The organism is Stenotrophomonas sp. NPDC077421, assembly GCF_049545505.1.
In the GTDB taxonomy this organism is placed as follows: Bacteria; Pseudomonadota; Gammaproteobacteria; order Xanthomonadales; family Xanthomonadaceae; genus Stenotrophomonas; species Stenotrophomonas nematodicola.
Map to the genome: position 1 here is coordinate 1 of NZ_JBMWDP010000001.1, position 57,671 is coordinate 57,671.

44 protein-coding genes and 1 tRNA gene (1 of these 45 running past the window's edge) are annotated in these 57,671 nt (G+C 67.0%); 27 read left to right on the forward strand and 18 right to left on the reverse strand.

All coding sequences use genetic code 11. The features are described 5' to 3' along the window. The 11 genes from ACPEH1_RS00005 to cydB all read left to right on the forward strand — a co-directional run. Nucleotides 1-858: DUF2345 domain-containing protein (locus ACPEH1_RS00005; RefSeq protein WP_423715011.1), on the forward strand; the 858-nt coding region annotated here is incomplete at its 5' end. Continuing rightward, a complete protein-coding gene (locus ACPEH1_RS00010) occupies nucleotides 851-1,762 on the forward strand; it encodes a hypothetical protein (protein WP_423715013.1) in 912 nt (303 codons plus the stop codon). The genes ACPEH1_RS00005 and ACPEH1_RS00010, both read left to right, overlap by 8 nt. 1 nt (nucleotide 1,763) lies before the next feature. Continuing rightward, entirely contained in the window at nucleotides 1,764-4,520 is a 2,757-nt protein-coding gene (locus ACPEH1_RS00015) for a T6SS effector BTH_I2691 family protein (protein WP_423715014.1), read from the forward strand. Nucleotides 4,521-4,534: 14 nt separating this feature from the next. Continuing rightward, entirely contained in the window at nucleotides 4,535-5,611 is a 1,077-nt protein-coding gene (locus tag ACPEH1_RS00020) for a hypothetical protein (RefSeq protein WP_287251284.1), read from the forward strand. Then, nucleotides 5,604-6,338 carry a putative type VI secretion system effector gene (locus ACPEH1_RS00025; RefSeq protein ID WP_166473581.1) on the forward strand — a complete coding sequence of 245 codons (735 nt, stop codon included), beginning with the start codon at nucleotides 5,604-5,606 and terminating at the stop codon, nucleotides 6,336-6,338. Before ACPEH1_RS00020 ends, ACPEH1_RS00025 begins: the two co-directional genes overlap by 8 nt. Continuing rightward, on the forward strand, nucleotides 6,298-7,626 hold the full coding sequence (locus tag ACPEH1_RS00030) for a hypothetical protein (RefSeq protein ID WP_423667613.1): 1,329 nt from the start codon (nucleotides 6,298-6,300) through the stop codon (nucleotides 7,624-7,626). The genes ACPEH1_RS00025 and ACPEH1_RS00030 overlap by 41 nt, the downstream gene beginning before the upstream one ends. Nucleotides 7,627-7,631: 5 nt before the next feature. After that, on the forward strand, nucleotides 7,632-8,714 hold the full coding sequence (locus tag ACPEH1_RS00035) for a DUF6708 domain-containing protein (RefSeq protein ID WP_423715015.1): 1,083 nt from the start codon (nucleotides 7,632-7,634) through the stop codon (nucleotides 8,712-8,714). Beyond that, the gene (locus ACPEH1_RS00040) at nucleotides 8,707-9,441 is read left to right on the forward strand and encodes a putative type VI secretion system effector (RefSeq protein ID WP_423715016.1); all 735 of its coding nucleotides are present in this window, start codon (nucleotides 8,707-8,709) and stop codon (nucleotides 9,439-9,441) included. Before ACPEH1_RS00035 ends, ACPEH1_RS00040 begins: the two co-directional genes overlap by 8 nt. Before the next feature lie 795 nt (nucleotides 9,442-10,236). After that, nucleotides 10,237-11,076, forward strand: a complete 840-nt coding sequence (locus ACPEH1_RS00045; protein WP_423715017.1) for a DUF6708 domain-containing protein — start codon at nucleotides 10,237-10,239, stop codon at nucleotides 11,074-11,076. Nucleotides 11,077-11,205: 129 nt separating this feature from the next. Then, nucleotides 11,206-12,603, forward strand: a complete 1,398-nt coding sequence (locus ACPEH1_RS00050; protein ID WP_017356966.1) for a cytochrome ubiquinol oxidase subunit I — start codon at nucleotides 11,206-11,208, stop codon at nucleotides 12,601-12,603. Between the two features lies 1 nt (nucleotide 12,604). Beyond that, nucleotides 12,605-13,618, forward strand: a complete 1,014-nt coding sequence (gene cydB, locus ACPEH1_RS00055) for a cytochrome d ubiquinol oxidase subunit II (protein ID WP_017356965.1) — start codon at nucleotides 12,605-12,607, stop codon at nucleotides 13,616-13,618. A 27-nt stretch (nucleotides 13,619-13,645) separates the two neighbouring features. Here the strand turns inward: cydB and ACPEH1_RS00060 are convergent, their stop codons facing one another. Next, complete coding sequence (locus ACPEH1_RS00060; RefSeq protein WP_423715019.1) at nucleotides 13,646-14,668, reverse strand: pteridine-dependent deoxygenase; 1,023 nt, start codon at nucleotides 14,666-14,668, stop codon at nucleotides 13,646-13,648. A gap of 242 nt (nucleotides 14,669-14,910) precedes the next feature. Here ACPEH1_RS00060 and ACPEH1_RS00065 point away from each other — a divergent pair, with 242 nt between their 5' ends. Together ACPEH1_RS00065 and ACPEH1_RS00070 are read left to right on the forward strand one after the other, a co-directional pair. Continuing rightward, a complete protein-coding gene (locus ACPEH1_RS00065; protein ID WP_136006085.1) occupies nucleotides 14,911-15,183 on the forward strand; it encodes a YcgL domain-containing protein in 273 nt (90 codons plus the stop codon). Continuing rightward, on the forward strand, nucleotides 15,180-18,518 hold the full coding sequence (locus ACPEH1_RS00070; protein WP_423715021.1) for an ankyrin repeat domain-containing protein: 3,339 nt from the start codon (nucleotides 15,180-15,182) through the stop codon (nucleotides 18,516-18,518). The genes ACPEH1_RS00065 and ACPEH1_RS00070 overlap by 4 nt, the downstream gene beginning before the upstream one ends. Before the next feature lie 15 nt (nucleotides 18,519-18,533). Here the strand turns inward: ACPEH1_RS00070 and ACPEH1_RS00075 are convergent, their stop codons facing one another. Next, a complete protein-coding gene (locus ACPEH1_RS00075) occupies nucleotides 18,534-20,336 on the reverse strand; it encodes a monovalent cation:proton antiporter-2 (CPA2) family protein (RefSeq protein ID WP_136006081.1) in 1,803 nt (600 codons plus the stop codon). Between the two features lie 370 nt (nucleotides 20,337-20,706). Between ACPEH1_RS00075 and mgtE the strand changes: the two genes are divergently transcribed. Both mgtE and ACPEH1_RS00085 read left to right on the forward strand, forming a co-directional pair. Then, a complete protein-coding gene (gene mgtE / locus ACPEH1_RS00080; protein ID WP_017354769.1) occupies nucleotides 20,707-22,077 on the forward strand; it encodes a magnesium transporter in 1,371 nt (456 codons plus the stop codon). 117 nt (nucleotides 22,078-22,194) lie between these two features. Beyond that, on the forward strand, nucleotides 22,195-24,912 hold the full coding sequence (locus tag ACPEH1_RS00085; protein ID WP_423715022.1) for a bifunctional acetate--CoA ligase family protein/GNAT family N-acetyltransferase: 2,718 nt from the start codon (nucleotides 22,195-22,197) through the stop codon (nucleotides 24,910-24,912). 31 nt (nucleotides 24,913-24,943) lie between these two features. Here the strand turns inward: ACPEH1_RS00085 and ACPEH1_RS00090 are convergent, their stop codons facing one another. Genes ACPEH1_RS00090 through ACPEH1_RS00100 form a run of 3 tightly spaced genes read right to left on the reverse strand, consistent with a single transcriptional unit; the run spans nucleotide 24,944 to nucleotide 31,098 of the window. After that, nucleotides 24,944-25,303, reverse strand: a complete 360-nt coding sequence (locus ACPEH1_RS00090; protein WP_136006075.1) for a hypothetical protein — start codon at nucleotides 25,301-25,303, stop codon at nucleotides 24,944-24,946. Then, nucleotides 25,303-28,773 carry an RHS repeat-associated core domain-containing protein gene (locus ACPEH1_RS00095; protein WP_313241647.1) on the reverse strand — a complete coding sequence of 1,157 codons (3,471 nt, stop codon included), beginning with the start codon at nucleotides 28,771-28,773 and terminating at the stop codon, nucleotides 25,303-25,305. Before ACPEH1_RS00095 ends, ACPEH1_RS00090 begins: the two co-directional genes overlap by 1 nt. A gap of 15 nt (nucleotides 28,774-28,788) precedes the next feature. Then, nucleotides 28,789-31,098 carry a hypothetical protein gene (locus ACPEH1_RS00100; protein ID WP_136006072.1) on the reverse strand — a complete coding sequence of 770 codons (2,310 nt, stop codon included), beginning with the start codon at nucleotides 31,096-31,098 and terminating at the stop codon, nucleotides 28,789-28,791. A gap of 226 nt (nucleotides 31,099-31,324) precedes the next feature. Here ACPEH1_RS00100 and ACPEH1_RS00105 point away from each other — a divergent pair, with 226 nt between their 5' ends. Further along, entirely contained in the window at nucleotides 31,325-32,023 is a 699-nt protein-coding gene (locus tag ACPEH1_RS00105; protein WP_313241645.1) for an alpha/beta fold hydrolase, read from the forward strand. Nucleotides 32,024-32,033: 10 nt separating this feature from the next. Here the strand turns inward: ACPEH1_RS00105 and dkgB are convergent, their stop codons facing one another. Together dkgB and ACPEH1_RS00115 are read right to left on the reverse strand one after the other, a co-directional pair. Continuing rightward, the gene (dkgB, locus tag ACPEH1_RS00110; protein WP_136006068.1) at nucleotides 32,034-32,837 is read right to left on the reverse strand and encodes a 2,5-didehydrogluconate reductase DkgB; all 804 of its coding nucleotides are present in this window, start codon (nucleotides 32,835-32,837) and stop codon (nucleotides 32,034-32,036) included. Nucleotides 32,838-32,924: 87 nt separating this feature from the next. After that, nucleotides 32,925-34,139 carry an MFS transporter gene (locus ACPEH1_RS00115; protein ID WP_017354764.1) on the reverse strand — a complete coding sequence of 405 codons (1,215 nt, stop codon included), beginning with the start codon at nucleotides 34,137-34,139 and terminating at the stop codon, nucleotides 32,925-32,927. 128 nt (nucleotides 34,140-34,267) lie between these two features. On the opposite strand from ACPEH1_RS00115, the gene ACPEH1_RS00120 reads away from it, so the two are divergent. After that, nucleotides 34,268-35,167: a LysR substrate-binding domain-containing protein gene (locus tag ACPEH1_RS00120; RefSeq protein ID WP_017354763.1), complete on the forward strand. Its 900-nt coding sequence runs from the start codon at nucleotides 34,268-34,270 to the stop codon at nucleotides 35,165-35,167. 30 nt (nucleotides 35,168-35,197) lie between these two features. Here the strand turns inward: ACPEH1_RS00120 and ACPEH1_RS00125 are convergent, their stop codons facing one another. Beyond that, nucleotides 35,198-37,330: a methyl-accepting chemotaxis protein gene (locus tag ACPEH1_RS00125; RefSeq protein ID WP_423715025.1), complete on the reverse strand. Its 2,133-nt coding sequence runs from the start codon at nucleotides 37,328-37,330 to the stop codon at nucleotides 35,198-35,200. 181 nt (nucleotides 37,331-37,511) lie between these two features. On the opposite strand from ACPEH1_RS00125, the gene ACPEH1_RS00130 reads away from it, so the two are divergent. Both ACPEH1_RS00130 and ACPEH1_RS00135 read left to right on the forward strand, forming a co-directional pair. Continuing rightward, a complete protein-coding gene (locus ACPEH1_RS00130) occupies nucleotides 37,512-37,964 on the forward strand; it encodes an Rrf2 family transcriptional regulator (RefSeq protein ID WP_017354761.1) in 453 nt (150 codons plus the stop codon). Next, the gene (locus tag ACPEH1_RS00135) at nucleotides 37,954-38,862 is read left to right on the forward strand and encodes an NAD(P)/FAD-dependent oxidoreductase (protein WP_313241643.1); all 909 of its coding nucleotides are present in this window, start codon (nucleotides 37,954-37,956) and stop codon (nucleotides 38,860-38,862) included. Before ACPEH1_RS00130 ends, ACPEH1_RS00135 begins: the two co-directional genes overlap by 11 nt. On the opposite strand, the gene ACPEH1_RS00140 is transcribed toward ACPEH1_RS00135, so the two are convergent. From ACPEH1_RS00140 to ACPEH1_RS00155, 4 genes are all read right to left on the reverse strand, one after another. Then, nucleotides 38,852-40,075 carry an RtcB family protein gene (locus ACPEH1_RS00140; RefSeq protein ID WP_423715027.1) on the reverse strand — a complete coding sequence of 408 codons (1,224 nt, stop codon included), beginning with the start codon at nucleotides 40,073-40,075 and terminating at the stop codon, nucleotides 38,852-38,854. The two genes, ACPEH1_RS00135 and ACPEH1_RS00140, sit on opposite strands and share 11 nt — an antisense overlap. A gap of 3 nt (nucleotides 40,076-40,078) precedes the next feature. Further along, the gene (locus ACPEH1_RS00145; RefSeq protein WP_262072172.1) at nucleotides 40,079-41,209 is read right to left on the reverse strand and encodes a slipin family protein; all 1,131 of its coding nucleotides are present in this window, start codon (nucleotides 41,207-41,209) and stop codon (nucleotides 40,079-40,081) included. A gap of 317 nt (nucleotides 41,210-41,526) precedes the next feature. Then, nucleotides 41,527-41,598, reverse strand: a tRNA-Arg gene (locus ACPEH1_RS00150). A 723-nt stretch (nucleotides 41,599-42,321) separates the two neighbouring features. Further along, nucleotides 42,322-43,278, reverse strand: coding sequence for an aldo/keto reductase (locus ACPEH1_RS00155; protein WP_287251306.1), 957 nt, complete (start codon nucleotides 43,276-43,278; stop codon nucleotides 42,322-42,324). 175 nt (nucleotides 43,279-43,453) lie between these two features. Here ACPEH1_RS00155 and ACPEH1_RS00160 point away from each other — a divergent pair, with 175 nt between their 5' ends. Both ACPEH1_RS00160 and ACPEH1_RS00165 read left to right on the forward strand, forming a co-directional pair. After that, the gene (locus tag ACPEH1_RS00160; protein ID WP_017354755.1) at nucleotides 43,454-44,314 is read left to right on the forward strand and encodes a class I SAM-dependent methyltransferase; all 861 of its coding nucleotides are present in this window, start codon (nucleotides 43,454-43,456) and stop codon (nucleotides 44,312-44,314) included. A gap of 74 nt (nucleotides 44,315-44,388) precedes the next feature. Next, entirely contained in the window at nucleotides 44,389-44,928 is a 540-nt protein-coding gene (locus ACPEH1_RS00165) for a pseudouridine synthase (protein ID WP_423715028.1), read from the forward strand. 78 nt (nucleotides 44,929-45,006) lie between these two features. Here the strand turns inward: ACPEH1_RS00165 and ACPEH1_RS00170 are convergent, their stop codons facing one another. Then, a complete protein-coding gene (locus ACPEH1_RS00170) occupies nucleotides 45,007-45,396 on the reverse strand; it encodes a hypothetical protein (protein WP_423715029.1) in 390 nt (129 codons plus the stop codon). Between the two features lie 174 nt (nucleotides 45,397-45,570). After that, nucleotides 45,571-48,075 (reverse strand): ATP-dependent helicase HrpB, encoded by a 2,505-nt coding sequence (gene hrpB, locus ACPEH1_RS00175; protein WP_423715030.1) that lies wholly within the window; start codon nucleotides 48,073-48,075, stop codon nucleotides 45,571-45,573. Nucleotides 48,076-48,166: 91 nt separating this feature from the next. Here hrpB and ACPEH1_RS00180 point away from each other — a divergent pair, with 91 nt between their 5' ends. Together ACPEH1_RS00180 and ACPEH1_RS00185 are read left to right on the forward strand one after the other, a co-directional pair. Then, nucleotides 48,167-49,201: a hypothetical protein gene (locus tag ACPEH1_RS00180; RefSeq protein ID WP_262072170.1), complete on the forward strand. Its 1,035-nt coding sequence runs from the start codon at nucleotides 48,167-48,169 to the stop codon at nucleotides 49,199-49,201. A gap of 160 nt (nucleotides 49,202-49,361) precedes the next feature. Continuing rightward, nucleotides 49,362-50,177, forward strand: coding sequence for a TatD family hydrolase (locus ACPEH1_RS00185; RefSeq protein WP_017355679.1), 816 nt, complete (start codon nucleotides 49,362-49,364; stop codon nucleotides 50,175-50,177). A gap of 17 nt (nucleotides 50,178-50,194) precedes the next feature. Here ACPEH1_RS00185 and ACPEH1_RS00190 read toward each other — a convergent pair whose 3' ends face one another. The 4 genes from ACPEH1_RS00190 to ACPEH1_RS00205 are packed head-to-tail and all read right to left on the reverse strand — an operon-like array spanning nucleotide 50,195 to nucleotide 53,829. Continuing rightward, nucleotides 50,195-51,082, reverse strand: a complete 888-nt coding sequence (locus ACPEH1_RS00190) for an NAD-dependent epimerase/dehydratase family protein (protein ID WP_423715031.1) — start codon at nucleotides 51,080-51,082, stop codon at nucleotides 50,195-50,197. Between the two features lie 2 nt (nucleotides 51,083-51,084). Then, nucleotides 51,085-52,029: a 2-dehydropantoate 2-reductase gene (panE, locus tag ACPEH1_RS00195; RefSeq protein WP_262072167.1), complete on the reverse strand. Its 945-nt coding sequence runs from the start codon at nucleotides 52,027-52,029 to the stop codon at nucleotides 51,085-51,087. A 43-nt stretch (nucleotides 52,030-52,072) separates the two neighbouring features. Continuing rightward, nucleotides 52,073-52,873, reverse strand: coding sequence for an ABC transporter permease (locus ACPEH1_RS00200; RefSeq protein WP_017355682.1), 801 nt, complete (start codon nucleotides 52,871-52,873; stop codon nucleotides 52,073-52,075). Beyond that, the gene (locus ACPEH1_RS00205) at nucleotides 52,870-53,829 is read right to left on the reverse strand and encodes an ABC transporter ATP-binding protein (RefSeq protein WP_017355683.1); all 960 of its coding nucleotides are present in this window, start codon (nucleotides 53,827-53,829) and stop codon (nucleotides 52,870-52,872) included. Before ACPEH1_RS00205 ends, ACPEH1_RS00200 begins: the two co-directional genes overlap by 4 nt. A gap of 101 nt (nucleotides 53,830-53,930) precedes the next feature. Here ACPEH1_RS00205 and ACPEH1_RS00210 point away from each other — a divergent pair, with 101 nt between their 5' ends. From ACPEH1_RS00210 to ACPEH1_RS00225, 4 genes are all read left to right on the forward strand, one after another. Further along, on the forward strand, nucleotides 53,931-54,680 hold the full coding sequence (locus ACPEH1_RS00210) for a ferredoxin--NADP reductase (RefSeq protein ID WP_017355684.1): 750 nt from the start codon (nucleotides 53,931-53,933) through the stop codon (nucleotides 54,678-54,680). A gap of 59 nt (nucleotides 54,681-54,739) precedes the next feature. Then, nucleotides 54,740-55,945: a GGDEF domain-containing protein gene (locus ACPEH1_RS00215; protein WP_423715032.1), complete on the forward strand. Its 1,206-nt coding sequence runs from the start codon at nucleotides 54,740-54,742 to the stop codon at nucleotides 55,943-55,945. Nucleotides 55,946-56,012: 67 nt separating this feature from the next. Continuing rightward, nucleotides 56,013-57,533 carry an alpha/beta hydrolase gene (locus ACPEH1_RS00220; protein WP_136006044.1) on the forward strand — a complete coding sequence of 507 codons (1,521 nt, stop codon included), beginning with the start codon at nucleotides 56,013-56,015 and terminating at the stop codon, nucleotides 57,531-57,533. Continuing rightward, a protein-coding gene (locus tag ACPEH1_RS00225) for an ATP-binding cassette domain-containing protein (protein ID WP_136006043.1) crosses the window boundary here: on the forward strand, nucleotides 57,530-57,671 show its beginning. Its footprint extends 605 nt past the window's final position; the window shows 142 of its 747 coding nt (coding positions 1-142); the start codon lies at nucleotides 57,530-57,532; its stop codon lies off the right edge, out of view. The genes ACPEH1_RS00220 and ACPEH1_RS00225 overlap by 4 nt, the downstream gene beginning before the upstream one ends.

Below are 57,671 nucleotides of genomic sequence, written 5' to 3' on the forward strand. Positions count from 1 at the left end.
GAGGCCGAGCGCGGCTTCGGCGCCGAGCTGTCCAGCCAGGCGTTCGGCGCGCTGCGCGCGGGCAAGGGCCTGCTGCTCAGCACCGAAGGCGGCGAGCCGCAGCTGGCGGCCAATCAGGCGATGGCGCAGCTGCAGGAAAGCACCGAGCTGGTGGCCACGCTCAACGAATCGGCCCACAACCAGCAGGCGATGCTGCCGCAGGAGCCGAGCGAGCTGCCGGCACACCAGGCGCTGCTGCAGTTGCAGGAAAAGCTGGGCGGCATCCAGAGCGGTGGCCCGGCCGGCAGCATCCAGGGCGGTGACGGCGAAGCGCCGGGATGGGATGCGCCGACGCTGATGGGCAGCGGCGTGGCCGGGGTGATGAGCCTGACGCCGGCCGACCAGGTGTGGGTCAGCGGCACGCAGACCACGCTGGCCTCAGGCGTGGCGCTGAACTGGCTGAGCCAGGGCTCGCTCACCCTGGCGGTGTCCGGCGGGCTGGTGCTCTACACCGCCGGCAACGAGGCCAAGGCGGACAGCCCCAACACCGAGCGCGGCATCGCGCTGCACGCCGCGCAGGGCAAGGTCAGCGCCCGCGCGCACAAGAACGTGGCGCAGCTGGCGGCCAAGACCGCGGTCAAGATCGCCAGCACCGAAGCGGACGTGCTGGTGTCGGCACCGGCCAGGCACGTGCTGGCCACTGCCGCCGGTGCGTACCTGCGCATCGAGGGCGACAACATCGAGCTGGGCGCGCCAGGCACGGTGGAGTTCAAGGCCAGCCAGCGCGAGTGGACGGATCCGGACCAGGAAACGATCGCCATCGATGTCGCCGACGCCCAGCTGGGTGGTTGTGATGCCAAGGACAACGCCGATGTCTGATGGTGCCGATACGAAGTACAGACACGAGCGGCAGGAGCAACGTGCTGTCGCCGATGTGTGTTACCTGCTTCGCCGCGCCTCCCGCAGCCAGAAGCATCTCCATGTACTTCTGGACACCAGGCGTGGGCTGGACGACTGTTTCGCTGGCGCGAAAGACCTGCCACAGGTTTCGATCAAGGTGACAGGGTACGGCGCCTCGCCCTTGCTGCTCATGACGTTCGATGCCACGGCCGAAGATCTCCTGCAGATATCCGTCGAGCGGTTCAGGGATGCCCGTCTGCATCAGCAGCGTTCCCAGGTAGTCGCCTGGATCGTGTCCCCTCTACCTGTCGACCCGAGCGCGTCCCTGATACGTCAGCTGCTCAGCCATGAGCAGGGTCTGGGCTCGCGCAACCCTGTGGAGATGTTCGACGCCCGTTCGATTCCGCACTGGCCGCACGCGATGTCCCGGCATCAGCAGAGCGTCGTCGCGCGCTCCACGCAGACCTTCGCGTCTCTCGACATGAACGGTGACCTGGCCTGGCTGGACGTCCTCCTTCTCGAAGACACAGCAGTGGCAGCTGCATTGCCTGCGCCATTCCACCATGAGCGCGTGGCGCTGGTGAATGAGACCCTTCGGGCACTGCGTGAGTTCGGCACCACTGGCATCGATCTGGAGCAGGCACACCGCCTCGCCGATTCCATCCTCCGCGATGCCGGCAGGAACAACCTGCTGGACCGGGTGATCCTTCTTGCGCATGCGCTGGTACTGGGGTGCGACTTCCATCGCTCGCCGGAGGTGCGCAGGTTGCTCGCACGCACGCCCGCATCGGAAGCAGCATTGGCACGTGCCCTCGCCGCACTCGGGCCCAACGAACTTCAACGCATCCAGTCCTCGCTGACGATTGCTGCGGGGTCGTGCTGACATGCATGCAATGGACAACAGGATCGTCGGCGCAGCGCTGAAGACGGTGTCGCCCTGCGTACAGGGCAACTGCCGCAACTGCGACAAGACTGGTCTGCTGGTGCACCCGTTCCGCTACTCCGCATTCTGCAGCGATGACGCATCGATTCTGGGCATGGTGCCGGCGCTGCGTCCATCGACCGGTGCTGCCCTGCCGGAGCTGCGAACGGCCCGATATGCCTTGCGGATGATGCGCGAGGGCTATCTGTACGTCGTGCTCAAACGCAACGGGCTTACCCAGCTGGACAGCTACTACGTGCGCCCCAGCGGGCGCCTGATGCGCTTCCGCGGCGAGCCACCGGATCGCAAAACCTCTGCCATCGCCTGCGCCCGGATGGCCGCTTCGGCGAACGCGCTGATGGTCGCCATTGATGCGCCGGAAGAGGTCGAGATGTCCTATTGGCTGTTCACACCGGATCCCCTGTCCAACACCAAGGAAGCCGAACTGGTGGAACAGGCCGAGCTTCTGGCGGGCCAGGGCATTCTCCAGGCGTTCAGCCCCCGGCAATGGGTTGCTCAGCAGGGCAGCCAGGAATTCGCACTCTCTCCACTGACGATCCGTGCGTTCGTACTCGAGTATTTGGCCATCGGCGAGATCGCGGCCTTGGCGGCGTTACAGACACCCATCGTGGCCGCGCTTGATGAGCAGGCGTTTCCGGCGCTGTGCGACCCGCTGGATCCGCCGCTGCCACCGCACTTCCACACTGCGGGGGGCGGGGCGATCTACTCGTCGGCGCTTCAGCGATCGCTGCCGGTCCTGCGTGAGGCGGCCACCACACTGCACGCCTCGGGTGGCGTCGGCATAGCGCTGCAGGACGCCATCGGCATCACGCAGGAGCTCAATGCATGGCGCAATCGTGCAATGGAAGGGGTTGAACCCTGGATGCGTCAGCGGGACACGCATGGCCGTGACAACGCATGGAAGTATCTGGCTGCCCATCAGTACGCCCAGATTCGCGAGGGCGTGCTCTCCAAGCGGATCCGTGTCGCGCGCGACGATGCCGCCGACCGCGCCAACGCACCCTACGACAAGGTTGAAGAAGACCTCAAGACAGCCGAAGTGGGCGGTGGCATGGTCGATCCCGGACCGATGCTGGAGATCGTCGCGATCGCGCGTGACGCTGATCCGTTCGGCGCCCGGCGCAGGGCGGTTGAACAGGCGGAACGACGGGCGAAGGAGCGGTTCGACCGCGCCGAAGCGCAGCTGGACGGCACCCAGACCACAATCCTGGAAGAGTTCAACGCGATCGCTGCACCCTGCGAACAGACGATGCGTGAGCGGGCACCGGATCACCTTGCGTGGCTGTGCAGCCCGATGCTCACGCTGGCGCTGCGCAGCTATGACCAGCACGACCTGATCCGCGGGTGGGCATTCGCTGTACAGGTTGGCATCGCGATGACAGGCATGGAAGCCGATGACGACTCGCGCCTGGTCCTCGACGAGTGGTGGAAGACGCTGGCGGTGGTCGATCCTGCGAGCCAAGGCATCGAAGAAGGGAACCTGGCGTGGCGCGTCTACGCGCTGAACTACCTGCCCTTGGCCCAGGAACTGGTTGGTGCGCTGGAGGAAGCCAACACCTACTCGCCAGCTACGGACGTATGGGGCATCGCGGCGACGGGGAATGAGGCGGTCATCCGGGTGCTGGACATGTTCGACAAGGCGAACGCTGCCCTGCGTGCCTGTGAGAACGCCGGACAGGTCGCGTGGTTCAAGCGCAGCCTGCTCGGCACGGTGATGAGCTGGTACGCCCAATGGGGACGCGTGCTCTACAAGACATCACTGCCTGCAGCAGCGGACAAGGTCCAGATGAATCTCATGATCCGGGCCCTGCAACTGCGGATGGGAGACTACGCCCGGAACTACCCGGTTGCGGAGTTCCACGCGCGCTCGGTGGACTCCGTCACCACGTCCTACTGGCGGGGGCAGTTCAGCCGCTATGTCCGTATGGGTCTTGATCGTGAGATGGCCAAGGGGCGCGAAGGTGGCGTGTATCAAGGGCGGGCGCTGATGCTCGCCACGCTCTTCGAGTCTCTCAATCTCATGATCAAAGGGCGCAACCTGCTCGGCGACGCCCCGACCGCACGCCAGGGCGCAGAGCTCATCGCCTCGGGATTGACCTTGAGTGGAGGTGTGCTGGTGATCCTGGAAGAAGGATCCACCTGGATCAAAGGCAACTTCAAACCGGGATCCCAAGTCGCTGCGTACAGCGAAGTGTGGGGTGGCCGGTTGGGACTTTATGGGGGGTTCTTGGTTGCGACTGCTGGCGTGGTTGGGGCAGTGCTGGATGGAGCTGCAGTTGTGCAGAGCGCGAAGTCTGCTCGCGTTCACCTCGCAATTGCATACGGCGCAAGAGGAGTCATATCTGGAACGGCAGCAGTAGTAGGGGCAACGATTAGCTTTGCTGGATCCGCACCCTTCCTCCGCGCATTGCTAGAAAGGTCGAGAACCAAGTTCTTCCGCACCTTGTTCGATATCTCCAGTCGCCTTGCTGCCACGCTAATCGCCAAGGAAATGGTCATGCTGATGCTTCGTGCATGGGGAGCTCGGCTGAGCTGGGCCGCTGCAGCCGCCAGCGTACTAATCATCGTGATGAGTCCGGATGAGTTTGAAAAATGGAGCGAAAAAAGCATTTTCAGGCTAGACAAGTCTTCAAAGGGTTACCAAGATCGAGCGGACGAACTTGTAGCTCTCGTGCGAATAGCGAAAGGAGGGAGCTGACGAAGATGTATCTCATGGAAATGATTTTCTGGTTGGCAAAGTTGGATGCGAAGGAAGAGGGTCAAATGGCCGCGCGGCCGACTGTGTCCCTCAGCAGCGGTGCAGGCGTCGGGCAACGAATTCAAAGAGAGCCGGGCGACGAGTTCGCAGTATTCACTGTGAATAGACGCTTCATTGACATTCAGGGTGCATGGCAGGAAGACAAGAGAGGCATCGTCACCTTTGTCTTTATCGGCATCATGTTCGTCCTTCAAGGTCAATTTCTAGTTGGAGTAATCGTCCCGGGAGTTCAGCAGATGATCTCTGGGATTGGGTACTTTGGAAGGCCGCTTCCTTCGGATCACTACGTTGGAATACCCATATTCATTCTGATGTGGGCGGTGGCGAACGGCGTCTTCTTCAGGTTCTGCTGGCGCTGGGTGCGATTGGAGCTGTTTGTACAGCGACGGATCATCGTTCGCTTCAACCGCGTCACGCGTCAGGTACACATCAACAGACCTGCCTGCGCGGGTGGAACGGTCACTCTCCCATGGGATGACGCCATCATGGAGATGACGGGCGGCGATCCAGGCTCCCGCACCGGCGATGGAACGCTGATCATGGGGTGGTCAGGGGATCGCACCGGCGCCGGGTTCGACGAGATCTGCATGCTCGGTGGCCTGCTTGACGATCAAGGCAGCGCCGAGGCGCTCGGTGAATACATCCGTCGCTACATGGAGGAAGGCCCCGACGCCGTGCCTCGACCCAAACGCCTGCGTGCCACGTTCCCCTGGCCCTGGGATTCCGTGCGTTCCACCTTGAGCTTCCTCCTCCCCTCTTGGCGTACCGGTGACAAGGGACTTGTGCTGTCCTTCGCCTTGCTCCTGTCCCCGCTGCTGCTGTTGCACAGCGTCTGTCATTGGATCTCGCTGTTGCTGTGCTGGCCCACCTGGTGGCCACGCATCATCCGTCGCGCGGGCCTGCCCGGAGCGCCGGTCCCAGCCCTTACGGTGGCCGAAGACTACGGACCGGAGATTGCGCAGAAGTTGCGGGCGTCGGTAATGAAGCTGGTCAAGCCATCCGCGGCAGCCGATTCTGTATCTGATGCATAAGACAAATCTGAGTTCATTGGAAGTTATCCATGGAAAGGCCAGCAATGCGACAGTTGAGGGCGTACTTGTAAACACGCTCGGCCGCACAGGTGACCGCGAAGGCATGGCCGCTACGGGCATCATTGCCGCCGCCATGGGATTGAGCGGCGCGGCTGCCCACATGGCGGCGTCCTCAATGGAAGAGATGGAAGAGCCGGTGGCCAAGGTGAGTTTCGAGCTTTCAGGTCAGCCAGTTGAGGGGTTGCTATGGAGATGGCCGTTCAAAGAGGGTGATCAGCTCACAGCCATTGGCAATCGTGTTCCCGGCGGGGGCTTCGTCGCACTTGCGGTAATGAACGAGGCGGATCGAATCATCACTCTTTATCCCCATGTGAGTGCAGGGCGTCATGCGCACTGGTGGCGAGTGTTCAGATACTCGTTTGCTGTCGGCGTGCTGGCTGTCTTCATTGGCCTTATCACCATCTGCATCGCACTATTCCCAATGGATGAAAGCGACGCAAGGCAACTCCTTGTTATGGGGCTTGGACTGATACCGAGCATCGCGATTTTTCTTTGGATTGGCCACAGTCTGGGCCGCCGCTTCACGCCCTACACGAGAATGGCCGAGGCAGTGTTCACGGCGATTGGCTGGAGCGATGTCAAATGGGTCAACCTCAGGGCAGACGTCAAGAAGCTAAGAAAGCCTGGTGACCCTCCTGCGCTTGGCGACAGCTATTTCAGGTACTGATCATCCCCGAGCAGTGTCACTGGAGATCGTAGTGGTCAACTCTGCAACCCAGGGAATCGAAGAAGGGAACCTGGCGTGGCGGGTCTACGCCCTGAACCACCTGCCCTTGGCCCAAGAGCTGGTCGGTGCGCTGGACGCCGCCCAAACCGATGCGTCGGCTACGGACGTATGGGGCATCGCGGCGGCGGGCAATGAGGCGGTCATCCGGGCGTTGGACATGTTCGACAAGGCCAACGCTGCCCTGCGTGCCTGCGAAAATGCCGGACAGGTTGCGTGGTTCAAACGCAGCCTGCTCGGCACGGTGATGAGCTGGTACGCCCAATGGGGGCGTGTGCTGTACAAGACATCACTGCCTGCGGCGGCCGACAAGTTCCAGATGAATCTCATGACCCGCGCCCTGCAGCTGCGGATGGGAGACTACGCCCGGAACTACCCGGTTGCGGAGTTCCATGCCCGCTCGGCGGACACCGTCAAAACGTCCTACTGGCGTGGGCAGTTCAGCCGCTTTGTCCGTGTGGGCCTTGATCGTGAGATGGCCAAGGGGCGCGAAGGTGGCGTGTATCAAGGACGGGCGCTGATGCTCGCCACGCTCTTCGAGTCTCTCAATCTCATGATCAAAGGTCGCAACCTGCTCGGCGACGCCCCAACAGCACGCCAGGGCGCGGAGCTCATCGCCTCTGGATTGACCCTGAGTGGGGGCGTGCTGGCAATCCTTGAAGAAGGGTCTACCTGGATCAAAGGGAACTTCAAGGCGGGATCCCAAGTCGCTTCGTATAGCGGGGTATGGGGCGGGCGGTTGGGCCTTTATGGGGGTTTTCTGGTTGGTATCGCCGGTGTGATCAGCGCAGTGCTGGACGTGAGCGCGATGGCTGAGAGCTCTCGACGCAGAAGGCGGTGGCTGGCCACTGCGTACGGAGCCAGAGCCTTCGTTGCAGGGGCAGTTGTAGGGATTGGCGCAACCATCAGTTTCGCTGGCTCAGCTCCATTCATACGCACCCTCTACAAGCGAACAGGCAGCAACTTCATTCGAGGACTGATCAGGGGCACGGGTGGATTGGCGGCATCTCTGTTGGCAAACAAAGATCTAATGGTGATGCTCCGAGTTTGGGGTGCTCGGTTAGGTTGGGCTGGTGTAGCTGCCACGGTCATGATCACTCTCCTGAGTCCGGATGAGTTTGAACAATGGTGTGAGAAAAGCATCTTTCGGAAGGACGCTTCATCAAAGGGGTACCGAGATCGGGAAGAAGAGCTGGTCGCAATCGTGCAACTTCTGAATCGAGGTGACTGAGTCATATGTATCTGTTGGAGATGCTGTTCTGGAAAGCAAAAACAAGCGCCCCTCGGGCTACGGAAGAACTCGATAGCTCTCCCATCCAGCAGGCGTGCATTGGTGTGGAGAGCAGAATTCAACGTGAACCAGCTGACGAGTACGCGATATTCTCAGTATCTGATCGGCTCATGGATGTGCAGGGCGCTTGGCAGGAAGATAGAAGGGGGGTAGTTACCTGTCTTTTTCTAGGGGTCATGTACGTTCTACAGGCGCAGCATCTTTTCGAAGTGGTCAAGCCTGGCATGGAAGTCATGGTGTTGGGCGTTGACGAGACTGGAGAACGGATTGCATGGCACGACCATGTGGCAATCCTGTTGCATGTCTTAATGTGGGCGGGCGCGAATTTTGCTCTATTCAAGTATTGTCTCCGTTGGATCAGACTTGAAGTTTTCACGCAACAGCGCATCATCGCTCGCTTCAACCGTGTCACCCGGCAAGTGCACATCAATAGGCCATCCTACGCAGGTGGGATTATCACTCTCCCGTGGGATGCTACGGTCATGGAGATGACAGGCGGCGATCCAGGCTCTCGTACAGGAGATGGAACGCTGGTCATGGGATGGCAAGGCGATCGCACCGGTGCCGGGTTCGATGAGGTGTGCATGCTCGGCGGCCTCCTTCAGGATAAAGGCAGCGCCGAAGCCCTCGGTGAATACATCCGCCGCTACATGGAGGAAGGCCCCGATGCCGTGCCGCAGCCCAAGCGCTTGCGTGCCACATTCCCCTGGCCCTGGGATTCCGTGCGCTCCACCTTGAGCTTCCTCCTCCCCTCTTGGCGTAACGGCGACAAGGGCCTTGTGCTGACCTTGGCCTTGCTCCTGTCCCCGTTGCTGCTGTTGCACAGCCTCTGCCATTGGATCTCGCTGCTGCTGTGCTGGCCCACCTGGTGGCCGCGCATCATTCGCCGCGCGGGCCTGCCTGGAGCGCCGGTCCCAGCCCTTACGGTGGCCGAAGACTACGGACCGGAGATTGCGCAGAAGTTGCGGGCGTCGGTAATGAAGCTGGTCAAGCCATCCGCGGCAGCCGATTGTGTATCTGATGCATAAGACAGATCTGGGTTCATTGGAAGTTATCCATGGAAAGGCCAGCAATGCGACGGTTGAGGGCGTACTTGTAAACACGCTCGGCCGCACAGGTGACCGCGAAGGCATGGCCGCTACGGGCATCATTGCCGCCGCGATGGGATTGAGCGGCGCGGCTGCCTACATGGCGGCGTCTTCGGTCGAGGACATGGAAGAGCCGGTGGCGAAGGTGAGCGTCGAGCTTTCAGGTCAGCCGGTTGAAGGGTTGCTATGGAGATGGCCGTTCAAGGAGGGTGATCAGCTCACAGCCATTGGCAATCGTGTTCCCGGCGGGGGCTTCGTCGCACTTGCGGTAATGAACGAAGCGGAGCGAATAATAGCCCTCTACCCACACGTGAGCGCAGGAAGCCACGCGCATTGGTGGAGAGTGTTGCGGTACTCGCTAGCCATCGGCATCCCGGGGATCGTCCTCACGCTGGCACTTGTTTGCATCGGACTCGCATCGACGGGCGAGAATGTCTTAAATGAACTTCCTATGTTGTTGCTGATATCGCTCCCGAGTATCGGAATATGCCTTGGGATTGGCTACAGTCTGGGACGGCGCTTCACGCCCTACACAAGGATGGCCGAGGCCGTGTTCACGGCGATTGGCTGGAGCGATGTCAAATGGGTCAATCTCAGGGCAGACGTCAAGAAGCCAAGAAAGCCTGGTGACCCTCCTGCGCTTGGCGACAGCTATTTCAGGTACTGATCATCTCGGAGGAGCGCTGCCGGAGATCGCAGCCTTGCTCTCAGCAGCAGGATCGTAAAAGTCACACGTGCGCAGGTGTCCACGCCGAGGAGCGGGCGGGTGACGCAGCGCTGGCCGTCAAAGTTCGTGCGCTCAGCGAGGTCCATATAGATCAATCTTCGAGTTTTCATAGAAAGATGGATCGCCTATTCAAACTTTTCCTATGGTGGCACCACCATCCCTTCGCCCAGAATTTACGCGATGACGCACGGTGCGGGCTACTCCGGCCATGCCAACGGACGGCTCGGAGCCCATGTGCCAACAAGGAATGGATCGGTGAGGGAAGGGATGCACGCGCTGTGTGCTGCACTGACGGCCGCCGAGCGCAGGCGGTGACGTCCACCTTCCACGTCAGCCATCTCGTGGTGATTCCTGCTGACGCGGTGTACCGCCAGAAGACCGAAGACCGCTATGGCGCGCGCCTGAACGGGAGGCGCGGCTATCCACTACCTAGCGCGACCACACTGGTACTGAAGCGACGCTGGGCAGCTTCGGCCGCGAAGAGCTCATGGCATTAGTAATGCGTTCCCCAAAGCGGCGACCAATAAAATGTATCTGATTGAGTGGATATGTTGGAGATCAAAACTTGAGCCGAATCCAGAGTCGTCCTCTGTAGTCGACCCGGCTGGCTCGCTTTGCGTTCGACATTGCACGGGTGTCGATCCATCTGATGAGTTCGCCATCTACAGAGTCAACGATAGATTTGTCGATCTGTCTGGAGCATGGCAGGAGGATAGAAGGGGGCTGATCACATTCATGTTCTTGATGATGATGTTTGTGGTCAATGGCTTCATCTTCGACGGGGCCGTCATGGCTGTCAGGGGGCTGATAAGCGGAACCGCGTACTCAGGGACCCCATTGACGCAAGAGGGATACATCTTCTACCCGATCATGATTCTTCTCTGGTCAGTCGCAAATTTCCTGGTGTTCAAGCACGGGCTGCGCTGGATGAGACTCGAGATATTCACCCAACAGCGGATCGTCATCAGGCTCAACCGAATCACTCGACAGGTTCACGTCAACAGACCGACATACGCTGGCGGCATCGCGACGTTTCCGTGGGACGCTACCGTTCCAGAGATGACCGGTAGCGACCCTGGCGCCCGCCGTGGGGACGGTTCGTTGATGATGATGTGGATGTCACAAGGCAGTGGCGCTGGCTTCGATGAGTTCTGCAAAGTCGGCGGAAACCTGGACGATCGCGGCAAGGCCGAGGCTCTCTGGGAATACATCCGTCGCTATATGGAAGAAGGCCCAGACGCCGTGCCGCAGCCCAAGCGCTTGCGTGCCACATTCCCCTGGCCCTGGGATTCCGTGCGCTCCACCTTGAGCTTCCTCCTCCCCTCCTGGCGTAACGGCGACAAGGGCCTTGTGCTGACCTTGGCCTTGCTCCTGTCTCCGTTGCTGCTGTTGCACAGCCTCTGTCATTGGATGTCGCTGCTGCTGTGCTGGCCCACCTGGTGGCCGCGCATCATCCGTCGCGCGGGCCTGCCCGGAGCGCCGGTCCCAGCCCTTACGGTGGCCGAAGACTACGGCGCGGAGATCGCCAGGAAGCTACGGGCATCGGTCATCAAGCTCGGCGACCCCTCACCCTGAACGGGTCACCCATCCTGAACCCGCCTCCACCTGCGACAAAGTGAAGCAGCGCGTCACCGGGTCGCATGTGCCTTTAACGAATACCGGCCCAGAATGGTGCGGATTCCAGAGTGCAGGCGGAGGCGTCAGGTGGACGCGTTGTTGTTGTCGCGGATCCAGTTCGGGTTCGTCATCAGTTTCCATGTGCTGTTCCCGGCCTTCACCATCGGTACGGCCAGTTGGCTGGCGTTCGTGGAATGGCGTTGGCTGCGCACCCGCAACCCGGTGTGGCGCGAGCTGTACTTTTTCTGGCAGAAGATCTTCGCCGTGTCCTTCGGCATGGGCGTGGTCAGCGGCATCGTGATGGCCTTCCAGTTCGGCACAAACTGGCCGCGGCTGAGCGAGGTGGCCGGCAGCGTGATCGGCCCGCTGCTTACCTATGAGGTGCTCACCGCCTTCTTCCTGGAAGCCAGCTTCCTGGGCGTGATGATGTTCGGCTGGGGCCGGGTGTCGCCGCGCCTGCACTTTTTCTCAACCTGCATGGTGGCGCTGGGCACGCTGTTCTCCACGTTCTGGATCCTGTCGTCCAACAGCTGGCTGCAGACGCCGGCCGGGTATGCGCTGATCGACGGCATCGTGCACCCGCAGGACTGGTGGCAGGTGGTGTTCAACCCCTCCTTCCCGTACCGCCTGGCACACATGGCGCTGGGGTCGTTCATCACCACCTGCTTCGTGATTGGCGGGGTGGGGGCGTGGTATCTGCGCAAGGGCACCCACGTGGAGGCCGGCCGCACCATGCTGCTGGCAGCGGTGGCGTTTGCCGCGCTGACCGTGCCGGTGCAGATATTCGTTGGCGACATGCATGGCCTGAATACGCTCAAACACCAGCCGATGAAGATCGCGGCGATGGAAGCGCACTGGCACGCCGAAGGCCAGGGCAAGGGCGTGCCGCTGGTGGTGTTCGCCCTGCCCAATGAAAAGGCGGAGCGCAACGATTACGAGATCGCCATTCCGCGCCTGGGCAGCCTGATTCTCACCCACTCGATGGACGGCACCTTTGACCCGCTCACCTCGGTGCCGGCCAGCGAGCGTCCGCCGGTGGTGCCGGTGTTCTTTGCGTTCCGGATCATGGTCGGGCTGGGCACGTTGATGCTGGTGCTGGCCTGGGTGTCGGCGTTCCAGTGGTGGCGAGGGCGGTTGCTGCAGTCGCGCTGGTTGATCCGTGGCTGGAACTGGATGCTGCCGAGCGGCTTCATCGCGCTGCTCTCGGGATGGTTTGTGACCGAGATGGGCCGCCAACCCTGGGTGGTGTATGGCGTGCTGCGTACCGCCGACGCGGTCGGGCCGCAGAGCCTGTGGATGACGGCGCTGTCGTTGGGGGTTTATGTGGTGGGCTACGCCTTCGTGTTCGGCTGGGGCATCTGGTATCTGGTCAAGATCATCCGCACCGGGCCCAAGCCGCATGATCCGGCACCTGCGCTGGACGCCGGCAGCCATACCCCGGCACGGCCGCTGTCGGCCGCCGACGAACCGCTGGAGGAGCGCTGACATGGAGATGACAACGTGGCTGCCGGTCGCGTGGTTCGCGGTGATTGGCTTTGGCGTGCTGATGTACGTGGTGCTGGACGGCTTTGTGTTGGGCATCGGCATCCTGGCGCCGATGGCCGAGGACGAGGAACAGCTCGATGTGATGATGAATACCGCCGCACCGATCTGGGACGGCAACGAGACCTGGCTGGTGCTGGGTGGGGCGGGGCTGATGGCCGCCTTCCCCAAGGCCTACGCGGCGATGCTGTCGGCGCTGTACCTGCCGGTGCTGCTGCTGGTGGTGGCGCTGGTGTTCCGCGGGGTGGCGTTCGAGTTCCGGTTCAAGGCGCATCGTTCGCGCCGCCTGTGGAGCGTGGCGTTCGGGCTGGGCTCGTTGTTGGCGGCCTTCGCCCAAGGGGTGATCCTTGGCGCCCTGGTGCAGGGCCTGCAGGTGGTGGACGGGCGCTATGTCGGCGGCGCGTTCGGCTGGTTCAGCCCGTTCTCGATGCTGACCGGGGCGGCGGTGGTGTTCGGGTACGCGCTGCTGGGCAGCACCTGGCTGATCCTCAAGACCGAGGGCCGCGAGCAGGCCTTCGCGCGCACGCTGACCCGGCCGCTGGTCGTGGCGGTGATCGTGTTCATGGGGCTGGTCAGTGCGTGGCTGCCGTTCCTGGATTCGCGACTGATGGCGCGCTGGTTCAGCGATGGCAACTTCTGGTGGCTGTCGCCCGTGCCGCTGCTCACGCTGGCCGTGGCGGTGGCGCTGTGGCGCAGCGCGATGCACCCGCGCCGCGACCTGCCGCCGTTCCTGCTGACGCTGGGGCTGTTCGTGCTGGGCTTCATCGGACTGGTGCTGGGCATGTGGCCGTACCTGCTGCCGCCTAGCATGACCTTGTGGCAGGCGGCCGCGCCGGCGTCCTCGCTGGGCTTCAGTCTGGTCGGGCTGGTGGTGCTGCTGCCGGTGATCCTGGGCTACACCGCGTGGTCGTACCGGGTGTTCCGCGGCAAGGTGACCGCAGACGCTGGCTATCACTGACCGGGTGGCCGCGCCGCGCGCGTGGCGCTACCGGTGCAGGCCTTCGATCTCGACCAGCAGTTCGGCCCGGCACACCTCGGCGTGGAGCACCACGAACGCAGGCGCTGCCGGTAGGGCGGCCAGTTGCGCAGCCACCGCGTCCAGGTCGCCGGCATTGCGCACGTAGACCTTCAGCAGCGAGGCGCTGCCCAGCGTCGGCGACAATGCCGGCCGCTGGCCACGTGCGGCATCCACCAGGCTTTGCAGGTTGGTCAGCGTCTCAGCCAGCTGTTCCGCCAGCGCGCCGGTGTGCTGCGAGGCATGCCCGATGATCGCCGCCGTGCCGGACTGCAGCAGCGGCAGGCCGGTCGCCAGCGGCGGCAGCAGGGCCCGCGCGAAGCTCGGCGCCTGTGGCCCGTACTGGCGCGGGTAGCGGAACGCACTGACCTGGCGGGGATTCTCGAGCGGCACACCGGGTTCGCCGGCGGACAGCCAGTACACCTGCAGCCGGCGCACGCCGTCGACGCGGCCGATGCAGGTGGCGGCGGGCAGAGCGGCTTCGTCCAGCGTCTGCAGACCCCGAACGCGGCCCACGCAGAAGCGGCGGTAGCGCTCCTGATCGCCGTCGCCTTCCGTTACGGCGTCGAGGTAGTTCCACGTGCGCAGCAGGTGCGGGTACTCCCCCTGCGCCAGAAAGCCGCTCATCCGCGCGTAGGCGTGCTCGGCAGCAGCAGCGATATCGCCGTCCACTTCGTCGATCTCCAGCACGCCAAACTGCACCGTCCCGTTGCGCGACCAGCGTATCGTCCCGGCGCAGCCGTACTGGACCGGGTCGGCGCTCCGCCAGATCTCGATGCGGGCAGGGCCATGCGCGGCCAGCGGTACCTGCAGCCAGCGGGGGTCGTCCGCCGGCATCGGCGAGGTACCGAAGCCGAACACGACCAGGGTGTGCGGATCGGACAGAGCATCGTCGCGGGCGGCAGCCGGCGCATAGCGTGCATCGAACAGCGCGGGGCCGGGCGGAATGAGCGCGTGCGCCGGCGGGGATGCGTTGTCGAGAGCGCTGCTCATTCCAGAGTGTCAAAGCTGCCAGTGCCAAGACGGGCATGATAGCGTGCGCTCCTTTCACGGCACCGCCGCCCGGCCCAGGCATGGTACGGGGTGCGATCCGGAACTGAACGGGTCCGCGACATTGATGAACCTGAATCTGCCGCGCGCCGGAAAACCGCCGTCGGCGCATCGCCGCAGCTTTCGCCCTTGCGCGGTTTCATCCACAATCATCCCACTCACTCCCAGGGCAAAGCCCCGCGGGCATGCAAGCCTACGTATATAAAAGCCAACGCAAGCAGGACACCTACGTCTACCTCGCCGTCCGCGATGACTTCAGCGCCGTTCCTGACGCACTGAAGGCCACGCTGGCGCCGTTCGCGTTCGTCCTGGAAGTTGCCCTTACTCCCGACCGTCGTCTTGCCCTGGCCGACGCCGCGCAGGTGCGCGCGAATCTGGCCGAGCGCGGCTTCCATCTGCAGATGCCGCCCCCGCCGGTCGCGCCGGTGCGGGTACCGCGCCGCGATGACCCGCGATGACTGACCTTCGGCCCTCCCGCGCCGCTGCCATCGCGATCGCCGTCGGCGGCCTGCTGGCGCTGGCGGCGGTGCTTGGGGGCGTGCCTGGCGCGCTGGCGGCCGCCCTGGCACAGCCGGCGTTCGCCCTCGGCGTGTCCTGGTGGCGCCGCACGCGCGCCGTGCCTGCATTGCCGATGCTGGTGCGCCGCGATCTTCCCGCGCTCCTCGCCCTGTGGCTGCCGGGTCCGCTGCTGCTCGCCGCGCTGGTCGCCTGGCCGCTCGCCGCACTGCATGACAGCGGCAGCCTCGGCGCGGTGCTGGGGCTGAGCGTAGCGGTCAGTGCCGCCCTGCTCGGTGTCTGGCGCACCTGGCCGGTGTGGAACGATATCGAACGCTGCGATGGCAGCCTGGCGCGCCACTGGCAGACTTTGGCCAACCGCGACCTCACGGCATGGCGCGGCTTGGGCGTGGCGGCCGTGGTCGTGGCGGTGTGCGCCCTGGTCGTCCTGCCCGCCTGGCCGGGCCTGGTGCCTGACGGCCTGCGCTGGCCGCTGGCCGTGGCCACGCTGCTGCTGTCGCCGCTGGCCCATCTCCTGCTGCAGACCGTGCAGCCCGCCGACGCCCTGTCCGACGCGGTATCGCGCTCGCCGGATGCCCGCACCGATGCCGACCTGCTGGCCGACAGCGCGCAGCCGCCACGTCCGCTGGAACCGCTCGGACAACATGAACGCCTGCCGGCACTGTACGAGGCCGCGCGCAGCGGTCGGGTGGATCGCGCCCTGCAACTGCTGCAGGCCGGCGCGGACCCCCACGGCCTGCCCGATCCGCAATGGCGCGACCAGCGCAGCCTGGCCGTGCTGGCGGCGGTGCTGCCCGACCTGCGCCTGCTGCGCGAACTGATCGCCCGCGGCGTGGACATCAACGCCTCGCCGCGCGGCATGACGCCGCTGCTGGCCGCCACCCGCGACAGCTGGCACGGGCGGCCGGAAGCTGTGATGACCCTGCTGGCCAACGGCGCCGATTCGCGCGCGGCCGACAGCGACGGCAATACCCCCCTTCACCACGCTGCACGCAGTTCCGATCCGGGCGTGGCCGCGCTGCTGCGCGACGCGGCCGCCGAGGTGGATGCGCTCAATCTGGATGGCTGGTCCCCGCTCGCGGTGGCCTGCCAGGTCGGCAACTGGCGGCTGGCGCGCTTCCTGCTGGAGCGTGGCGCCAAGACCGAACCGGCCGACGGCACCCCCGTTCTGCTGGCGGCAGCCGGCACCGAGGAAGACGATCCGGCCGGTGTGCAGCTGCTGCTCAAGCACAAGGCCCGGGCCGACGCGCGTGACCGCCAGCGGCGCAGCGCGCTGCACGAAGCGGCACTGGCCGGCCACGTGGACATCATCGATGTGCTGCTCGCCGCCGGCGCGAACCTGGAAGCGCGCGACGCCCTTGCGCGGACGCCGTGGCTGGAGGCCGCCCGTGGCGGCCGTGCCGCCGTGGTCGAACACCTGCTGCCGCACCATCCCGACCTCAACGCCGTGGACGGCGAAGGCCGCAATGCGGTGCTGCTGGCCTGCATGGCCGACACCGTGTCGCCGCTGCTGGTCCGCCGCCTGCTGGACCTCGGCATTCCGGCCGACGCGGCCGATCCGCAGGGCCGGCGCGCGGTCGACATCGCTGCGGGTGCCGGCCGCTGGGCGATCGTGTCGTTGCTGGATCCGTCCTATCCCCTCCCGGCCGCGGTCAGCGATGGCCTGACCAGCGGCGGCGATGCCGATCCCACCGCGAACGCACTGCCGGACCGCCCCCCGCTGGATCTGCTGCGCGAAGCGCTCGGTTTCGGCAACGTCGAGGGCATGCCGGCGCTGGCGCGCCTGTGCGGTGCCGACGAACTGGGCGCCCTGCTGCACGATGGCGAGCTGGCACTGGACCCGCATGCCGTGGATTGGCTGCTCCAGCACGGCGCCGCCCCGGAGGTGCTCGACGCCTGCGGCGACACCCCCATGTTCGCGCTGCTCGCACGCGGCATCGATGCCGTGCCGGCGTTGCAGGTGCTGCTGCGCCACGGCCTGTCGCCGGCCGGTCGTGGCGGCCTGGCGCGCCTGCTCAGCGCCTGCGCACAGCATGACCATGCGTCGCGCGGGCTGGAGCAGCTCGCGCTGGAACTGCTGGAACGCGGTGCCGATCCCTTCGCCGCGTCACCGGCCGGTGATCCGCCGCTGTCGCTCGCGGTGCGGCTGGGCTGGTTGCGGCTGCAGCAGGCGCTGCTGGCACTGGGCGTGGACCGCGAAGCCCGTGACAGCCACGGCATGACCGCCCTGCACCTGGCGACCGCGCTGGCCCGCGAAGGGTCGATCAAGCTGCTGGTGCAGCAGGGCGCCTCGCCGGAAGCGCGGGCCGCCGACGGCCAGACGCCGCTCGGTGTGGCCTTGTCCATCGGTCGCCGCGATCTGGCCGACTGGCTGGACTGGCGCGTGTGGCCGCTGCCGCGCCGCGCGCTGCGCGATGGTGATCTGCCCGCAGCGGCGATGGCCGGCGATGCCGATGCCGTTCGCCGCCTGATCGACCTGGGCTTCGCCGTGGACGCGGTTGACGCGCAGGGCTGCACCGCGCTGCTGCGCGCGTCCGGCGGTGGCCACCTGGCGGTGGTCGACCTGCTGCTGGCCCGTGGCGCCAATCCGCAGCACGCAGCCGCGAGCGGTGCGACGCCGTTGTCGGCGGCGGTCAGCATGCGTCAGATCGAAATCGTCTCGGCGCTGCTCGATGCCGGGGCCGAACTGGAATACCGCCTGCCGGGCGGAGTGACCGTGCTGATGCTGGCCTCGGCGCTGGGTCTGCCGGATATCGTTGCGCGGCTGCTCACGGCCGGTGCCAACGTGCATGCCGGTGATGCCCAGCAACTCGGGCCGCTGCATTGCGCGGCCCTGTACGGCTTCAGTGCGCGCGACCGTTCGCGCCTGCTGGCGCTGCTGGATACGCTGCTGCTGGCCGGTGCCGAACCGGACCAGGCCGCGGCCGGCTCGGTGACGCCGCTGCTGCTGCTGCTCGGCGCCCGCGCCGAACCGGGTACCGCCTGCGACGAGCAGGTGGTGCTGGCTGCCGTCGAACGTCTGCTCGATGAGGACGTCTCGCTGGACGTGCGCGATCCGCGTGGATTTGGCCCGCTGCACCTGGCCGCGCTGCATGGCCTGCCATTGCTCGTGCAGCGGTTGCTGCGTGCAGGTGCCGATCCGGACGTGCGCGACGCGCTCAACCGCAGCCCGCGCGAAATCGCGGTGATGCGTGGCTTCATCGATGTGGCCGGCGAGTTCGAACCGCTGGTGCCGGGCGTGTCGTCGATGGCCCGCTTCCTGCGCGACAACGGCTGACCCCGACGCGGGCGTTTACCCGCGTCGGTCGTTGTCGGGCGTGCGGTCGCGTCCGGCATCCGCTTCGAACAGGTGCATCAGGTCCGCGCGCGCATCGCGCGAGGTCTGGATGACCGCCGCTTCGTCGTCGTAGACCAGGTACTGGTCGCGCAGCAGTTTCTCGTCGTGCTCGCGGAACCGCTGCACGTGGCTGCGCGCGGTATCGGCCGGAATGCCCAGTGCAATCAGCATGCGCTCGCTCAGCTCCAGGCTGGTGCCGAACACCTCGCGGAACGGTTCGGCGGACATGTCCATCAACCGCCACGCATGCTGGCGGTTGCGTGCGCGCACCAGCACCACGGCATTGGGATACATGCGCCGGATCAGGCGCGTGGCGCGCATGTTCGCGTCCGGATCGTCCAGGGTCACCACGTAGACGCGGATGAACTCGCCGCCGGCCGCGCGCAGCATCTCCGGCCGGGTCGGATCGCCGTAGTAGAGCTTGTTGCCGAACCGGCGCAGGTCCGAGACCGTGTCGGGGTTGGATTCCAGTGCCACGAACGGGATCTTCTGCGCGGTCAGCAGGCGCGCCACCACCTGGCCGAAGCGGCCCATGCCGGCGATCATCACCTGCGGCTGGCTGCCTTCGGTATCCACCGTATCGGCCGGACGCGCGCTCGCCTTGGGGGCATCGTCGCGCCCGAGCAGGCGCAGCAGGGCGATCATCAGCAGCGGCGTGATTGCCATCGACAGGCCCACGATCGCGACCAGCCGATCATGGTTGGCGCTGCCCAGCAGGTGCGCGCGCTGCGCTTCGTTGAACACCACGAAGGCGAACTCGCCGCCCAGCCACAGCACACTGCCCAGCAGTACCGCGTGCCGCGTACGCAGCTTGGCAAGCTTGCCGATGATGAGCAGCAGGCCGAACTTCACCACCAGCAGAATGGCCACGCCGGCAGCGATCATCGCCGGTTCGGCGACGATGCGGTCCAGGTCGATACCCATGCCCACGGCGATGAAGAACAGGCCCAGCAGCAGTCCCTTGAACGGTTCGATCTGCGATTCCAGTTCGTGCCGGAACTCCGAGTCGGACAGCAGCACGCCGGCCAGGAAGGCACCCAGGCTGGGGCTCAGCCCGGCTTCCTGCATGAACCACGCCGTGCCCAGCACGACCAGCAGCGCCATCGCGGTGAACACTTCCGGGCTGCGCGTGCGCGCGATGATGTTGAACAGCCGGCGCAACACCGGACGCCCGCACAGGATCACCACCGCCAGCGCACCGAGCGCCACGGCCACGTCGTTCCACTGCAGGGTGTCGTTGCGCGCGCCGCCGAGCAGCGGAATGGCGGCCAGCAGCGGAATGGCGATGAGGTCCTGGAACAGCAGGATCGCAAAGCCCAGGCGGCCGTAGTCGCTGTTGATCGCTTTGTGCTCGGACAGCAGCTGCAGGCCCACCGCGGTGGACGACAGCGCCAGCGCAATCCCCACGATCAACGCGCTCTTCCAGTGGAAGTGGTCGAGCAGCAGCAGGCCGCCGAGCACCAGCGCGCTCAGCGCAACCTGCAGGGCACCGGCCCCGAACACCGAGCGCCGCATCACCTTCAGCCGCGCCGGGGACAGCTCCAGGCCGATCACGAACAGCAGCATCACCACGCCGATCTCGGCCGCGCCCAGGATGCGGTCGGCGTCCTGCACGAAGCCCAGCCCGTCCGGGCCGAGCACGACACCGGCGGCGAGGTAGCCGAGCACGGCACCCAGCCCCAGCTTTTTGAACACCGGCACGGCAATCACCGCAGCCAGCAGCAGGACCAGGGCCAGCTCGAGCGCGCCGCTATGCATGGGAGGACCTGCTCATGACATTGATGACCCGCGTGGTTCAGGGGAACTTGCCCCGGTGGATCGAGGCCCCGGTGGATCGAGCCCCGCGGCCGCCGGCCGTGCGGCCATTATGCGACGCGCGCGCGACGGCAACGACAATCCCGCCGCAACGGCCCGCCGGCGCCGGGTTGACCTCGCCGCCGGGGAGGTCCAGACTGCCCGCCGCTGCTGGCGCGTCCGCGCCGTCGGCAGTACACCCATCCGGAGTCCCCAACCCATGTCCAGCGACAGTAGAAGTCGACCTTGCTCGACGCCAGCGATGGCTACCGCCTGACACGGGTCGGTTCGCCAGCGTTGGCGTTGCGCAATGCGACCCCGACAGGCGAATACGATGAACCAGAAAGACCTGCTGCGCCCGGTGGCTGATGCCGCCTCCCTGAGCGCGCCCCTCGATGCCTTCAACACCGCCGATGCGGTGGAATTCCTCAACACTCTGGAGCTGTCGCGCGCCGCCGACACGCTGGCGGCGTTGCCGTTGCCGCGTGCGGTGAAGATGCTTGAACAGCCCGAGCTCAACCGCGGCGGCGATCTGGTCGCCGCGATGCCGGTGGCCCGTGCCGCCGCGCTGCTCGGGCTGATGGCCGACGACCGCGCGACTGACATCGTCCATGAGCTGGACGCCGATGACCGCGCCCGGCTGATCCCGCTGCTGGCACCGGAGGCGCGCCAGTCGATCCAGCAGCTGCTGAGCTACCCCGCGCACACCGCCGGCGCATTGATGACCACCGAGTTCGTCAGCGTGCCCTCGGACTGGACCGTGGGCCGCACCCTGCAGCACATCCGCCAAGTCGAGCGCACCCGCGAGACCGTCTACGCCATCTACGTGCTGGACCCGCAGACCCGCGTACTGGTGCAGGTGGTGACCATGCGCCGGCTGATCACCGGCCTCCCCGATGAACCCATTCTCGACGTGGCGCAGGTCAATCCCCCAGTGAGCGTGGACGCCATGCTCGACCAGGAGGAAGTGGCACAGCTGATCCGCCGTCACGACCTGCTCGCCATCCCCGTGGTGGATGCGCAGCGCCACGTGCTGGGCATCGTCACCGTGGATGACATTCTGGACGCGCTGATCGAGGAGTCCACCGAAGACGCGCACAAGTTCGGCGGCATGGAAGCGCTGGAAAAGCCGTACATGCAGATCGGCTTCTTCGAAATGCTGCGCAAGCGTGCCGGCTGGCTCAGCGTGCTGTTCCTCGGCGAAATGCTCACCGCCAGCGCGATGCAGCACTACGAAGACGAGCTGGCCCGCGCCGTGGTGCTGACCCTGTTCATTCCACTGATCATGAGCTCCGGCGGCAACTCCGGATCGCAGGCCACCTCGCTGCTGATCCGCAGCCTGGCCCTGCGCGAACTGCGTCTGCGCGACTGGTGGCGGGTTGCGCTGCGCGAGATCCCCACGGGTGTCACCCTGGGTGCCATCCTTGGCGTGCTGGCCATCATCCGCATTGTGAGCTGGCAGCTGCTGGGCCTGCACGACTACGGCGAGCACTGGGCGCTGCTGGCGCTGACCATCGGTGCGGCGCTGGTCGGCATCGTCACCTTCGGCTCGCTGTCCGGCTCGATGCTGCCCTTCATCCTCAAGCGGCTCGGTTTCGACCCGGCCAGCGCATCGGCGCCATTTGTGGCCACGCTGGTCGATGTGACCGGCCTGGTGATCTATTTCAGCATCGCCGCGATGATCCTGAGCGGAACGCTGCTGTAACCGCAGCGACAGGCAGGCGCCGGGCCACGCCCGGCGCCTGTCATTGCGCCAGATCATCCCCACATCGCCGGCACGCGTGTACCGTGTAGCCACGTGTCCCGGTGACAGTTCGACCCCATGAGCACCTACCACCTGCAATCCGTGTTCCGCCCGCAGTCGGTCGCCGTGATCGGCGGCAGCCCGCGCGAGCGGTCCGCCGGCCGTGCCGTCATGCGCAACCTGCGCGCCACCGGGTTTCCCGGCAAGGTCGCCTGGATCAATCCGCGCTACGGCGAGATCGACGGCATCCGCACCGTCAAGCGGCTCAAGGACCTCGACTGGGTACCGGAACTGGTCGTCATCACCGCGCCGGCCAGCATCGTGCCGCAGGTGGTGGCCACGGCCGCCGCACGCGGCGTGGCCGCCGCCATCATTCTTACCGCCAACCTCGGCCAGGGCCCCGGCTCGCTCGCCGCGCAGGTCGAAACGGCTGCGCGCGCCAAGGGCCTGCGTATCCTCGGGCCGCACTGCCTGGGCGTGATCGCGCCGCATGCGCGCCTCAATGCCAGCATCGCCGCCCACTTTCCGCAGGCCGGCGATCTGGCGCTGATCTCCGAGTCCAGTGCCATCGCCGCGGCATTGGTGGAGTGGGGCGTGGCACGCTCGGTCGGTTTCTCGGCCGTGGTCTCGCTCGGCGATACCCTGGATGTCGACTTCGGCGATCTGCTTGATTACTTCGCCACCGACTACCGCACCCGCGCCATCCTGCTCTACGTCGAACACATCCGCGACGCCCGCAAGTTCATGTCGGCCGCGCGCGCGGCCGCGCGTGCCAAACCGGTGGTGGTGGTGAAGTCCGGCCGCCACATCCGCATCGACCCCGATGCCGACACCCATGTGCAGGCACTGGCCAGCACCGATGCCGTGTACGGGGCCGCTTTCAGTCGCGCCGGGCTGCTTCGGGTGAGCGCGTTGGACGAACTGTTCACCGCCGCCGAAACCCTCGGCCGGCTCGGCACCTTCCCCGGCCGTCGGCTGGCCATCCTCAGCAACGGCGGCGGGGTAGGGCGGCTGGCGGTGGACCAGCTGCTGGCGCTGCGCGGCAGCCTGGCCGAGCTGTCCCCGGCCACCGTCGCCCAGCTCGATGCCGTGCTGCCCGAAGGCTGGTCGCGCGGCAATCCGGTGGACATCGTGGTCGACGCCGATGGCGAGCGTTACGCGGCCGCCATCGAGGCGCTGATGTCCGACACCGGCAACGACGCGCTGCTGGTGGTCAACGTGCCCACCGCCTTCACCTCCTCGGCCGATGCCGCGCAGGCGCTCACCCGTACCCTGGGGCTGCGCCCCCGCCACCACCGCGACAAGCCCGTGTTCGCGGTCTGGCTGGGCAACGACGACCGTGCGACCGCCACGCTCAATGCCGCGCGGGTGCCCACCTATCCCACTGAAGCAGACGCCGTGCGAGGCTTCCAGCACCTGGTGCGCTACCGCGACGCGCAGGCCGCGCTGATGGAAACCCCGCCCAGCCTGCCCGAGGATTTCGTGGTGGACACGGCGGCGGCGCGGGCGCTGGTCGACACCGCGCTCGCCGCCGGGCAGCAGTGGCTCGATCCGATCGCCACCCACCAGCTGCTCACCGCCTACGGCATCCCCTCCGCACCGGTGATGCAGGCGCGCGACGCGCACGAGGCGATGGACCTGGCCCAACCGCTGCTGGAGCAGGGCGCCACCGTGGCCGTGAAGGTGTTCTCGGCCGACATCCCGCACAAATCCGATGTGGACGGCGTGCGCCTGAACCTGGGCACCCTGCAGTCGGTGCACGCTGCCGCCACCTCGATCCTGGAGCGCGCCCATCGCCTGCGCCCCCAGGCACGCATCGACGGCGTGCTGGTACAGCCCACCATCGTGCGCCCGAAGGCGCGCGAGCTGATCGCCGGCATCGCCGACGACCCCACCTTCGGTCCGGTGGTGGTGTTCGGCCGCGGCGGTACCGCCGTCGAGGTGATCGACGACAAGGCGCTGGCGCTGCCGCCGCTGGATCTGCGCCTGTCGCACGAACTGATCGGCCGCACCCGGGTGTCGCGCATCCTCAAGGCGTACCGCGACGTTCCCGCCGCCGATGAACGCGCCGTGGCACTGGTGCTGGTCAAGCTGGCGCAGCTGGCCGCCGACATCCCCGAGATCCGCACGCTGGACATCAATCCGCTGCTGGCCGACCGCGATGGCGTGATCGCGCTGGACGCACGCGTGGCGATTGCCCCCTCGCGCAAACTGCACAAGGGCCGCGGCCACCCGCGCTTTGCCGTGTTCCCGTATCCCAAGGAGTGGGAACGCACGATCACCCTGTCCGATGGGGCACCCGCGTTCGTGCGTCCGGTGCGTCCCGAAGACGACGCGCTGTTCCGCGCGTTCTTCGCCCGCGTCACCGACGACGACCTGCGCCTGCGCTTCTTCCAGTCGGTCAAGCACTTCAGCCATGAGTTCATCGCGCGCCTGACCCAGCTCGACTACGCGCGCTCGATTGCCCTGGTCGCCATCGACCCGCGCAGCGGCGACATGCTCGGCGCAGTGCGCCTGCACGCCGATGCCGATTACGACCGCGGCGAGTACGGCATCCTGATCCGCTCCGATCTCAAGGGCCACGGCATCGGCTGGCGGCTGATGACGATCATGATCGAGTACGCCCAGTGGCTGGGCCTGAACGTCGTCGAGGGCCAGGTGCTGCGCGAGAACAGCACCATGTTGGCGATGTGCCAGAGCCTGGGCTTCAAGACCCGGCTGGACCCGGACGACTCGACGGTGATGGTGGTGACGCTGCCGGTGCAGGATGTACAGGTACCCCAGGTACCGGTGTGAGCACCGCCCGGCAGCGTTGAAACGGCCGCCTCTACTGGAACTGGAACTCCTCGATCACCTTGCTGCACGTGGTGTCCAGCTCCACACTGAACGACTTGCGTTCATTCCTGCCCAGTGGATCTGCAAGATCGTCCTGATGCAGGACGGCAAAGCCGCGGCCACCGGCCAACGGCGGTGAGACGGACACCAGATAATCCGCCGGTGTCCACGACCGCGTACGCCGGACGTACGCGTTCACGACGCGTACGCACTCCGGGTATTTCTGTGCCTCCAGCACATTGGCCTTCACCATATCAGGCAGTGTCTGCAGCGCATCCTTGTCCGAGGCGTTGCACGCAGGGGATATGACAGCAAGACAAAGGCACAGCGCGAACGTCGGTACTCTGGACATCACTCGCCCCTCCGAACAGGTATGAATTCATAGCCCTCGTGGCTTCGGATCAGACCCGGTACGCCCATCTGCTGCATGAACGTGGCGTCGCCCGGGTTGCCGAACGGATCATACCCCTCCGCGCGCGTATTGGGATGCGTGTGGAAGAAGCCAAGCACCGTACAGCCGCAGAGGAACGGGTCCGGCTTGATCGTGGATTCCTGACTCATCCTGTCACGGCTGCCGGCAGGCAGTCGATAGAGCCAGGGCTGACGCTCGCCAATAGTCAGGACCACCCAGCCGCCGTTCTCGCGTTTGGTGGAGCCCGGCCTTCCCGAGCGCACTTCGGGCGCATTCGGCCTGGAATCCTCCCAGGCGCGCTCGGTCTCTTCCCGCAGCTTCGGATCCCGCGTCCATTCCGGGTCATTGCGTCCCACCGGCCACCCGACCCGCGCCCTGCCGCCGGTCTGCGTTGCGCCCCGCGCCGCGTTGCCGCCGCCATTCACTGTGGTGGCCATCGTGGTGAACTCGCCGGTGCTCATGCAGGTCCCATCCTTGTTGGCCAGGTGAGACCCGGTGCAGCGCCCATCCGGATCATGGTAGCGGTAGGGGTTGCTGTCGGCGTAGCGGTACCTGTTGAGCATGGCGACCGGGTTCATGAAGGTCGGCACGGGGTCCGGCGACAGGAACAGTGCGATCTGTGGATCGTAATAGCGCTGTTGCATGTACACCGTGCCTGAATCGGCGTCCTCCACATGACCGGTGAAGCCGGGCTTGCCATCGCTTACCCCGGTCGACATGCCGAAGGTGGTGTACTGGAGACGCTGGATCACGGTTCCCTGGGCAGAGCTGTAGGCAATGGGACTTCCGAGGATGTCGTTGTGGACGTATTTGATCGAGGCAGTGCCGTCCTGGGCGGTCTCGATCGCGGCAACCGCAATGCCATCCAGGTAGACATGCGAGGTGTGGCGAAGCGCCTTCGACTCGAACTGGACGGCAAGCTTTCCGGAACGGGTATAGAAGTACCGGTTCGTGTCCTGGCCATCCGCTGCCCGGCGCTGGACTCGCCTGCCCGCGGCGTCGTAGGCATAGGTGGTCGAACCGGCCGACGCGATGAGCCGGTTGTTCGCATCGAACGTGAAGGTCCGCCCGTTCTTGTTGATCATGTTGCCCTGCGCATCGTACGCAAGGCCAATGATGGTCGCGCCCTCGTCGGTCCGGATGTTGGTCAGACGATTCGAGGCATCGTAGTAGTAGTTGAACGGCGTGGCTCCTGCGGTCGTCAGGCGCGTGAGGTTGTCGAAGTCATCGTAGGAGAATGACTGGTTGACCCCGGCCTCAGGCGACACGACGTTCAGTATCCGATCCACACCGTCATAGCTCATCTGGCGATTGAGGCCGCTCTGTCCGTCCAGATCCATCATGGAGCTGACATTGCCGCCCTTGTCGTACGCATAGGCGAGCCGCATGACGCCGGCGTCGCTCACCTGGCTGGGCAACAATCGCTCATTCAAGGTTCGCTGATGGCGAATGCCGTTTCCGTAGATGAACTCTGCGACGGTTCCGGTCGCACCACGCTTGACCCCCGAGACAAGTGTCCGTCCGGCGCTGTCGGTAATGGCCCGCGACCTGCCGAGCGCATCGGGATGGTGGTCGATGTGGAGACCGGACGGAAGGGTATAACCGGCCAGGGAGCCATTGGCATCGTAGGTATACGACATGGTCCAATCCGACTCGTTGCTGATGCTCGACGTCTCCGATGCCAGCGACCGGCGGCTGTTGTAGGTAAAGGTCGATACCGCCGAGATACCCCCGCCGTTACTGGAGGAAATAGTGTTGATCAGCCCGTCAGGGGTGTACGCGATGTTCTGGTTGCCCAGTCCATCCGGCGACACGATCGCCGACAGCCGACCGTTCGCATCATAAGAGCGGGTGATCGCGCGCGGGGAGCCTGCGGCAGCCTGTTGATCACAGCTGCTCGTTGAAGGAAGCGCCAGCCCGCTGGCGGTCCACAGGATGCGCCCGGCTGCATCCAGGCCGACAGCGGTCGCCCCGGTCTCGGGTTCAATGCTCTTGCAGAGGCGATAGTGGGCGTCGTACACGTAATGGCGCTGAAGCGGAGCGCCGTTTCTTGAATCCCGCGCGATGCGGGTAATGACGCCGTAGGGGGTGCGATCAATCCGGGTAATGCGGGACTCGGGCTCTTCGATCAGCGTTTCCCGATCTGTCGCCGGATCCGAATAGGCCTGGTAGGTCGTCGTTGTCACGTTGTTGCGTGCATCGGAACGCTGGACCCGGTTTCCCGCCAGATAGATCTGGGCGGTGACCAGCGGGCCCTGTTCACTGTCCGCAGAGGTACCGGTCAACCTGCCCAGCGCATCGTAGGTGTAGGTGGTTCCCCGCAGCGGCGGAGGCGGAGGCGGGGGCGGTTCGCTCACCGTGATGGCGACGTTTGGCGTGAGCACGCCGAACCATTCCACGCCATCGCGCACCATGCGCCACTGGAAGTTGTAGACGCCCGGCTGCGCCGGTGCGACCACGGTCGCCTTGAACTCTCCGATCGCGCCCAAGGGCACGTCTGCCGTCTGTATCCGGTGGGTACCCCACAGGGTGTTGTCATGCGGGTTCTGCGCGCCGAGCGAATACGCCTGGCTGGCGCTCCACACATAGTCGCCGGTGTTCCGCATCCGGATGGTGACGGGATAGGACTTGCCCACCTCCATCGTTGTGGGTACCTCCTGCGAATCAAACTGTGAGGCGTTGATCGGATTGATGATGTATACGGAGAACACCTGCGTTGGCAGGCCGAAGGCGACCGTGTTCCGGCGCATCTGGAACTGGAAGTAGTAGTTGAATCCGTGCGTATTGAAAATCTTTGCGGTGATGTTGAACTGGAAGGTATACGACTGGCCGGGGGCCACGTCGTGGGAAATGCCCTGCGGGGTGAAGTCCCAGACGTAGCTGTCACCTCCGTTCACGAAATCGAGGAAGTAGCTTCCGGCGCGCCAGGTTGTTTCGCCGGTGTTGATCATCTGGATGGACATTGTCATGGGCCGCCCGGTTACCGGAGGTCCGACCGAAGAAATCGTGCCCGGCGCGGCGGCATCGATCGGCTCCGGTGGATTGTTGACTGTGATGACGACGGGGCCGCTGGACATCGGACGGTGGGTCATGTCGCCATCGGGCAGAATCCGGGTGGCGATCGCGCGGTACATGTATTCATAGCGACCGGGCGGAAGCCCACGTACAGGGATGGTCCCCTGCGGGATGACACTGATGGTCACCCCGTTCTGGGTGATCACGGTGTTCTCGATGAACTCCGCCTTGGGCCCGGAGGACACCGAATAGCTCACCTGGAGATCGAAGTTTGCAGGCGCGACGTACGTCGTCGTGGCCGGCCCGGTCAGGTTGATGGTTGCCTGCGCGGCGGCGTTGGAGGCGGTGAGTACCGTCAGCAGCAGGAGGAAACGGAGGAGGGCATGTGCGCGCATTGGGGTCTCCATACCTCAGCGATAGCGACCGGGATACGATTCGTAGATCAGCCGATTGGCATGGTCGTACCGCCGTAGGGTCTGGGACAGGGTTCCCGCCCTGTCTGCAGCGTCGTATTCCTCTTCCAGGACCGGCCTCAGCAACGCGTCGTAGTAGGTGACCTTGCGCCGGTTGCCTGTCGCTTCGGTTTCCTTCCAATGGCCGGCCGGTATGCCCAGCTCGGCTGTTGGCAGGCGCGAGAAGGTCATGGAGGTGGCATTCCAGGCCGTGCCGGCATCGGCCGGGAGGGTGATCATGGAGAGCCTGCCCATCGAGTCGTAGGCGTAGCTGGTCTGGAGATTGTTCTCGTCCCGCGCGGCGCCCACCCAGCCGTTGTCGTCGACGGTGGCGCCGCGTGTGGTCCCGTCGGGGTTGATCACGTGCTGCGGAATGCCACGCTTCCACTGCTGAAGCCGGGTCATGCGGCCGGTGGGATCGGTGGCGGTTGCCACCGTGCCATCGCCGTTGTAGGTGAAGCTCACCTGCAGCAGTCCAAAGCTGAACTTCTCCAGCGGACGCAGCAGATCGTCATACGTCGCCGCAGACACGACCTGCCCGGAATCCTCGTTGTGTGTCGATGCCACCGCACCGAGGATCCAACGGGCCGGGTTGTCCAGGTATTGCCGTCGCTCGCGCATCACGCCCGAGGGGCCGCTTTGGGTGGTCAGCGTCGGCCTCGCAAACGCGTCCCACCCGTCGCTGGCGCGCCGGTACTGCGTGCTCTCCCGCACAGTAAGGCGTTCGGCAAGCGGCTGGACCAGACCGTCTGCGTACTGCATGAAATGCAGGCTGTTTCCAACACGCGCCGGGTAGTGCGCTCCGGCCGGCGGCGAGCTCAGATACCGCGAGCTGGTGCTTTCCAGTACAACGCCATCGCTCCCGGCGGTCTGGCGTTCAATGATCTTGCCTTCATCGACGAGGAACGTGTGGCCGAACCCGTAGCGGGTGGTCGAGCCATCGGGGTGGGTCACCGTCGACCAGCGCAGCGGTGTGGAGGGGTATCCGCCGGTGATCGACAGCTGTGTGCGCATTTCACCGAGCCCGGCGCCGGTGACCACTCGATCGGTCAGCGACCAGACGGAATAGTAGTTGGGCTGCACCGGCGAGTAGCAGGCATCCAGCGTGGAGCGGAAGATGGTTTTGTATGCGAACGAGAACGTGGCGCGGGCGCCGCCGGGATGCGTGACGGTGTAGGCGTAGGGCCCGGTAACCTCGCCGATGATGGTATCGCAGGGCGTGGTTCCCTCCTGTGGCGGTGCCATCCAGGCCGGTCGAACGCTGCCCACCCAGTCGTAGCTCCAACGGGTGGCATCGGGAAGGATCACCGCCGCCAGGCCGCCATCGGTCGTGCTGGTCGGTTCGCGATACTGGTACTGCCACGTGCGCCCTGCGGTCGTGGCGCTGACCATGCGTCCATTCTGGTAGGCCAGGTCGATCCTGCGGCCGTCATTGGACTGTATGGAGGCAAGGTTGTCGTTGACGTAGGTGTACGTGACCCAGTTGCCCTGCTGGTCCTCGACACGCGATGCGGCCAGATACACCTTGTACTGGGGGACGGTGTGATATGTGCGCAGGCGGAAATTCGGCATCTGCCGGGTGATCATCGTGTCGAAGTAGTAACGCGTTCCATCCGGCATGACGGCAAGGAACCCTTCACCGGGCGCACCATTCCTGAGCTGGGGCAGGCAGCGGATGCGGATGTCCCCATCGGCGGCCCACGGATAGGTCTGACCATCTGCCGGCATCGGAATGGCTGCAGCCGCCTTCAGCATCAGCCGTGCGGGTTGTCCGGGCAGATGCAGGTTGTAGCCCGACCACATCTTCTCGATGTAGAAGTCACCCAGAATGGCGCTGTAGGGTGCCTGTTGCAGGCTGCACCGGGCATTGCGCGAGGGGTTGCCCTCGGCCGCCATCGTCCAGCCGTGACTGGTGAAGGTGCCCTCCAGGAAGGGGGCCTCCAGCTGCCAGTCGTAGAGCGACCCGAAATCGAACAGGCGCGAGCCGGAAATGAAGTAGCGCTCATCGATCTGCCGGCTGCGGGTGAGCTCCACCTTCAAGGCGTTGTTGCCGGGAATGGAGATATCGGTGGCCGAGAACCGCGTTCCGCCATCCAGGTAGGAGATCTGCTCCCCAAACGCCTCACTGGCGTCCAGCGCGGCGGTGCGTCGTGCCTGCACCTTCTGCGCGTAGTCGGACACTTCTTCCAGATAGTTCTGGGCGTGGCTTGCGGTACACAGCCCAATACCGAGCAGCCCGCTGGCGAGCGTGAAAGTGAGACGGTTCATGCAGGTCCCCTGTGGCGGCGATCCGGCGCGATGAGCAGGCACCCCTGCTGCCCACGCGATGTTGGGGGCCATGTTCGCAATAGCGCGCGGTGCGCCGGACGTCGGGGATCTCTGATAATGATGTAGGGAGACACCTCCATCGGCTGTAAGAAAAATGGCCGGTGAAGTGCTGGCTCACTGCCACGCCACCCTTGGTCTGCCAACAGGCAGCAGCGACAATGTCCGGATGACGGACCGCATCCCCCTGCTGCTGCTCCCAGGCCTGCTCAACGACGCTGAACTCTGGCGCGGGCAGATCGCCGCGCTGTCCGACATCGCCGACTGCACGGTGGGCGACCAGACCCGTGGCGAGACGATGCAGGTGGTCGTGGACGACGTCCTGGCGCAGGCGCCGGACCGCTTCGCCCTGGCCGGGTTCTCGCTGGGCGGCTTCGTGGCCCAGCAGATCCTGCGGACTGCGCCGGAGCGTGTGCTGCGGCTGGCGTTGATCGATACCTCGATCCATGCCGATTCGCCGGAACGCGCTGCCCAGCGCCGGTCGCAGCGCGCCAGCGTGCGCCTGCCCGGCACTTTCCACGGCTTCGGCGACACACTGATGCGCAGCTACATCGATGCCTCGCGGCTGGACGACTATGTGCTGGTGCAGCGCGTGCGCGACATGACCGCCCGGCTGGGGGCGGCGGTGTTCCTGCGTCAAAGCGCGCTGGATCGCGTCGATGGTCACGACGTGCTGGCCCGCTACCGCGATCCGCTGCTGATCGTGTGCGGTGCCAACGACCGCATCACGCCGCTGGCCATCAGTGAGGAGATGCACGCCCTGGTGCCAGGCTCCACCCTGGTGGTGGTACCCGCCTGCGGGCACCTGGCGCCAATGGAGCAGCCGGATGAGGTGAGCGACGCGCTGCGCGGCTGGTTGCTCCGCTAGGCGCTGCCGGTCAATCCCAGTCCGGCGCGATCCCGTCGGGGTTGGCCAGGCGCTGGCCACGGTCCAGCGTCGCGATCTGCGCCATGTCCGCCTCGCCCAGGTGCAGGTCCGCCGCCAGCAGGTTGCTGGCCAGGTTCTCGCGCCTGGTGGAGGAGGGGATCACCGCGTAGCCCTGCTGCAGTGCCCAGGCCAGCGCGACCTGGGCCGGGGTGGCCTGGTGGCGGTCGGCGATGGCCTGGATCACCGGGTCCTTCAGCACCTCGCCGTAGGCCAGGCTCATGTAGGCGGTGACATGGATCCCCTGATCCTTCAGGAACGCGATCAACGCGCGGTTCTGCAGGTAGGGATGCACTTCGATCTGGTTGGTGGCGATGGCGTCGGCACCGAGAATCCCGATCGCCTGGCGGGTCTGCGCGATGGTGAAGTTGGAGATGCCGATCTGCCGGGTCAGGCCCAGCGCCTTCGCCTCGGCCAGCGCGCCCAGGTACTCGGCCATCGGCACGGCGTCCTTGGGCGAGGGCCAATGGATCAGCGTCAGCTCGACGTGGTCGGTGCGCAGCTTGCGCAGGCTTTCGCGCAGGCTTTCCAGCAAGGTGTCGTGGGCGACGTTGGCGATCCAGATCTTGGTGGTGAGGAACAGCTCGTCGCGGGCCAGGCCGGCGTCGGCGATGGCCTGGCCCACCTCGGCTTCGTTGTCGTAGATCTGCGCGGTATCGATGGCGCGGTAGCCCACGTCGAGCGCGTTGCGGACCGAGTCGATGACGGTCTGGCCCTTCAGGCGGAACGTGCCGAGGCCGAATGCGGGAATGCTCATGGAAACTCCTTCGTGCGGATGCGATGCAGGCTACGCCGTGCACCGTTGAATGATGCGCAGCAGACGGCAGGTCCGCTGCGCGAGCGATCAATGTGCGGTGACGGCGATGCCGTCGGCACGGTCGGCGACACCGTCGCGGCGGTCCAGCCGGCCGCTCAGCGCGGTCAGCCCGAAGGCACCCATCACCACCAGCGCACCCAGCCACGGGGTGTGCATGAGGCCGATGTGATCGACCACCAGGCCGCCCAGCGAGGCACCGAGCGCGATACCGACGTTGAAGGCGGCGATGTTCAGGCCCGAGGCGACGTCAGCCGCCTGGGGGGCGAAGCGCTGCGCCTGCTTGACCACGTACACCTGCAGCCCCGGCACGTTGCCGAAAGCCACCGCACCCAGCGCCAGCACGGTCAGCAGCACCAGCCAGGTGTTGTAGGCGGTGAAGGTCAGCATGAACAGCACGGCGGCCAGCAGAGCGAAGATCAGCTTCAGCGCCGGAATCGGCCCGCGGCGGTCGGCCAGGCGGCCGCCCCACAGGTTGCCGATCGCCACCGACACGCCGTACACCAGCAGCACGCCGCTGACCGCATTGGCCGAGAAGCCGGTGACGTCCTGCAGGATCGAGGCCAGGTACGTGAACGACAGGAAGGTGCCGCCGTAGCCCAGCGCGGTGATCGCATACACCAGCAGCAGGCGCGGCTGGGCCAGCACCGACAGTTGCTGACCGAACGTGGCCGGTGCGCTGCGCTGCAGGTTGCGCGGCACGAACAGCAGGCTGCCGATCAGGGCGATCACGCCCAGCGCCGCCACGGCCAGGAAGGTGGCGCGCCAACCCAGATGCTGGCCGATGAAGGTGCCCAGCGGCACGCCGGTGACCAGGGCGACGGTGAGGCCGGTGAACATGATCGCGATCGCACTGGCGGCCTTTTCCTTGGGCACCACCGACGTGGCGATGATCGAGCCGATCGAGAAGAACACGCCGTGGGCCAGGCCGGTGAGCACGCGCGCCACGATCAGCGACCCATAGCCGGGCGCCATCCAGGCGATCACATTGCCCAGGGTGAACAGCACCATCAGCGCCACCAGCAGGGTTTTGCGCGGCACCCGGCCGGTGAGTGCGGTCAGCACCGGGGCGCCAATCGCCACGCCCAGGGCGTACAGGGAGACCAGCAGGCCGGCCGAGGGCAGGGAGACGCCGAGGTCGGCGGCGATGGTCGGGATCAGCCCGACGATGACGAATTCGGTGGTGCCGATGGCATACGCGCCAAGCGTAAGCGCCAGCAGGGCGAGGGGGATGCCACGGGACATGGTCGATTACCGGTGGGAAGAGAGGCTGCGCAGTCTGCGCGCCGCACTCGTGCCGAAAAAGCGGTCTTCACGCCAATGACTATTGCCTCATGGTCAATAATGGGCCTCGTCCGTTGAGTGCCCGTCCGATGAAAACCACCCTCGACGAAATGCAGGCCTTCATCGCGGTGATCGACAGCGGTTCGATCACCGCCGCGGCCGAACAGCTGGCGCAGACGCCCTCCGGGGTCAGCCGCGCGCTGGGACGGTTGGAAGAGAAGCTCGGTACCACCCTGCTGACCCGGACCACCCGCCGCCTGCAGCTCACCGAGGAAGGCGAGGCGTTCCTGGCCCAGGCCCGCGCCATCGTCGCCTCGGTGGAGGCGGCCGAAGAGCAGATCGCCGCGCGCCGCGAGCGGCCGGCCGGGCGGTTGCGGGTGGATGCGGCGATGCCCTTCGTGCTGCACGTGATCGCCCCGCTGGTTGCCAGCTATCGCGCGCGCTACCCGGAGGTGGCACTGGAACTCAACAGCAGCGAACGCTACATCGACCTGCTGGAACGCCGCACCGATGTCGCCCTCCGGATCGGACCGCTGGCCGATTCCACGCTGCATGCGCGTCCGCTGGCGCACAGCCGGTTGCGGGTGCTGGCCAGCCCGGCGTACCTGCAGCAGCACGGCACACCGGCCCGCGTGGCCGACCTGCAGGCGCACACGCTGCTGGGCTTCAACGAACCGGATTCGCTCAACCATTGGCCGTTGCCGGGCGATACCGACGCGCTGCTGCATGTAAGGCCGGCAGTGGCGGTATCCAGTGGCGAAACCCTGCGCCGGCTGGCGCTGGAAGGCGTGGGCATCGTCTGCCTGTCCGACTTCATGACCCATCGCGACCGTGCGGACGGGACGCTGGTGCAGGTGCTGCCCACGCTCACGGTGGAGGTGCGCCAGCCCATCCACGCGGTGTACTACCGCAACACCGCCGTGTCGGCGCGGATCAGTTCCTTCCTCGACCACCTCGCCGCCGCGATGGTCGGCCCCCCCTACGTGTAGTGCCGGCCGCGGGCCGGCACGCGCCACCCGTTACGCCGCCTGCGGCACGCCCGGGCCGGCCGCCCGTCGCGTGTCCAGCACGAACACGTCCACCGCCGCGTTCAGCACGATTGCCTGCTCTTCCATGCTGCGTGCGGCCGCCGACGCTTCCTCCACCAGGGCTGCGTTCTGCTGCGTCGCTTCGTCCATGTGCACCACGGTCTGGTTGACCTGCTCGATGCCGGCCGACTGCTCCTGCGAGGCCGCGGAAATCTCGGCCATGATGTCGGTCACCCGCTGCACACCGCCCACGATCTCCTGCATGGTCTGGCCCGCCTGGCGCACCAGGGCGGCTCCGGTCGCCACGTCCCCGACGGAGGCATCGATCAGACCCTTGATCTCCTTGGCGGCGGCGGCCGACCGTTGCGCCAGCGTGCGCACTTCGCTGGCCACCACCGCAAAGCCGCGGCCCTGGTCGCCGGCGCGCGCGGCTTCGACGGCGGCATTGAGCGCCAGGATGTTGGTCTGGAAGGCGATCCCGTCAATGACGCTGATGATGTCGGCGATGCGGCGCGACGAGGTTTCGATGGCCCCCATCGTGAGTACCACCTGCCCCACCACCTCACCGCCCTGCGTGGCCACTGCGTGTGCACCGATGGCGAGCTGGTTGGCCTGGCGGGCGTGCTCGGCGTTCTGGCGCACGGTCGAGGTCAGCTCTTCCATCGACGCGGCGGTTTCCTCCAGGTTCGCGGCCTGCTGTTCGGTGCGCTGCGACAGATCGCTGTTGCCGGCGGCGATCTCACTGGCTGCGGTCTGGATCGCCTGTGCGGCCTGCTTGATGTCGCCGACGATGCCGGTGAGCTGGCCACTGGTGCGCGCCACGTCGTCGCGCATGCGTGCGAACACCCCGTGGAAGTCGCCCTGCATGCGGGCGCCAAGATCGCCGCGCGCGATCGCCTGCAGCACCGCCGACACCTGGCCCAGATCCTGTTCGGTGGTCTGCATCAGCTGGTTGAGGCCGGCCACCATCTCGCGGAAATCGTGCGCATAGCGCGCTTCATCACCGCGTTGGCTGAAGTCGCCCGCCGCCGCCGCGCGGGCCAGGCGCTTGATCTCGGCGTTGATCGCGCCGAGATTGGCCTTGGCCGTGTCCAGCGCCTGGGTGATCACCGCCTTTTCGCCGGGCAGCCGTTCCATGTCCAGCGCCAGGTCGCCCACGGCATAGCGCCCCATGATCTCGATCGCACGCAGCTTGACCCGGATATGCGCATCGACCAGCGCGTTGACGTCGCGCACCATCTGTCCATAGCCGCCGGGGAAGGCGGCATCGTCCATGCGATAGCTGATCTGGCCGGCGTCATGGCGCGCGGCCATCGTGGCCTGGGCGGCCAGCACGTCTTTCAGGGTGCGGGTGACCGCGCTCATGGCCTGGCCAAGACGGCCGATCTCATCGCCGCTGCGGACCTGCACGGTGTGCTCCAGATCGCCACGTGCCACCGCACGCGCGGCCGCTTCCACCGCCAGCACCGGTGCGATCACCGCACGACGCAGCCAGATCGCCAGTATCCCCATCAACACCAGTGCCGCCAGCGCGGTCAGCGCCGCGCATACCACGAGCGTGCGCCGGGCCTGTTCCGAGCGCGCCTGCACCGCGCGCTCGGCCACCACGGCGGTGCGCTCACCCAGCGCATCCAGGGTGGCCCCGGGCGCGCGGTCCTTGCCGCGCACCAGCGCATCGCCGTCCAGCGGGCTGTAGCCGCTGGCGGCAAACGCCTCCAGAGCGCCGTGGTAATCCTGCTGCAGGGCGGTGTGCTGGGCCAGGAACGTGCCGGCCAGGCGTGCGGTGTCCGCATCGTCGGCGCCGGCCAGCGCCTGCGCCAGGGCCTGTGCCTTGCGGCCTTGGGCATCGAAGGCGGCCAGATGGCGTTCGCGCAGGGCCGCGTCGCTGCCGCGGATCAGCACGTTCTTCCATTCCTGCACCTGCAGGCGGAACTCGCGTTGCAGCGTGTCGGCGCGTGCATTGCGGGCGACCTCGGCGGGTACCTCGGTGGACAGGTTCAACCAGGCCGAGCCGAGTCCGGCCAGGGCGCACACCACAACGATGAACAGGCCAAGCGACAGTGCGCCCAGCAACTTGAACTGCAGGCTCAGGGCACGCGCGGGTGCGGCGGACAACATGGACATGGACGTCAGGAAGTAGGGAAGGGCGATGCGGTATCGGAGCGTGTCGGGACCTTCTGAAGTGGGAGGTCCGTCACGCTTACCGTTCCATTCAAGGATGTGAACTCTTTGTGACGTCTCTGTCGAAGTGATGAATGGAACAGCGCCACTGGACAGCCCGCAAATATGTAACTATCGTAGTTACATGAAATCCAGCAACCAGTTCTCCGACGCCCTGCACGTGATGGCCCACCTGGTCGGTCAGGACGGCCCACGTACCTCCGAACAACTCGCCACCTGCCTGCCGACCCACCCCGTGGTGATCCGGCGTCTGCTGGCGGCGCTGCAGAAGGGGGGGCTGGTCAGCAACGTGCGCGGTCACGGCGGCGGCAGCCAACTGGCGCGCGACCCGGCCAGCATCACCCTGCACGACGTCTATGTCGCCGTCGGCGCGCCCCCGCTGCTGCACACCGGTGCGCGTGAAGGCGGCCGCGGCTGCCCGGTCCAGCAGGTGGTGAACGCGGCGCTGGACGACAGTTACCGGCAAGCCCAGGCGCTGCTCGAAACGCGCCTGCGCGCCACCACCCTGGACACCCTCGGCGCGGCCTTCGCCCGCCACCTGGCCCACCATGCTGCTGGAGGTTCCCATGACGTTTGATGCCGTGATCATCGGTGGCAGTTTTGCCGGTCTGTCCGCCGCGCTGATGCTCGCGCGTGCCCGCCGCGAGGTGCTGGTGATCGACGGCGGCCTGCCGCGCAACCGCTTCGCCGCCCACTCGCACGGTGTGCTTGGCCTGGATGGCATCGCCGGCAGCGAGCTGCTGCGCCGGGCCAAGGTGCAACTGCTGGACTACCCGACCGTGCGCTGGCTCAGCGACACGGTGGACAGCGCCTCGCGCACCGCCGATGGCTTCGCCGTCCATACCACCGGTGGCGAGACCTGGGCTGCGCGCAAGCTGCTGCTGGCCACCGGTATCCGCGACGAACTGCCCGCACTGCCCGGGCTGGCCGAGCGCTGGGGCCACAGCGTTCTGCATTGCCCGTACTGCCACGGCTACGAGATCGGCGGCGGTGCGATCGGCCTGCTGGGCGGGCATCCGATGTCCAGCACGATGGCCGGGCTGCTCGCCGAGTGGGGCCAGGTGACCTTGTTCGCGCACGGCATGACGCTGGACGAGGACGACGCGGCCCGGTTGCAGCGACGTGGCGTTACTGTCGAGCATACGCAGGTCGTGGGGCTGGACGGCGAGGCCCCGCAGCTCTGCGCAGCCGTGCTCGCCGACGGCCGCCGCATCGATCTGCGCGCGCTGTTCGTGACCGCCCGTCAGCACATGGGCTCACCGCTGGTCGAGCAGCTCGGCTGCGCGCTGGATGAGAGCCCCGTCGGCGTGCTGGTACGGGTGGATGCGCAGAAGCAGACCACGGTGCCCGGCGTGTACGCGGCGGGTGATGCCACCGTGGTCGGCAACATCACCCTGGCCAATGCCGAAGGGGTGCGCGCGGGTATCAGCCTTCATCACGCACTGGTGGCCGAGGACAGCGCGGTCATCCCTTGATGCACACCACCTGGCGCAGGGTGTGCACCACCTCCACCAGGTCGCGCTGCGCCGCCATCACCGCCTCGATCGACTTGTAGGCGGCCGGCGATTCGTCGATGACCGCCGCGTCCTTGCGGCATTCCACATGCGCGGTCGCCTCGCGGTGCTGCGCCAACGTGATCTGCTGCCGCGCGGCCGTCCGGCTCAGTACGCGTCCGGCACCGTGGCTGCAGCTGTGGAAGCTCTCCGCGTTGCCCTTGCCGCGCACGATGTAGCTGCAGTCGCCCATGCTGCCGGGAATGATTCCCAGCTCACCTGCACGTGCACTTACTGCGCCCTTGCGGGTGATCAGCAGGGGTTCGCCGCCGTGGGTCTCGCGCTGCACGTAGTTGTGGTGACAGTTCACCGCCAACGCCTCCAGCTGGAACGTCGGCAACCGGTGGCGCATCTCGGCCAGCACCCGCGCCATCATCGCCTCGCGGTTCTCGCGGGCGTAGTCCTGCGCCCACGATACCGCCTCGACGTAGTCGTCGAACAGCGCTTCGCCCTCCATGAAGAACGCCAGGTCCCGGTCCGGCAGGTGGAAGCCAAGCACCCGCCGGGCCAGCTGCTCTCGCGCCTGTTCGATGAAGTACGTGCCGATCAGGTTGCCGGTGCCACGTGAGCCACTATGCAGCATCACCCACACGGCGCCGGTTTCATCCAGGCAGATCTCGATGAAGTGGTTGCCGCCGCCCAGCGTGCCGATCTGGTTCTCCAGCTTGTCGGTGCGGATGCGCCGATGACGCTGCTTGATCGCGTCCAGCCGCGTCACCAGACCGGAGCGTTCGATCCGGGTGCGGATACTGTCGGGCAACCGGCGGTGTTCACCGCCACGGCCGTTGCCGACCGGCACGCTGCGCTCGATGCTGCTGCGCAGCTGGGCCAGGTTGTCGGGCAGGTCCCTGGCACGCAGGGTGGTGCGCACCGCCGCCATGCCGCAGCCGATGTCCACGCCGACAGCAGCGGGGATGATCGCGCCGCGCGTCGGGATCACCGACCCCACCGTGGCGCCCTTGCCCACGTGCACGTCGGGCATCACCGCCACCCACGGGCCAACGAACGGTAGTGCGGCAATGTTGGCCAGCTGTTCGCGGGCCAATGCGTCCACCGGTACGCCGCGTACCCAGCCCTTGATCGGGGTGGTGCCGCCTTCGGCGTGCAGATACTCGAATGTGTGTTGCATGTTCATGGATCATTCCTTTGGCTTCATCGTCACCAGCTGCTTCAGCACGCCATCCAGGCCGCCGAACACGGTGAGCTTGTCGATCTTGGCGGTGACCTTTTCCAGCGCCTCCAGCTCCTTGAGCCGCATCAGTACCGGGCTGTCCTCGATCAGCCTGGCGGTGTTGAGCAGCGAACGGGTGGCGTTGGCCTCCTCGCGTCGGCGTACCACATTGGCCTGCGCTTCCTTCTCGGCCTGCACCACGGCATTGAAGATCTCGCGCATGTCGCCGGGCAGGATCACGTCCTTGACGCCGACGCCGAGCACGTCGGTGCCCAGGCCCGCCACCTGCGCACGCACGCGCACCAGGATGTCGGCGTCCAGTGCGGCCTTGTCGGCCAGCAGCTCGTCCAGCGAACGCGCCGATACAGCTTGGCGCAATGCGAACTGCAGCTCGCGATAGACCTGCTCGCCTACCTTGGCTACCCCGGTCCGTGCGGCCACCGGGTCGACCACACGCGTGCTGGCCGACAGGTTCACGCGCAGCGAGACCTTGTCGCGCGTCAGCAGCTCCTGGCCGCCCACCTCGACGGCCTGCAGGCGCAGATCGACTACATCCACCACCACGCTGCTCTGCAGGTTCCAGAACGACACGGGGCCGGGGCCCAGCGTACGCGCCAGCTGGCCATCGATGAACACCAGCGCGGCGTGCTGTTCCGGCACATGGGTAGTCACCGTGTAACGCGACAGCAGGCCGATCTGGCGCAGCCGCAGCACGATGTCCGCCGGCACCACCGGTACCGTCTCCAGCGCCACGGTCTCCACCCGTACCGGGACCAGCCCACGCCAGTAAAGCTGGCGTGCGTCCGGCGGCAACACGTCGCACAGGCGCTCCTGGGCGTACACCAGGCCGATTTCGCGCGGGCCGACGTCGGCCAGCACGAACGACTGCTGCAGATCCGCGTCGTGACGGGCCATCAGCAGGTCGGCATCGGTACCGGCGTAGCGCGGCGTGCGGATGTCGTGCAGCACGACCTCACGCTCGCCGCGCGGATCGAACCAGCGGTGGGTACCGGGGCCGAGCACGGCCTCGAACTGACGGTTGCGATACACCAGGCCGCGCTCGCTTTCGCCGATCACGACCTTCCTGGTCCAGAACATGGGCATTCTCCTGTGGGCTCTGGTGGTGGCATCCGGTGCGGTGACCGCCCGCCACCCGGATACCGGCCACGACGCGCGGGGTGCCCCGTGGGGCGGAAGAAGATGGGAGCCCCGCGACGCCGGCGACGCGGCGCCAGGGCGCTGTCGGCGTCGTGCCGCGACGCACGCCACCACGGTTGGCATGGCGGAGCGTCGGGTCGTTGCGCGTCCAGGGCGCTGGCCCGGCGGCGGAAGCGTTGCCCGGCCGCGGCACCGCGATGCAATGCGGTGCCGCGACAGGGCGGGGGATCCCGAGTGGGCCTGCGCCCGATTGCAAGGGTCTGGAGCGGGATTCGAACCCGCAACACGCAGGGCGAACCTGCGGCTCTACCGATGAGCCATCCAATGACATGCCGGAATCGAACCGACCTGCGCGGCCTTCGCCGCTGCCCGCACCAGCAGGCCGATGTCGCACCGGTGTCGATCATCCCGGCATACGCCACGACACGGTCGCGCGCACCAGGCAGGCGAAAGCCTGCACCGTTGAGATAATCGAACAAACCGATGCATCAATATCGGACAAGCCGATATCAATATGTCATGCACATAATCACCCGTCGCCCGTGCCCCACACCAGGGCACAGCGCTCTCGCGCCTCTCGGCAACACGTCCGTGTGGTCAGGCAGTCCTTGCCCGGGTGTGGACGATGGGGGAATACGGCATGGTGATCCTGTGTTGAAGCGATGCCAACGCAAACGAAAACGCCCCCGGATGCAGCATCCGAGGGCGTTGGCATGCCTCGGAGATCGGGGACCGATCTCCGTGCAGGAAGATCAGTCGATGGCCAGCGTCAGTGCCTTGCCCGCGACATCGCACGGACGCAGCGCGTGGGTCGCGCTTGGCAGTCGGTCGGCGATGGTGGGGAAACAACGGTGCATGACGGGCTCGGTTGAAGGGATGGGATGCCGCACGCTGCGGCGATGGGCGCGAACATTACCGGGGTTTGAATCTGCGCGCAAGCGGTTATTGAACCTGTTTTATTAACCCGGAGATTCACGGGTGCTGCGGGCGCGTGTCGGAAAAAGAAACAGCCGCCTCGCGGCGGCTGTCTGGTCACGGCACCACGGCGCGCTTCAGTCCTCGGCGCTGGCCGCGTCGAGCTGCGCGATATCCTGCGCGGATAGCGTCACCTGTGCGGCTGCCAGCACGTCCTTGAGCTGTTCGACGCTGGTGGCACTGACGATCGGCGCGGTGATGCCCGGCCGTGCGATCAGCCATGCAAGCGCCACCTGCGATGGGCTGGCACCGTGCGTGCCGGCGATGTCGTCCAGCGCGGTGAGAATGCGCAGGCCACGCGGATTGAGGTACCTGTCGACCACGCTGCGGCCGCGTGCGCTGCTCTTTGCCGCATCGTCGGCACGCCGGTACTTGCCGCTGAGAAAGCCACTGGCCAGCGAGTAATAGCTGATCACGCCGATCTGCTGCTCGCGGACCAGCGGTTCCAGCTCGGCTTCATAGCCGCCCCGGTCATACAGGTTGTACTCGGGCTGCAGCGTTTCATAGCGCGGCAACGCGTAGTCGGCCGACACGGCCAGCGCATCGCGCAGCCGCGACGCGCTGTAGTTGGAGGCGCCGATGGCGCGCACCTTGCCCTGGTCGATCAGCCGGCCGAACGCGGCCAGGGTGGTCTCCAGCGGCGTGGATTGGTCGTCTTCGTGTGCCTGGTAGAGATCGATCACATCGGTCTGCAGCCGACGGAGCGAATCCTCCACCGCCGCGGCGATGTTGTCCGCGGACAGGCCCGGCCGCTCGGCCCACTTGGCCACCTTGGTGGCCAGCACCACCTGATCGCGTTTGCCGCTGCGCTTGAACCAACGGCCGAGGATGGATTCCGATTCGCCGCCGGCATTGCCCGGCACCCACGCCGAGTAAGCGTCGGCGGTATCAATCAGATTGAAGCCGGCATCGACGAAAGCGTCCAGCAGATCGAATGAGGTCTTCTCGTCGGCGCTCCAGCCGAACACGTTGCCGCCGAAGGCGATGGGGTGGACGGAGAGGCCGGAGCGGCCGAGTTCCCGCGGTGCAGTCATGGGCGATGTCATCCTTCTGAAAGCCAGAGCGACAGGATAAGTCGATGCCGATGACCGCGTTGCGGCAGCAGGCACAAAACAGTGTTCCGTCGTGCTGCATCGCACTAACGTTTTGTGAACACCTGGGGCGCCGTGGCTGCTAGTCTCGCCGCAACCCGCCGCCAGGAAACCGCCGATGAAAACCCGTTCGCTGACCACTGCCTGCCTGTTCACCCTGTCCGCGCTGCTGCTGTCCGCACCGGCGCTGGCAACCAAGCCAGCCGGCCCCAATGCGCAGATCGCGATCACCCCCGCCGTGCAGACCGCCGTGCAGGGAAGCTGGCGCGACCCGGCCAACGTCAAGCGCGATCCGTGGCGCCATCCGGCGCAGACGCTGTCGTTCTTCGGCGTGGCACCGGGCAAGACCGTCATCGAGATCACCCCGGGGGGCGGCTGGTACTCGGAGATCCTGGCCCCGCTGCTGCGCGACAACGGCACTTACGTGGCGGCGGTGGTCGATCCGATGGCGGTCGCCGAAGGCCGCGGCCGCGATTACCAGCAGCGCAGCCGTGATGGCCTGGAAAAGAAGTTTGCCGCCAACGCCGCGCTGTACGGCAAGACCCGCGTGGTGGCCTACGATCCGACCGCGCCGCAGTTCGGCGCGCCCGATTCGGCCGATGTGGTGCTCACCTTCCGCAATGTGCACAACTGGCGCAGTGCGAACCAGGCCGAAGGCATGTTCAAGGGCTTCTACAGCGTGCTCAAGCCCGGTGGCGTGCTGGGCGTGGTTGAACACCGCGCCACGGCCGATGTGCCGGCCGATGACAAGAGCGGCTACGTCGGGCAGAAGCAGGTGATCGCGATGGCCGAGGCCGCCGGCTTCACGCTGGCCGGCAGCAGCGAGATCAATGCCAACCCGCGCGACACCAAGGACCATCCCAACGGGGTGTGGACGCTGCCCCCGTCCAACAACCATGAGGCCGCCGACGATGCGAAGTATCAGGCCATCGGCGAGAGCGACCGCATGACCCTGCGTTTCGTCAAACCCGCCAGGTAACGGGCCGGGCCGGCCGCGCGTCGCACGGCCCCGGGGGATGGGACAATGTTCCGTCCCCCGTTGTCGTCTCCGCCATGCTGATCGCCTTCAACAAACCGTTCAACGTCCTGTGCCAGTTCACCGACCGCAGCCAGCCGCCGCGCGCGACGCTGGCCGGATTCGGGCTGCCGCCGGACGTGTATGCCGCCGGTCGCCTGGACTACGACAGCGAAGGCCTCCTGCTGTTCACCGACGATGGCGGTCTGGCGCATGCCCTCACCGATCCGCGCCACAAGGCGGACAAAACCTACTGGGTGCAGGTCGAAGGCACCGCCACCGATGCGCAGCTGCAGGCGCTGCGCGCGGGCGTGCAGCTCAACGACGGGCCCACCTTGCCGGCCGGCGTGAAACGCCTGGAACCACCGCCGTCGCTGTGGCCCCGCACACCGCCGGTACGGTTCCGCAAAACGGTGCCCGATGCGTGGCTGGCGATCACCCTGCGCGAAGGGCGGAACCGCCAGGTGCGGCGGATGACTGCTGCGGTGGGTCTGCCCACGCTGCGGCTGGTACGGGTGGCGATGGGCGCACACGCGCTGGACGGCCTGCAACCCGGGCAGTGGCGGCGGATCGATTGACATCCGCTGGGCGAGGATCCAGAAAAAAACCGCCGGCAATGCCGGCGGTTTCCATGTCACGCAGATGCCGCGGCGCGATCAGGTATCGCTGCCGATGTCGCTGTGCTCGTCGACCACGGTGTCGTTGCGGCGGTTGCGTGCGCTGATGCGCTGCGCCTGGCCGTCGACCACGCCGCCGTTGGCGAGCTTCTTCTTCTGCTGCTTGCGGTACAGCGCGTAGCCCAGCAGGCCGACACCGACGGCGGCGGCGGCGATGGTCACGGCCGGATTGCGGCGCACCACCTTCGCGGCCACCCTGCTACCGGTCTTGACCGCGCCCAGCGCGGCGCCGGTCTTGATCCAGTCGGTGGCCTGCGGACCGAAGTGGCGCAGGTTGGTACCGGCATGCTTGAGGCCGTCGCCGGCACTGCTTGCCAGGTCCAGGGCGCGCTCGAGGGCGCGGTCGGTAATCACGGTCAATCTGCTCATGGGGGGTCCTTTGCCTCGGTTCCTGTCCAGTGTCGCGCGTGGGCCGTGTAGGGCGTGTTATCCGCTCCGCACAACCGGATCACGACTGTAGCGGCTTGCGTGCGGCGATGTCGCCGCACCCGGAGCGCCGGTCAGCCGGCAGCCATGAATGCGCACGGCGCGTTACGCCCGGCGTCACGTGCCGCGCGGTTTGGCCCGATGCGTCGCGGTGGCCGTCCACGGGTCGTCCGGCCACGGATGCCTGGGGTAGCGCCCTTTCATCTCCTTCTTCACCTCTGCGTAGGTAGTGGCCCAGAAGTTGCGCAGGTCCTGGGTCACCTGCAGCGGTCGGCCACCGGGCGACAGCAGGTGCAGGGTCAGTGCGACGCGGTTGTCGGCAATCCGCGGCGTGTCGGCCAGGCCGAACAGCTCCTGCAGTTTCACCGCCAGCACCGGTGCCTGTGGGGTGCTGCCGTCGGCGTCGACGGCGTAGTGGATCGCGCGCTCCATGCCCGATGGCACGGACATGCGCACCGGCGCGTGGCGATCAACCAGCTGGCGCTGGGCCCACGGCAGTGCCGACTTCAGGGCTTCGCCGAGGGCGGCTTCGTCCAGCGCGTCCAGCCGGGTCCGGCCCGCGAAGGCGGGCGTCAGCCAGCGCGGCAACGTAGCCATCAGGGCGGCGTCGGACACGTCAGGCAGCTCCAGCGCCGGCATCCAGCTGCGCAGGCCCAGCACGCGTGCCTGCCACTGGCGCAGGCCGTCGGTCCACGGCAACGCCGCCAAGCCGAGTTCGGCCACCGCCTCGGTCAGGGCCTGCGCGGCCAGCGCCGGATCCACGCGGCCGGCTGAACGGCTGTCGAGCACGATGCGGTCGAAGCGGGTTTCGCGGCGGGCCACCAGTGCCCGCTTCTCGGCGTCCCAGCGCACCACGTCTTCCTGCCTGAACCGCTCGGGGAAGTCCCGGCGCAGGCGGTTCTCATCGACCGGCGCAGCACGCAGCAGCAGCGCGTCGCGCGCTTCGTAGCGCAGTTCGACCGCTACCAGCCACGGTTCGCCGCGCAGGTCGCTGGGATCGAACAGGCGGGCACTGCGGCCGTTGGCGAGCAGGTAGCGCAGCGGATCGGTGGGGTGACGCGCCGCGATGCGGTCGGGGAATGCATGCGCCAGCAGATCGCCGAGGCGGTGTGCCTCGACCGAGGTGGGGGGCGATGTGTCGCAGCGCAGCCGCCGCCGCCATTGCTTGCTGGCCGCGTCGATGGCGGCCAGCGCGCCGCGGTTGGCGTCGTGCGGTGCGCGCCCCTGGCGGAAGGCAGCCAGCGCACGCCAGCGCGCGGCCAGTGCATCGCCGCCCTGGCGCAGGGGGTCGCGCGCTTCCACCAGCGCGGCCAGGTCGCAGGCCAGTGCCTGCTCCTCGCCGTTGCCGGCGGCCAACAGCATGGCTGCCAGGCGCGGATGCGTGCCCAGCGCCAGCATGCGCCGGCCGGGCGCGGTGAGTGCGCCGCTGTCGCTGATCGCGCCCAGCCGCTGCAGCAGCTCGCGCGCGGCAGCCAGCGCGCCGACCGGCGGTGTATCGACGAAGCGAAGGTCGTCGCTGCCCCAGGCCGCCAGCTCCAGCGCCAGTGAAGCCAGCTCGACCTGGGCGATCTCCGGTCGCCGCTGCGCGTCCAATCGCTGCGACTGCGGCCACAGCCGCCAGGCCCACCCCTCCGCCACACGTCCGGCGCGGCCGGCGCGCTGATCGGCCGACGCCTGCGCGATGCTGACCACGTCCAGCCGCGCGAAGCCGCTGTTGGGGTCGTAGCGCGGTTCGCGCGCCAGACCGGCGTCGATCACCACGCGCACGCCGGGGAGGGTCACCGACGATTCGGCCACATTGGTCGCCAGCACCACGCGGCGTTGACCGTGCGGATCGGGCTGCAGCACGCGGCTCTGCTGTTCCACCGGCAGCTCGCCGTGCAAGGGCAGCACCTGGATATCGGCGGGCAGCACCTGTTCGAGCGCGGCCTGGGTGCGTGCGATTTCGCGTTGGCCGGGCAGGAACACCAGCACGTCGCCCGGGTGGGTGGCCAGCGCCTGTTCCACCGCGCGCCGGGCCTGCGCCTCCAGGGACTCGTCGCGGCGGGCGGGGAAATGGCTGATCGCCACCGGGTAGCTGCGTCCCTCGCTGCTCAGGCGCGGCGCGTCGAGGAACTGTGCCAGCCGCTCGCCATCCAGCGTGGCCGACATCACGACGATGCGCAGGTCCCCACGCAGCTGCGCCTGCACATCCAGCGCCAGGGCCAGACCGAGGTCGGCTGCGAGGTGGCGCTCATGAAACTCGTCGAACAGCACCGCGCCCACCCCCTCCAGCATCGGATCGTCCTGCAGCATGCGGGTCAGGATGCCTTCGGTGACCACCTCCACCCGGGTGCGTGCGGACACCTTGTTCTCGAACCGGATGCGGTAGCCCACCGTTCCACCGACCTCTTCGCCGCGCTGGCGCGCCATGAACTGCGCGGCACTGCGCGCGGCCACCCGGCGCGGCTCGAGCATGATGATCTTCCGGCCCTGCAGCCACGGCGCGTCCAGCAGCGCCAGCGGCACCTGGGTGGTCTTGCCCGCGCCGGGCGGCGCTTCCAGCACCAGGCGCGTGCGCGCCTCCAGTTCGTTCAGGACCTGCGGCAGCAGTGCGGTAATCGGGAAAATCGGGGTGCTCATCGGCGTAGGATACGGCGTCCGCAACGCTGCGCATTGCCAGCGTGCGGCCGGCGTGGTTCCCTGTGCCGCCCTGGAACCACGGTAGATCTGGATGTCTGGTGCTGCGCGCGTGCTGTGGGTGCTGGTCTGGTGTGCAGCCGCATCGTTCACGACGATGGCCTCGGAACCGGTGGATGCCGGCGCTCCGCTGGACGCGCCGTATGATGGCAATCACTGGGCCATGCTGGTGCGTGCCCAGATCCAGGCGCGCTATTTGCCGGCGGGGTTGAGCGATGACGCCGCGATCCGGCGCGCGGTGGCCGACGGCACGCTGCGCGAGGCGGTGTATCCCAGCGTGCAGCTGGGCGACGACGTCGCCTACATCATGACCAACGCGCTGACAGGCAGCACCTTGGACCGCCGCAGGAATCTCCTGGCCTTGTGCCGGCAGGCCGATGGATTCCAGTTGCTGCTCGATGACGCCGACCGCTGCGGAAACGACAGCGCTCGCCACCTGCGTTTCGTGCAGGACGCAACTGGTGGGATGGTGTGCATGGCCTGCGCCTCGCTTGGCCTGCCAACGCACTGGGAGCGCCATGACCGGCCCGCGCGCTGTCCGCTGCCGGAATGGGACCGGGCCGCCGCGCAGCGCCAGTTCGACGTCTGGCAGCAGCGCTTCGCGCAGGACATGCAGCCCTACCTGAGCGCAGCCAGTGACGCCCTCTGGCAGGCGCAGGTAGATGCGGGCCGGTCCGTGGACGCCACGGTAGTGCCGGCATCGCGCGCCAGTGCCGCGCTGATGGCGATGAGCACCGCGCCCGAGGCATTTGCCGACGCCCTGGACGTGCCCGGTGAGCGGCGCCGCGATCTTCTGGCCCATCTGCTGACCCTGCTGCGCACGGCGAAGGTCAGCGGGCGCGGTGGCCTCTATCCCGAACCGGAGCCCGTGCTGGAAGCCATCTGCGCACAGGTGTGGTATCTGCAGCTGCCGGGTACGGCTGGCCCGACGTCGACGCCTGGCAACGACCGCTTCGTTCGCGGTGCCGCGCCCTTCATCACGGTGCAGCCGCATGGCGGCCAGGTGCGGCTGGCGGGGCTGTCGCGCGAATTGGCGGAGATTCTGCTGGCACCCGCGCCGGCCGACTGAGCGCGCACCGCCGAGCCACTCTGTGCCGCCATGCGCTGCTGTGCCTGCCGTGCCTATCGTCTAGCCTTCCCGCCCACGGGGAGCGCCACGACCTGGTGCAGACGTGAGCGCGCCGGGCAAGCCGCTACAATGACGGGGTTTCCCGTCCCGCAGCAGCCCCATGCACCTGATCGATATCGGCGCCAACCTCACCCACGACTCCTTCGACCGCGACCGCGACGCCGTGCTGGCGCGCGCCCGCGAGGCCGGGGTGGTGCAGATGGTGATCACCGGTGCCAGCCGCGAGCACTCGCCGATGGCGCTGGAACTGGCACGCCAGCATCCCGGCGTCCTGTATGCCACCGCGGGCGTACACCCGCACCACGCGGTGGAGTACACCGACGAATGCGATGCGGAGATGCGCGCGCTGCATGCGCATGCCGAGGTGGTGGCGGTGGGCGAGTGCGGCCTGGATTACTTCCGTGACTTCGCCCCGCGCCCGGCCCAGCACCGTGCCTTCGAGCGCCAGTTGCAGTTGGCTGCCGACGTGGTCGCTGCCGATGGGGCGCGCAAGCCGCTGTTTCTGCACCAGCGCGATGCGCACACCGATTTCATGGCGCAGATGAAGAACTTCGACGGCCGACTGGGCGCGGCGGTGGTGCACTGCTTTACCGGCGAGCGCCAGGAACTGTTCGACTACCTGGACCAGGACTGGTACATCGGCATCACCGGCTGGTTGTGCGATGAACGTCGTGGCGGCCACCTGCGCGAGCTGGTGAAGCACATCCCGGCCAACCGCCTGATGATCGAAACCGACGCGCCGTACCTGCTGCCGCGCTCGCTCAAGCCGATGCCCAAGGACCGTCGCAACGAGCCGATGTTCCTGTCGCACATTGTCGAAGAGCTGGCGCGCGATCGGGGCGAAGCGGTAGAGACCACGGCCGCCCATGCGACGGCGGCCACGCGCGCGTTCTTCCGGTTGCCTGACGTGGCCTGAGGCGCAATGGCCGTGAGCTACCGGTGGCCGTCGCCGTTTGCCCAGGCGTCGGCCAGACCCTCGCGGTAGGTCGCGAAGCGGGGGCGCCACTGAAGGGCCGCGCGTGTGCCGCGGCTGTCGATGCGTTTATTGCTGGCATAGAAGCGTCGCAGCGAGGCGGGGATGGCCGGGTCATCCCAGGCCTGCGCGGCGGGCAGCGCCAGGCCACTCAGCAGCGCGGCATGCGCGAGCACGTCCTGCGGCGGGGCCGGTGCATCGTCGGCGGGCAGATACAGCGCGTGGCCATGCGGCCGCTGCATCGCCGCCAGCACCGCACCGGCCAGATCCTCCACATGCAGCCGGTTGAATACCAGCCCGGGCCGTACCACGTGCCGCGCCTTGCCCTGTGCCAGCTGCACCAGTGCGTTGCGCCCACGGCCGTACAGGGCGGGCAGGCGGAACACCGCCGAGGTGATGTCGCGTGCCTGTGCGAACGCGCGCCACTGCTGCTCGGCGCGCAATCGCCGGACGGCGGTGTCGTTGTCCGCATCGGCACAGGTGTGTTCGTCAACCCAGTCCCCGTCGCGGTCGGCGTAGACCGCCGTCGAGGACAGGTAGCCCACCCAGCGCAGCGCGGGACTGTCGTGCAGTGCATCGGCGAGCACGCGCAGCGCCGGGTCGCCCGCATCCGCCGGCGGCACACTGCATACGATCGCGTCCGCGCGCCGGATTGCCGCGTGCAGCGCCTCATCGACCGGGACACCGTCGGCCAGCCGATACCGCGTCAGCCCGTCATCGGGGGCCGTGCCGGGGTCGCGCACGGTGCCGCTGCACGCGATGCCCTTGGCCTGCAGCAGGGCGGCCAGGTGCCGCCCGCTGTAGCCCATGCCCAGCACCAGCACGCGCGCCGGCCCGGCGGTGTACATGCTCAGGCGTCGCGCAGGCGCTGGTAGGCCTGCAGGTGCGCGTACGCCACCGCCAGCAGCGGTGCCGACTGCCCGGCGGCGCGCGCGCGGGCGAGCATGTCGCCCACGATCTGCCCGGCCTCCACCTGCTGGCCGGCCTCCAGATCACGCAGCATCGAGGCCTTCAGCGTCGACCCGGCCTGGGTGATGGCCCCCAGCGCTGCGTCGCGGGCCTTGTCCGGGATCGGCTCTCCGGCCGCGTCGGCCACGGCCAGGCACTCGTCGTACATGCCGCGCACGATCGCGGCGCCATCATCGGTGGCCACGATCGTGCCGACATCGGCGCGCATCAGGCAGGTGGACGCCGCCAACGTGGTCAGGAACGTGTACTTGATCCACTGCTCCTGACCGATGGCATCACTGGCCACGTGATCCACGTTGGCCTGCACGCAGGCGGCCGCGAGGGCGAGCACGCGCGCGCTGCTGCCGGTGCCGTCGCGCTCGCCGAACGTGAGCTTGGCCGGGGGTGCCAGGTGCACGACCGCCCCATCGGCGGCCTTGGTCGCGCTGATGAAGCACAGCCCGCCCAGCACCGCATCGCGCCCGAAGCGGGCATCCAGCGCGGCGTAGTGGCGCAGTCCGTTGAGGATCGGCAGCACCGTGGTACGCGAGGACATCGCCGGTGCAATCGCCTCGATCGAACTGTCCAGGTCGTAGGCCTTGCAGCTGAGCAGCACCAGATCGAACGGCTGCGCCGCAGCCAGCGCGGGCAGCGCCTCGGCAGTGACGTGCCGCACCGGGAACGCCGCATCGCCGAGCGGGCTGCGGATCACCAGGCCGTCGCGGTCCAACTGCGCCGCGCGCGCCGGGCGCACCAGGAAGGTCACGTCCACCCCGGCCTGGGCCAGCCGGCCCCCGAAGTAACCGCCGGTACCACCGGCGCCCAACACCAGAATGCGCATCGTCACTGTTCCTTGTTCTTTTGGGGAGCCGGCCAGCGGCCGGCGCTACTCAACTGCGCATGCCGACGCCACGGCGCAGCAGCCACAGCGCCAGGGCGGTCAGGACCACCACGAAGCCGATCATCAGCGCGTAGGCCACCCACAGCGGTACGTCGCTGGTGCCCAGCAGGCCGTAGCGGAAGGCGTTGACCATGTAGAAGATCGGGTTGGCATGGGTGGCCGCCTCGGCCCACGTCGGCAGCAGCTTCACCGAGTAGAACACGCCGCCCAGGTAGGTCAGCGGGGTCAGGATGAAGGTCGGCACGATCGCCACGTCGTCGAACTTCTTGGCGTACACGGCATTGATGAAGCCGGCCAGCGAGAAGATCGTCGCACCCAGCAGCACGGTGGTCAGCGTCACCAGCGGATGCGGGATGCGCACCGGGGTGAAGAACATGGCGATGATCAGCACGATGATGCCGACCATCAGGCCGCGCAGGACCGCACCGGACACGTAGCCCCACAGGATCACCCAGTTCGGCATCGGGCTGACCAGCAGTTCTTCCACGTGGCGGCCGAACTTGGCACCGAAGAATGACGAGCTGATGTTGCCGTAGCTGTTCTGGATCACGCTCATCATCACCAGGCCCGGCACGATGAACTGCATGTAGCTGTAGCCGCCCATCTCGCCCACGCGCGAGCCGATCAGGCCGCCGAAGATCAGGAAGTACAGGGTCATGGTGATCGCCGGCGGCACCAGGGTCTGGCCCCAGATGCGCAGGATGCGCGCCACTTCGCGGCGCACGATGGTCATCAGCGCGATGCGGTTGCGCTGCCCGTCGGTCAGGACGGGCGTGGGGGTGCTGCTCATGCTGCGTTCTCCTGGTTGCCGGTGAGGCGCACGAACAGCTCCTCCAGGCGGTTGCTCTTGGTCCGCATCGAGCGCACCCGGATACCGGCGGCGTTCAACGCTTCAAACACCCGGTTCAGGTCCATCGCGCGCGGCATGTCCACGTCCAGCGTGTGGCCGTCGGTGGCGATCAGGGTGGCGCCCTCGATCACCGGAAGCTGCGCGGGTAGCGTGCCGTCGATATCGAACAGGAAGCCCTCCACGTCCAGCTTGGCGAGCAGCTCGCGCATCGGGCCCTGGGTGACGATCCGGCCGTGGTTGATGATGGCCAGGTTGCGGCACAGGTGCTCGGCTTCTTCCAGGTAGTGCGTGGTGAGGATGATGGTGGTGCCGGCGGCATTGATCTCCTTGAGCACACGCCACATGTCGCGGCGGATCTCGATGTCCACGCCGGCGGTCGGCTCATCCAGGATCAGCAGGCGCGGGCGCGTCATCATCGCGCGGGCGATCATCAGCCGGCGCTTCATGCCGCCGGACAGCGTACGGCTCATTACCTGCGCCTTCTCCCACAGGTGGGCGCGCTTGAGCTCTTCCTCGGCCATCTTCTCGGCCTCGGCACGGGCCACGCCGTAGAAACCGGCGTAGTTCACCAGGATGTCGAAGGGCTTCTCGAACAGGTTGAAGTTGATCTCCTGGGGAACCAGGCCGATCAGCCGCATGGTGGCGCTGCGCGCGCGCACCAGATCGCTGCCGAACACCTCGACCTGGCCTTCGCTGAGGTTCACCAGCGAGCTGATGATGCCGATCAGGGTCGATTTGCCGGCGCCGTTGGGGCCCAGCAGCGCGAAGAAGTCGCCCGGGGCGACGTCCAGCGAAACGCCTTTCAGCGCCTGGGTGCCGTTGTCGTACGTTTTGCGGAGGTCGCGCACCCGCAGGGCGGGGGCGGTCGGGGACGCGGGAGTGTTCTGGGAAGCCAAGCTCTTGCCTTCGCGCCCAGGGGCGGCGCTGGATAGGGGCGGGGAGCGGCTATTATAGAAGGCCCCGAGGGCTTGCCCCGGCTACACACTGTCCCGAACACGTGCCTGTTCAATTTCCTCTCAAATTGGTCGACCGGCGGATGCTGGCGCCCACCGTCGGCCACTACCAGTTCCTGCGTGATGACGGCCAGCCGCTGGATTTCCAGCCCGGCCAGTTCATCCAGGTCCACTTCGAGTACGCCGATGGCACCGCCACCAAGCGCAGCTATTCGCTGGCGACCATCCACGACCATGCCCTGGGCGCCGGCGATGCGGTCGATATCGCCGTCAGTTTCGTCCCCGGCGGGGCCGCCACGGCCCTCTTCGAGGGCCTGGACATCGGCGGCCATGTCACCGCCAGCGGTCCGTTCGGGCGGTTCTGCCTGATGCCGGGTGACCACAACGCCCGCTACCTGCTGATCGCCACCGGCACCGGGGTCACCCCGTACCGCTCGATGCTGCCCCTGCTGGCCACCGCCATGCGCGAGCGCGGCGTGGAGGTGGTGCTGCTGCAGGGCGCGCGGACCCCGACCGAGCTGCTCTACAGCGACGACTTCTACGCGTTTGCCGCCGCGCACCCCGGCTTCCGCTACGTGCCGTGCCTGTCGCGCGAGCTGCCGGAGCATCCGCACCCGGACGTCCGCCACGGCTATGTCCAGCAGCACCTGGCCGAGTTCGCGCCCAACCCGGCCACCGACATCGCCTACCTGTGCGGCAACCCGGACATGGTCGATGCCACTTTCGAGGCATTGAAGGAAGCCGGCCTGCCGACCCCGCAGGTACGCCGCGAGAAGTACGTCAGCAGCAAGTAACACCGGGTCCGAGCGGGTTCACGCTAAGATGCGCGCGCCGCTCTGGCGCGCGAGGCTGCATGTCCCTGGATTTCCCTACCGTCGCCATCATCGGGTACCTGCTGTGCGTGGGCATCGCGATCGGGTTTTCGCTGATGCTGGTGGTGCTGCGCGGCCAGCCGGTGCTGCGTCTGTGGACGCTGAGCCTGTGGCTGCTGGCCGTGAGCGTTACCTTGTTGGGGCTGCGCGCCCAACTGCCACAGGTGCCGGCGATCCTGCTCGGCAACGCGACCATCGCCGCTTCCGGCGTGCTGATGCTGTGCGGCGTGGCCCGCCATCTCGACTACCGGCTGCCGCTCTGGCAGCCGCTGGCACTGGCCGCCCTGTTCATGGCCGGCATCGCCGTTTTCCTCATCCCGTTCCCCAGCCTGGCCATCCGGCTGGACGTGTTCAGCCTGTTCGCCGTGCTCCTCAACGGCTGGATGGCCTGGCTGCTGCTGCGCCGCGCGCCCGACGCCCAGCGCACCAGTTGCCGCCTGGCTGCGGCCGTGTTCGCCACCGAAGGAGCGGTGTATCTGGTCCGGCTGTTCCTGCCGGTGGCGCCCGACGCGGGCGAGGACATCCTGCGCACCGGCTCGCCGATGTTCCTGACCTACATCGCGGGCGTGATGCTGGAGTTGGCCCGCTGTTTCGCGCTGGTCCTGCTGCTGGTCGAGCGGATGCTGGTCGATCTGCGCCGGCTGGCGCGCACCGACGGGCTGACCGGTCTGCTCAACCGCAGCGCGGTGCTGGCCGATGGCAGCGCGCTGCAGGCGGCATGCCGGCAGCAGCAGCGGCCGCTGGCGTTGCTGCTGCTGGATGTGGACCACTTCAAACAGGTCAATGACCGCTGGGGCCATCTGGCCGGCGACCGGGTCCTGCGCAACGTCGCCGGTGTGCTGGCCACCGCCGTGGCAGACCGACCGCATCTGCTGGGACGTTACGGCGGCGAGGAGTTCGTGCTGCTGCTGCCCGATGCCACCCCCCAGCAGGCGCTGGCGTGGGCCAATCGCCTGCGCGACCGGCTGCAGGCGGCGCCCGCCTCGGTGGGCAGCACGGCAGTGCCGGTCACCGCCAGCATCGGGGTGGCGGCCGACCCCGGCCAGGGCGATCTGGCCGGGCTGCTGGCTGCCGCCGACGCCGCGCTCTACAAGGCCAAGGCCGAGGGCCGCGACCGGGCCGTCGGCGCCCGGGCCGACGGGGAGGCATGCCCTGTGGCCGTCGCCGCCGGCGCGGCGTCCGTGTAAGTTGGGTCACATCCGCCGCGCGGGTTCGTCGTGGTGGCATGACTTTCAACAAGGGGAAGCAAGGAAGATGTCCAGGAAACAGTTGAGGCTGGCCGGGGCGCTGGCCGTGGCCTTGTGCGCCGGCTGCAATGCGCCCGCACCGGAAAGCGCGTCGGGCGGCACCGGCGCCAGCCGTACTTACGGCACGCTGGCGTTCAAGCCCTGCACGCTGACCAGCGCGCAGGCCAGTGCCAATGTCGAAGCCCAGTGCGCGACGTTGCAGGTGCCGGAGAATCCGGCGGCACCGGACGGCCGCAGGATCGGCGTGCACATCGCCTGGCTGGAAGTGGCCAACCAGGGCGCCGGCAAGACCGATCCGGTGTTCTTCCTCGCCGGTGGCCCCGGCCAGGCCGCCACCGAAGTGGCCGCACCGATCAACCAGGCCCTGCGCGAGGTACGCAAGCAGCGTGACATCTTCCTGATCGACCAGCGCGGCACGGGCAAGTCCAACCCGCTGACGTGCCTGGGCGCGGACGGCAAGGAGCTGCCGCTGGACGAAACGGCAGCGCCCACGCCGGCCCTGATCGCCGACTATGCGCAGCGCTGTGCCGCATCACTGAAGGACCGTGCCGACACGCGCTTCTACACCACCACCGAGGCCATCGGCGATCTCGACGCCGTGCGCGCCGCGCTGGGCGTGGACAAGGTCAACCTGGTCGGTGGTTCCTACGGCACCCGCGTCGCGCAGCATTACGCCGCGCGCTACCCGCAGCACACCCGCACCGTGGTGATCGACGGCGTGGCGCCCAACGACCTGGTGGTCGGCGGGGACTTCGCCAATACCTTCGAAGATGCCATCGCGCTGCAGTCGGCCCAGTGCCGCAAGGACGCTGCCTGCGCCAGGCGTTTCCCGGTGGATACCCGGACCCAGCTGCGCAACGTGATGACCACCCTCGCCAAGGCGCCGGTCGAGGTGGAGTACCGCGATCCGGGCACTGCCGAGGTCAAGACCGACGTGCTGACCGCCGACACCGTCACCGGCCTGGCTTTCGCCTTCTCGTACATGCCCGAGCTGTCATCGCTGCTGCCGGTGGTGCTGGACGAGGCGGGGCATGGCCGCTACGCGCCGCTGATGTCGCTCAGCCGGCTGGCCGGGCGCAGCCTCGGCGTGCAGATGAACCGCGGCATGCAGTGGTCGGTGATCTGTGCCGAAGACGCCGACCGCTACCAGGAACCGGCGGCTGCCGATCGCCTGCTGGGCCCGGAGGTGTCGCGGATGTTCTTCGCGGCCTGCCCGGTGTGGAACGTGGGCACCCGCCCGAAGGACTTCACAGCGCCCTTCGCCTCGTCGCTGCCGGTGCTGCTGCTGTCGGGCCAGTTCGATCCGGTCACGCCGCCGCGCTACGCCGAGCAGGTGCTCAAGCAACTGCCCAACGGCCGTCACCTGCTCGCCAAGGGCCAGGGCCACGGCACCATCAACGCCGGCTGCATGCCACGCCTGCTCGGCCAGTTCGTGGACAGCGCCGATGCCAAGGCACTCGACGCCAGCTGCCTGGACACCCTGAGCCCGGTGCCGGCCTTCACCTCGTTCAACGGATGGGAACCATGATCGTCGCCGACAACCTGCACAAAGCCTTCAAGACCAAGACCGGGCTGATCAAGGCCGTCGAGAACGTCGGTTTCCACGCCGCGGATGGCCGCATTACCGGCCTGCTCGGCCCCAACGGCGCCGGCAAGACCACCACCA

Excerpts from the sequence above, each read along its gene's own strand:
- ACPEH1_RS00010 (WP_423715013.1), top strand. The coding sequence starts at position 851 with ATGTCTGATGGTGCCGATACGAAGTACAGACACGAGCGGCAGGAGCAA.
- ACPEH1_RS00015 (WP_423715014.1), top strand. The coding sequence starts at position 1,764 with ATGCATGCAATGGACAACAGGATCGTCGGCGCAGCGCTGAAGACGGTG.
- ACPEH1_RS00020 (WP_287251284.1), top strand. The coding sequence starts at position 4,535 with ATGGAAATGATTTTCTGGTTGGCAAAGTTGGATGCGAAGGAAGAGGGT.
- ACPEH1_RS00025 (WP_166473581.1), top strand. The coding sequence starts at position 5,604 with ATGCATAAGACAAATCTGAGTTCATTGGAAGTTATCCATGGAAAGGCC.
- ACPEH1_RS00035 (WP_423715015.1), top strand. The coding sequence starts at position 7,632 with ATGTATCTGTTGGAGATGCTGTTCTGGAAAGCAAAAACAAGCGCCCCT.
- ACPEH1_RS00040 (WP_423715016.1), top strand. The coding sequence starts at position 8,707 with ATGCATAAGACAGATCTGGGTTCATTGGAAGTTATCCATGGAAAGGCC.
- ACPEH1_RS00045 (WP_423715017.1), top strand. The coding sequence starts at position 10,237 with ATGTTCTTGATGATGATGTTTGTGGTCAATGGCTTCATCTTCGACGGG.
- cydB (WP_017356965.1), top strand. The coding sequence starts at position 12,605 with ATGGAGATGACAACGTGGCTGCCGGTCGCGTGGTTCGCGGTGATTGGC.
- ACPEH1_RS00060 (WP_423715019.1), bottom strand. The coding sequence starts at position 14,668 with ATGAGCAGCGCTCTCGACAACGCATCCCCGCCGGCGCACGCGCTCATT.
- ACPEH1_RS00065 (WP_136006085.1), top strand. The coding sequence starts at position 14,911 with ATGCAAGCCTACGTATATAAAAGCCAACGCAAGCAGGACACCTACGTC.
- ACPEH1_RS00070 (WP_423715021.1), top strand. The coding sequence starts at position 15,180 with ATGACTGACCTTCGGCCCTCCCGCGCCGCTGCCATCGCGATCGCCGTC.
- ACPEH1_RS00075 (WP_136006081.1), bottom strand. The coding sequence starts at position 20,336 with ATGCATAGCGGCGCGCTCGAGCTGGCCCTGGTCCTGCTGCTGGCTGCG.
- mgtE (WP_017354769.1), top strand. The coding sequence starts at position 20,707 with ATGAACCAGAAAGACCTGCTGCGCCCGGTGGCTGATGCCGCCTCCCTG.
- ACPEH1_RS00085 (WP_423715022.1), top strand. The coding sequence starts at position 22,195 with ATGAGCACCTACCACCTGCAATCCGTGTTCCGCCCGCAGTCGGTCGCC.
- ACPEH1_RS00090 (WP_136006075.1), bottom strand. The coding sequence starts at position 25,303 with ATGTCCAGAGTACCGACGTTCGCGCTGTGCCTTTGTCTTGCTGTCATA.
- ACPEH1_RS00095 (WP_313241647.1), bottom strand. The coding sequence starts at position 28,773 with ATGCGCGCACATGCCCTCCTCCGTTTCCTCCTGCTGCTGACGGTACTC.
- ACPEH1_RS00100 (WP_136006072.1), bottom strand. The coding sequence starts at position 31,098 with ATGAACCGTCTCACTTTCACGCTCGCCAGCGGGCTGCTCGGTATTGGG.
- ACPEH1_RS00105 (WP_313241645.1), top strand. The coding sequence starts at position 31,325 with ATGACGGACCGCATCCCCCTGCTGCTGCTCCCAGGCCTGCTCAACGAC.
- dkgB (WP_136006068.1), bottom strand. The coding sequence starts at position 32,837 with ATGAGCATTCCCGCATTCGGCCTCGGCACGTTCCGCCTGAAGGGCCAG.
- ACPEH1_RS00115 (WP_017354764.1), bottom strand. The coding sequence starts at position 34,139 with ATGTCCCGTGGCATCCCCCTCGCCCTGCTGGCGCTTACGCTTGGCGCG.
- ACPEH1_RS00120 (WP_017354763.1), top strand. The coding sequence starts at position 34,268 with ATGAAAACCACCCTCGACGAAATGCAGGCCTTCATCGCGGTGATCGAC.
- ACPEH1_RS00125 (WP_423715025.1), bottom strand. The coding sequence starts at position 37,330 with ATGTCCATGTTGTCCGCCGCACCCGCGCGTGCCCTGAGCCTGCAGTTC.
- ACPEH1_RS00130 (WP_017354761.1), top strand. The coding sequence starts at position 37,512 with ATGAAATCCAGCAACCAGTTCTCCGACGCCCTGCACGTGATGGCCCAC.
- ACPEH1_RS00135 (WP_313241643.1), top strand. The coding sequence starts at position 37,954 with ATGACGTTTGATGCCGTGATCATCGGTGGCAGTTTTGCCGGTCTGTCC.
- ACPEH1_RS00140 (WP_423715027.1), bottom strand. The coding sequence starts at position 40,075 with ATGAACATGCAACACACATTCGAGTATCTGCACGCCGAAGGCGGCACC.
- ACPEH1_RS00145 (WP_262072172.1), bottom strand. The coding sequence starts at position 41,209 with ATGTTCTGGACCAGGAAGGTCGTGATCGGCGAAAGCGAGCGCGGCCTG.
- ACPEH1_RS00155 (WP_287251306.1), bottom strand. The coding sequence starts at position 43,278 with ATGACTGCACCGCGGGAACTCGGCCGCTCCGGCCTCTCCGTCCACCCC.
- ACPEH1_RS00160 (WP_017354755.1), top strand. The coding sequence starts at position 43,454 with ATGAAAACCCGTTCGCTGACCACTGCCTGCCTGTTCACCCTGTCCGCG.
- ACPEH1_RS00165 (WP_423715028.1), top strand. The coding sequence starts at position 44,389 with ATGCTGATCGCCTTCAACAAACCGTTCAACGTCCTGTGCCAGTTCACC.
- ACPEH1_RS00170 (WP_423715029.1), bottom strand. The coding sequence starts at position 45,396 with ATGAGCAGATTGACCGTGATTACCGACCGCGCCCTCGAGCGCGCCCTG.
- hrpB (WP_423715030.1), bottom strand. The coding sequence starts at position 48,075 with ATGAGCACCCCGATTTTCCCGATTACCGCACTGCTGCCGCAGGTCCTG.
- ACPEH1_RS00180 (WP_262072170.1), top strand. The coding sequence starts at position 48,167 with ATGTCTGGTGCTGCGCGCGTGCTGTGGGTGCTGGTCTGGTGTGCAGCC.
- ACPEH1_RS00185 (WP_017355679.1), top strand. The coding sequence starts at position 49,362 with ATGCACCTGATCGATATCGGCGCCAACCTCACCCACGACTCCTTCGAC.
- ACPEH1_RS00190 (WP_423715031.1), bottom strand. The coding sequence starts at position 51,082 with ATGTACACCGCCGGGCCGGCGCGCGTGCTGGTGCTGGGCATGGGCTAC.
- ACPEH1_RS00200 (WP_017355682.1), bottom strand. The coding sequence starts at position 52,873 with ATGAGCAGCACCCCCACGCCCGTCCTGACCGACGGGCAGCGCAACCGC.
- ACPEH1_RS00215 (WP_423715032.1), top strand. The coding sequence starts at position 54,740 with ATGTCCCTGGATTTCCCTACCGTCGCCATCATCGGGTACCTGCTGTGC.
- ACPEH1_RS00220 (WP_136006044.1), top strand. The coding sequence starts at position 56,013 with ATGTCCAGGAAACAGTTGAGGCTGGCCGGGGCGCTGGCCGTGGCCTTG.